General features: G+C 71.1%; 42 protein-coding genes and 1 tRNA gene. 21 read left to right on the top strand and 22 right to left on the bottom strand.

The annotated features are described in order from the left end of the window. From AB0J69_RS51970 to AB0J69_RS51960, 3 genes are all read left to right on the top strand, one after another. The coding region (locus AB0J69_RS51970; protein ID WP_364134316.1) for a trypsin-like peptidase domain-containing protein at window positions 1-686 on the top strand (686 nt) is incomplete at its 5' end. Between the two features lie 10 nt (window positions 687-696). Further along, complete coding sequence (locus tag AB0J69_RS51965; RefSeq protein WP_364134313.1) at window positions 697-1,362, top strand: response regulator transcription factor; 666 nt, start codon at window positions 697-699, stop codon at window positions 1,360-1,362. Beyond that, complete coding sequence (locus tag AB0J69_RS51960) at window positions 1,359-2,528, top strand: HAMP domain-containing sensor histidine kinase (protein ID WP_364134310.1); 1,170 nt, start codon at window positions 1,359-1,361, stop codon at window positions 2,526-2,528. Before AB0J69_RS51965 ends, AB0J69_RS51960 begins: the two co-directional genes overlap by 4 nt. Here AB0J69_RS51960 and AB0J69_RS51955 read toward each other — a convergent pair. After that, on the bottom strand, window positions 2,520-3,944 hold the full coding sequence (locus AB0J69_RS51955) for a cytochrome bc complex cytochrome b subunit (protein WP_364134307.1): 1,425 nt from the start codon (window positions 3,942-3,944) through the stop codon (window positions 2,520-2,522). The two genes, AB0J69_RS51960 and AB0J69_RS51955, sit on opposite strands and share 9 nt — an antisense overlap. 230 nt (window positions 3,945-4,174) lie before the next feature. Here AB0J69_RS51955 and ppdK point away from each other — a divergent pair, with 230 nt between their 5' ends. Together ppdK and AB0J69_RS51945 are read left to right on the top strand one after the other, a co-directional pair. Further along, window positions 4,175-6,808 (top strand): pyruvate, phosphate dikinase, encoded by a 2,634-nt coding sequence (gene ppdK, locus AB0J69_RS51950; RefSeq protein WP_364134304.1) that lies wholly within the window; start codon window positions 4,175-4,177, stop codon window positions 6,806-6,808. Between the two features lie 503 nt (window positions 6,809-7,311). Further along, complete coding sequence (locus AB0J69_RS51945) at window positions 7,312-7,812, top strand: GNAT family N-acetyltransferase (RefSeq protein WP_364134301.1); 501 nt, start codon at window positions 7,312-7,314, stop codon at window positions 7,810-7,812. Window positions 7,813-7,991: 179 nt separating this feature from the next. On the opposite strand, the gene AB0J69_RS51940 is transcribed toward AB0J69_RS51945, so the two are convergent. The 4 genes from AB0J69_RS51940 to AB0J69_RS51925 form a co-directional block, all read right to left on the bottom strand. Further along, window positions 7,992-8,393 (bottom strand): nitroreductase family deazaflavin-dependent oxidoreductase, encoded by a 402-nt coding sequence (locus tag AB0J69_RS51940; RefSeq protein ID WP_364134298.1) that lies wholly within the window; start codon window positions 8,391-8,393, stop codon window positions 7,992-7,994. 362 nt (window positions 8,394-8,755) lie between these two features. Continuing rightward, window positions 8,756-9,217, bottom strand: a complete 462-nt coding sequence (locus AB0J69_RS51935; protein ID WP_364134295.1) for a hypothetical protein — start codon at window positions 9,215-9,217, stop codon at window positions 8,756-8,758. Window positions 9,218-9,292: 75 nt separating this feature from the next. Further along, the gene (locus tag AB0J69_RS51930) at window positions 9,293-9,880 is read right to left on the bottom strand and encodes a GNAT family protein (RefSeq protein WP_364134293.1); all 588 of its coding nucleotides are present in this window, start codon (window positions 9,878-9,880) and stop codon (window positions 9,293-9,295) included. A gap of 5 nt (window positions 9,881-9,885) precedes the next feature. Continuing rightward, window positions 9,886-10,461 (bottom strand): helix-turn-helix domain-containing protein, encoded by a 576-nt coding sequence (locus AB0J69_RS51925; protein ID WP_364134290.1) that lies wholly within the window; start codon window positions 10,459-10,461, stop codon window positions 9,886-9,888. Window positions 10,462-10,597: 136 nt separating this feature from the next. On the opposite strand from AB0J69_RS51925, the gene AB0J69_RS51920 reads away from it, so the two are divergent. Beyond that, window positions 10,598-11,335: an SDR family oxidoreductase gene (locus AB0J69_RS51920; protein WP_364134322.1), complete on the top strand. Its 738-nt coding sequence runs from the start codon at window positions 10,598-10,600 to the stop codon at window positions 11,333-11,335. A gap of 75 nt (window positions 11,336-11,410) precedes the next feature. Here the strand turns inward: AB0J69_RS51920 and AB0J69_RS51915 are convergent, their stop codons facing one another. Together AB0J69_RS51915 and AB0J69_RS51910 are read right to left on the bottom strand one after the other, a co-directional pair. Further along, entirely contained in the window at window positions 11,411-13,150 is a 1,740-nt protein-coding gene (locus tag AB0J69_RS51915) for a DUF4832 domain-containing protein (protein ID WP_364134288.1), read from the bottom strand. 511 nt (window positions 13,151-13,661) lie between these two features. Beyond that, window positions 13,662-14,372, bottom strand: a complete 711-nt coding sequence (locus AB0J69_RS51910) for a methyltransferase domain-containing protein (RefSeq protein ID WP_364134285.1) — start codon at window positions 14,370-14,372, stop codon at window positions 13,662-13,664. A 199-nt stretch (window positions 14,373-14,571) separates the two neighbouring features. On the opposite strand from AB0J69_RS51910, the gene AB0J69_RS51905 reads away from it, so the two are divergent. After that, on the top strand, window positions 14,572-15,066 hold the full coding sequence (locus AB0J69_RS51905; RefSeq protein WP_364134283.1) for a phosphotransferase: 495 nt from the start codon (window positions 14,572-14,574) through the stop codon (window positions 15,064-15,066). On the opposite strand, the gene AB0J69_RS51900 is transcribed toward AB0J69_RS51905, so the two are convergent. Then, window positions 15,063-16,592, bottom strand: coding sequence for a M48 family metallopeptidase (locus AB0J69_RS51900; protein WP_364134281.1), 1,530 nt, complete (start codon window positions 16,590-16,592; stop codon window positions 15,063-15,065). The genes AB0J69_RS51905 and AB0J69_RS51900 overlap by 4 nt on opposite strands. Before the next feature lie 80 nt (window positions 16,593-16,672). Here AB0J69_RS51900 and AB0J69_RS51895 point away from each other — a divergent pair, with 80 nt between their 5' ends. Both AB0J69_RS51895 and AB0J69_RS51890 read left to right on the top strand, forming a co-directional pair. Next, entirely contained in the window at window positions 16,673-17,893 is a 1,221-nt protein-coding gene (locus tag AB0J69_RS51895) for a deoxyguanosinetriphosphate triphosphohydrolase (RefSeq protein WP_364134279.1), read from the top strand. A 77-nt stretch (window positions 17,894-17,970) separates the two neighbouring features. After that, window positions 17,971-19,128 carry an FAD-dependent oxidoreductase gene (locus AB0J69_RS51890; RefSeq protein WP_364134276.1) on the top strand — a complete coding sequence of 386 codons (1,158 nt, stop codon included), beginning with the start codon at window positions 17,971-17,973 and terminating at the stop codon, window positions 19,126-19,128. Here the strand turns inward: AB0J69_RS51890 and AB0J69_RS51885 are convergent. Beyond that, window positions 19,094-19,975 carry a M23 family metallopeptidase gene (locus AB0J69_RS51885; RefSeq protein ID WP_364134273.1) on the bottom strand — a complete coding sequence of 294 codons (882 nt, stop codon included), beginning with the start codon at window positions 19,973-19,975 and terminating at the stop codon, window positions 19,094-19,096. The genes AB0J69_RS51890 and AB0J69_RS51885 overlap by 35 nt on opposite strands. A 183-nt stretch (window positions 19,976-20,158) precedes the next feature. On the opposite strand from AB0J69_RS51885, the gene dnaG reads away from it, so the two are divergent. Then, on the top strand, window positions 20,159-22,000 hold the full coding sequence (dnaG, locus tag AB0J69_RS51880; RefSeq protein ID WP_364134270.1) for a DNA primase: 1,842 nt from the start codon (window positions 20,159-20,161) through the stop codon (window positions 21,998-22,000). Between the two features lie 436 nt (window positions 22,001-22,436). After that, window positions 22,437-23,573 carry an RNA polymerase sigma factor RpoD gene (rpoD, locus tag AB0J69_RS51875; RefSeq protein ID WP_043627522.1) on the top strand — a complete coding sequence of 379 codons (1,137 nt, stop codon included), beginning with the start codon at window positions 22,437-22,439 and terminating at the stop codon, window positions 23,571-23,573. Window positions 23,574-23,634: 61 nt separating this feature from the next. Here rpoD and AB0J69_RS51870 read toward each other — a convergent pair whose 3' ends face one another. From AB0J69_RS51870 to AB0J69_RS51840, 7 genes are read right to left on the bottom strand one after another with little or no spacing between them, the layout of a single operon-like run. Further along, the gene (locus AB0J69_RS51870) at window positions 23,635-24,441 is read right to left on the bottom strand and encodes a transporter substrate-binding domain-containing protein (RefSeq protein WP_364134267.1); all 807 of its coding nucleotides are present in this window, start codon (window positions 24,439-24,441) and stop codon (window positions 23,635-23,637) included. After that, window positions 24,438-25,796, bottom strand: coding sequence for a hypothetical protein (locus AB0J69_RS51865; protein WP_364134265.1), 1,359 nt, complete (start codon window positions 25,794-25,796; stop codon window positions 24,438-24,440). The genes AB0J69_RS51870 and AB0J69_RS51865 overlap by 4 nt, the downstream gene beginning before the upstream one ends. Further along, a complete protein-coding gene (locus tag AB0J69_RS51860; protein WP_364134263.1) occupies window positions 25,793-26,464 on the bottom strand; it encodes an FHA domain-containing protein in 672 nt (223 codons plus the stop codon). The genes AB0J69_RS51865 and AB0J69_RS51860 overlap by 4 nt, the downstream gene beginning before the upstream one ends. Beyond that, window positions 26,464-27,750 carry a VWA domain-containing protein gene (locus AB0J69_RS51855; RefSeq protein WP_364134261.1) on the bottom strand — a complete coding sequence of 429 codons (1,287 nt, stop codon included), beginning with the start codon at window positions 27,748-27,750 and terminating at the stop codon, window positions 26,464-26,466. The genes AB0J69_RS51860 and AB0J69_RS51855 overlap by 1 nt, the downstream gene beginning before the upstream one ends. Continuing rightward, window positions 27,743-28,591 (bottom strand): protein phosphatase 2C domain-containing protein, encoded by an 849-nt coding sequence (locus tag AB0J69_RS51850; protein ID WP_364134319.1) that lies wholly within the window; start codon window positions 28,589-28,591, stop codon window positions 27,743-27,745. Before AB0J69_RS51850 ends, AB0J69_RS51855 begins: the two co-directional genes overlap by 8 nt. Further along, window positions 28,591-30,744: a tetratricopeptide repeat protein gene (locus tag AB0J69_RS51845; protein WP_364134258.1), complete on the bottom strand. Its 2,154-nt coding sequence runs from the start codon at window positions 30,742-30,744 to the stop codon at window positions 28,591-28,593. Before AB0J69_RS51845 ends, AB0J69_RS51850 begins: the two co-directional genes overlap by 1 nt. After that, window positions 30,741-31,907: a hypothetical protein gene (locus tag AB0J69_RS51840; protein ID WP_364134255.1), complete on the bottom strand. Its 1,167-nt coding sequence runs from the start codon at window positions 31,905-31,907 to the stop codon at window positions 30,741-30,743. The genes AB0J69_RS51845 and AB0J69_RS51840 overlap by 4 nt, the downstream gene beginning before the upstream one ends. A gap of 177 nt (window positions 31,908-32,084) precedes the next feature. Between AB0J69_RS51840 and AB0J69_RS51835 the strand changes: the two genes are divergently transcribed. The 3 genes from AB0J69_RS51835 to AB0J69_RS51825 are packed head-to-tail and all read left to right on the top strand — an operon-like array spanning window position 32,085 to window position 34,020. Continuing rightward, window positions 32,085-32,243, top strand: coding sequence for a hypothetical protein (locus tag AB0J69_RS51835; RefSeq protein ID WP_364134252.1), 159 nt, complete (start codon window positions 32,085-32,087; stop codon window positions 32,241-32,243). Between the two features lie 32 nt (window positions 32,244-32,275). Continuing rightward, complete coding sequence (locus AB0J69_RS51830; protein WP_364134249.1) at window positions 32,276-33,550, top strand: hypothetical protein; 1,275 nt, start codon at window positions 32,276-32,278, stop codon at window positions 33,548-33,550. Further along, a complete protein-coding gene (locus AB0J69_RS51825; RefSeq protein ID WP_364134246.1) occupies window positions 33,547-34,020 on the top strand; it encodes a hypothetical protein in 474 nt (157 codons plus the stop codon). The genes AB0J69_RS51830 and AB0J69_RS51825 overlap by 4 nt, the downstream gene beginning before the upstream one ends. 122 nt (window positions 34,021-34,142) lie before the next feature. On the opposite strand, the gene AB0J69_RS51820 is transcribed toward AB0J69_RS51825, so the two are convergent. Next, window positions 34,143-34,460 (bottom strand): YtxH domain-containing protein, encoded by a 318-nt coding sequence (locus AB0J69_RS51820; RefSeq protein WP_364134243.1) that lies wholly within the window; start codon window positions 34,458-34,460, stop codon window positions 34,143-34,145. A gap of 127 nt (window positions 34,461-34,587) precedes the next feature. On the opposite strand from AB0J69_RS51820, the gene AB0J69_RS51815 reads away from it, so the two are divergent. The 3 genes from AB0J69_RS51815 to AB0J69_RS51805 all read left to right on the top strand — a co-directional run bounded on the left by AB0J69_RS51815 (window position 34,588) and on the right by AB0J69_RS51805 (window position 36,639). Further along, window positions 34,588-34,659 (top strand) — tRNA-Asn (locus AB0J69_RS51815). 165 nt (window positions 34,660-34,824) lie between these two features. Beyond that, window positions 34,825-35,256 carry a hypothetical protein gene (locus AB0J69_RS51810; RefSeq protein ID WP_364134240.1) on the top strand — a complete coding sequence of 144 codons (432 nt, stop codon included), beginning with the start codon at window positions 34,825-34,827 and terminating at the stop codon, window positions 35,254-35,256. A gap of 252 nt (window positions 35,257-35,508) precedes the next feature. Further along, on the top strand, window positions 35,509-36,639 hold the full coding sequence (locus AB0J69_RS51805) for a nitric oxide synthase oxygenase (protein WP_364134237.1): 1,131 nt from the start codon (window positions 35,509-35,511) through the stop codon (window positions 36,637-36,639). 91 nt (window positions 36,640-36,730) lie between these two features. Here the strand turns inward: AB0J69_RS51805 and AB0J69_RS51800 are convergent, their stop codons facing one another. Next, window positions 36,731-37,507, bottom strand: coding sequence for a tyrosine-protein phosphatase (locus tag AB0J69_RS51800; RefSeq protein WP_364134234.1), 777 nt, complete (start codon window positions 37,505-37,507; stop codon window positions 36,731-36,733). Window positions 37,508-37,558: 51 nt separating this feature from the next. On the opposite strand from AB0J69_RS51800, the gene AB0J69_RS51795 reads away from it, so the two are divergent. Then, a complete protein-coding gene (locus AB0J69_RS51795) occupies window positions 37,559-38,335 on the top strand; it encodes an enoyl-CoA hydratase-related protein (protein ID WP_364134231.1) in 777 nt (258 codons plus the stop codon). A gap of 45 nt (window positions 38,336-38,380) precedes the next feature. On the opposite strand, the gene galK is transcribed toward AB0J69_RS51795, so the two are convergent. Next, window positions 38,381-39,496 carry a galactokinase gene (galK, locus tag AB0J69_RS51790; RefSeq protein ID WP_364134228.1) on the bottom strand — a complete coding sequence of 372 codons (1,116 nt, stop codon included), beginning with the start codon at window positions 39,494-39,496 and terminating at the stop codon, window positions 38,381-38,383. 43 nt (window positions 39,497-39,539) lie between these two features. On the opposite strand from galK, the gene AB0J69_RS51785 reads away from it, so the two are divergent. Beyond that, window positions 39,540-40,343 (top strand): pyridoxal-phosphate dependent enzyme, encoded by an 804-nt coding sequence (locus AB0J69_RS51785; protein ID WP_364134225.1) that lies wholly within the window; start codon window positions 39,540-39,542, stop codon window positions 40,341-40,343. Here the strand turns inward: AB0J69_RS51785 and AB0J69_RS51780 are convergent. After that, window positions 40,316-40,987 carry a DUF6766 family protein gene (locus tag AB0J69_RS51780; protein ID WP_364134222.1) on the bottom strand — a complete coding sequence of 224 codons (672 nt, stop codon included), beginning with the start codon at window positions 40,985-40,987 and terminating at the stop codon, window positions 40,316-40,318. The two genes, AB0J69_RS51785 and AB0J69_RS51780, sit on opposite strands and share 28 nt — an antisense overlap. Before the next feature lie 79 nt (window positions 40,988-41,066). Further along, on the bottom strand, window positions 41,067-41,447 hold the full coding sequence (locus AB0J69_RS51775) for a hypothetical protein (RefSeq protein ID WP_364134219.1): 381 nt from the start codon (window positions 41,445-41,447) through the stop codon (window positions 41,067-41,069). A 41-nt stretch (window positions 41,448-41,488) separates the two neighbouring features. Between AB0J69_RS51775 and AB0J69_RS51770 the strand changes: the two genes are divergently transcribed. Further along, window positions 41,489-41,992: a DinB family protein gene (locus AB0J69_RS51770; RefSeq protein ID WP_364134216.1), complete on the top strand. Its 504-nt coding sequence runs from the start codon at window positions 41,489-41,491 to the stop codon at window positions 41,990-41,992. Window positions 41,993-42,135: 143 nt separating this feature from the next. Here AB0J69_RS51770 and AB0J69_RS51765 read toward each other — a convergent pair whose 3' ends face one another. Beyond that, window positions 42,136-42,681 carry a hypothetical protein gene (locus tag AB0J69_RS51765; protein WP_364134213.1) on the bottom strand — a complete coding sequence of 182 codons (546 nt, stop codon included), beginning with the start codon at window positions 42,679-42,681 and terminating at the stop codon, window positions 42,136-42,138. A gap of 122 nt (window positions 42,682-42,803) precedes the next feature. Between AB0J69_RS51765 and AB0J69_RS51760 the strand changes: the two genes are divergently transcribed. Next, window positions 42,804-45,061 (top strand): hypothetical protein (locus AB0J69_RS51760; protein WP_364134210.1); only part of this gene is annotated, 2,258 nt, incomplete at its 3' end.

Here is a 45,061-nt window from a genome sequence, read left to right as displayed (position 1 = left end):
GGGGGGGGGGGGGGGGCGGGGGGGGGCCCCGGGACCTCGCGGGGTCCGAGCCGGCCCCCGCCGCGGCCCTGCCGAGGGTGGCCGCCGCGCCGTCCACCAGCCCGTCCGGGCTGAGCGCCACGGCGGCCCGCGTGCTGCCCAGCGTCGTCTCCGTGGAGACGCGCCGCTCGGGCGGCTCCGGCTTCGTCCTGGACGGTCGCGGCCACATCCTCACCAACGCCCACGTGGTCCGCGGCAACAGCCAGGTGACCGTCGTGCTCAGCGACGGCAGCCGGCTGTCGGCCGCCGTGATCGGCGTGGACGACGACGAGGACCTGGCCGTGCTGGAGGTGGACTACCCCAGGGAGCTGACGCCCGCCACGCTGGGCAGGTCCTCGGACCTGTCCGTGGGGGACCAGGTGCTCGCCATCGGCTCGCCGCTGGGCCTGTCGGGCACGGTCACCGCCGGCATCGTCAGCGCGCTGGACCGGGAGGTGCGGCTGGGCGGCTCCGGCCGCACGGCCGTGCAGACCGACGCCTCCATCAACCCCGGCAACTCGGGCGGCCCGCTGGTGAACGCCCGGGGCGAGGTCGTGGGGGTGAACACCGCGATAGCGGCCTCCCGCGGAGGTGGGAACATCGGCATCGGCTTCGCCATCCCCATCGACCGGGCGGCCCCCATCGCAGAACGAATCATCCGAAATTAGGGTGCAGGGCATGCGACTGCTTGTGGTTGAGGACGAGGAGGACCTGGTCGACGCGCTGCGCGTCGGCCTCGTCCGGGCCGGGTACGCGGTGGACACCGCCTACGACGCGCCCTCCGCGCACGAGAAGTTGCAGGTCAACACGTACGACCTGGTCCTGCTCGACCTGAACCTGCCCGGCGGCGACGGCTTCCAGCTCTGCCGGACCGTGCGCTCGACGGGGCAGGGAGTGCGGATCATCATGGTCACCGCCCGCGACCGGCTGGACGACCGCGTCCGCGGCCTCGACGAGGGCGCCGACGACTACCTGGTCAAGCCGTTCGCCTTCCCCGAGCTGCTGGCCCGGGTGCGGGCGCTGCTGCGCAGGGAGGCCGGAGGCGGCACCTCCGTGCTGGAAGTGGGCGGTCTGCGGATCGACACTGCCAGGCTGGAGGTGTCGCTCGACGGCCGGTCGCTGGCGCTGACCCCCAAGGAGTACGGCGTGCTGCACTACCTCATGACCAGGCCCGGCCACGTCGTGTCCGCCGAGGAACTGCTCGAACACGTGTGGGACGAGCACACCGACCCGTTCACCAGCACCGTACGCGTCACGGTCGGCAACCTGCGCCGCAAGCTGCAGGAGGACGGCCTGATCGAGACCGTGATCAGCCGGGGCTACCGGCTCAAGGAGCCGACGTGATCCACACCATCCGCTTCCGGATCACCGTGCTCTACTCGGGCCTGCTGTTCGTGCTGGCCACGCTCGTGCTCGGGGGCATCTACTTCGCCGTCTCCAAGACCACCGACCAGCGCCCGGTCACCACCGAGTTCGCGAAGACCTACAGCGGCAACCAGTACCTGGGCAAGCGCGAGGTGGTCTTCGTGGAGGAGGTGGAGAACGCGGTCAACGTCGAGACGATGGCCACGCTGCGCAACTACTCCCTGCTCACCCTGGCCGGCCTGTACGTCGCCAGCCTGGGCATCGGCTGGGTGCTGTCGGGCCGGGTGCTGCGGCCGGTCCGGTCGATCACCCGTACGACGGAGGAGATCCAGGCCACGGACCTGAAGCGGCGCATCAAGCTGGACGGCCCGCGCGACGAGCTGAAGGACCTGGCCGACACGATCGACACCATGCTGGACCGCCTGGAGGAGGCGTTCAGCGCGCAGCGCCAGCTCATCGACGACGCCTCGCACGAGTTGCGCAGCCCGCTGACCATCATCCGGGCCAACGTGGACGCCGTCCTGGCCGCCCCCGACGCCAGCGAGGAGGAGCGCACCAGGGCCGTGGCCATCGTGGACCGCGCGACCACCCGCATGACCAGGCTTGTGGAGGACCTGCTGGCCACGGCCAGGCGGCAGGGCACCGCGTTCGCCGACACCGACCTCGACCTGGCCAGGGTGGTGGGGGAGGCGTGCGAGGAGTACGCCACCCCGGCCGCCGCCCGCCAGGTGACGATCACCCGCGACCTGGGCGCCGGGCTGGAGATGACCGGCGACGCCGACGCCCTGCGCCGCTCGGTGGCGAACCTGCTCTCCAACGCCGTCCGCCTCTCGCCGCCGGGCGGCACGATCCGGGTCGCGGCCGGCCGCTGGGAGGGCTGGCTGTGGGTCGCGGTCCGCGACGACGGGCCCGGGCTGGACGACTCCGACCAGGCCCGCGTGTTCGACCGCTTCTGGCGCGGAGAGTCCAGCCGCCGCGACCGCCACACGGGCCTGGGCCTGGCCATCGTCCGCCAGATCGTGGAGTCGCACGGGGGCCGGGTGGCGGTGTTCTCGCGGCTGGGCCAGGGGGCGACGTTCGTGCTCTGGCTGCCGCCCCGCGACGGCGTGCCCGGCACGCCGCCCGAGGACAACCCCCTAGGCTGACCGCCTGCGGCAGATCGCGCGGGTGACGAGGAAGGCCAGCACCGGCAGCACGAACACGGCGACCCGCAGCCCGGCGATGACCAGCTCGTAGGTGTCCTGCGGGACGGTCAGCAGCGCGGCCGGCGCCGGTGGGGGCTGCGGCAGCCCGGGGGCCGAGTGCATCTCGGGCGGAGCCGCCGACACCCACATCCCCGCCCACAACGTGGTGAAGAACGTGATGACCGCCACGCCCAGCGCCGTGCGCACCGGTGCCTGCGAGGGCCGGTCCAGCAGGTGGTGGTGGTCGCCGTCGCCGGTGTAGCGGCGCTCGATGAACGGATAGAACAGCAGCACGCCGAAGAAGGCCAGCAGGACCAGCGGCGGGATCCAGAGACCGACCTGCAGCACGTACCCGCCGACCGGGATCTCCCACCCCGGCACGATCCGCTGCGCGCCGTCCAGCACCCCCGCGTACCAGAACGGCTGCGCCGACGGCGGGTGCGCCTCCTGCCGGTACACCCCGTGCTCCCACACCGGATTGACCTTCACCAGCGTGGCCAGCAGCGCGATGAACCCGATCGTGAACAGCGCCGTGGCCCCGTTCTTGACCGCGAAGTACGGGAAGAACGGCCCGCCGGTGACCTTGCGCTCGTCGGCGGCGGTGGCGCGCCGCTCGTGTCCATGGTCGCGACCGCTTCGCTCCTCGTTGGCTCGTTCCTCGCTCTCTCGTTGCGAGCTCCTTCGCTCGGTGTGCTTCTGCCGCCACGTGAGGATCAGCGCGTGCAGCGGCACCACCGCAAGCAGGATCCCGGGAACGAGCAGCACGTGCGTGACGAACAGGCGCGGGATGACCTGGCCGGGGAACGCGCCGTCGAACGCGAACGCCGACAGGTACGTCCCCACCAGCGGCACCGACAGCAGCAACCCCTGTGCCTGCCGCAGCCCCGTCATCGCGAGCTGGTCACCGGTCAGCGAGACGCCCAGGAACGACTCGAACAACGCCAGCCCGAACAGCAGCACCCCCAGCATCCACGTCAGCTCGCGCGGCTTCCGGAACGCCCCGGTGAAGAACACCCGGCACATGTGGGCCACGATCGCCAGCACGAACACGGTCGCCGACCAGTGGTGCAGCTGCCGCATCAGCAGCCCGCCGCGCACCTCCAGGCTGATCTCCACGACCGACGCGTAGGCCACGTCGGGGTTCGGTTTGTAGAACAGCGTCAGGAACGTCCCGGTGAGCACCAGCAGCACGAACGAGTAGAGCGCCAGCTCGCCCAGCAGGAACGACCAGTGGCTCGGGAACAGCTTGCGCAGCTGTGGTCGCAGCCAGCGCCCGAACGGCAGCCGCTCGTCGAGGTAGATCGCCGAATCGCGGGCCGCCTTCGCGGAACCGGCGACTATCCGAGCCCGCCGCTTGGGCTGGGTAGGAGTGGCCATGGGGGCCTCCTGGTGGGGGTGTGATCCGATTCTGCACCCCCTGCCCGCCTTTCTCAAGAATTGGTGTAAACCAATTGGTCTAATCCAATTTTCCATCTCTCGGTCGTATAATTGGATTAGACCTCTGGAGTGAGGTTTACCAGCACAAACGGCTACCTAAGCGAGGAGTGCAGTTTCATCATAAATTTCACCGGTAGAGTCCGGGACAGAGGCGTTGGATTGGAGCTGTGGTGGCCAAGTACGTTTACGACTTCACCGAGGGCAACAGGAATCTCAAAGATCTTCTCGGCGGTAAGGGTGCGAACCTCGCCGAAATGACCAACCTCGGGCTGCCCGTTCCCCCTGGATTCACGATCACCACCGAGGCGTGCCGCCACTACCTGGCGGAAGGCTCCGTACCGGACGGATTGGACCAGGAGGTCGCCGGGCATCTGGAGGCGCTGGAGTCGCAGATCGGCAGGAGTCTCGGCCAGGCCGACGACCCGCTGCTCGTGAGCGTGCGCTCCGGGGCGAAGTTCTCCATGCCGGGCATGATGGAGACCGTCCTCAACATCGGGCTCAACGACGAGTCCGTGCACGGCCTGGCCAAGCAGGCGGGCGGCAACGAGCGCTTCGCCTGGGACTCCTACCGCAGACTCATCCAGATGTTCGGCAAGACCGTCCTCGGCATCGACGGCGACCTCTTCGAGCGGGCGCTCGACGCGCTCAAGGGCAAGCGCCAGGACACCGACCTGGACACGGGCGAGCTGCAGGGGCTCGTGGAGACGTACAAGGGGATCGTCCGCGAGCAGACCGGCAAGGACTTCCCGGCCGACCCGCGCGAGCAGATGCGCCTGGCCGTCATGGCCGTCTTCGACTCCTGGAACGCCCCGCGCGCCATCCTCTACCGCCGCCAGGAGCGCATCCCCGCCGACCTCGGCACCGCCGTGAACATCATGGCCATGGTCTTCGGCAACTACGGCGACGACTCCGGCACCGGCGTGGCCTTCACCCGCGACCCCGGCTCCGGCCGGCAGGGCATCTACGGCGACTACCTGCAGAACGCCCAGGGCGAGGACGTGGTGGCGGGCATCCGCAACACCATCCCCCTGGAAGACCTGGAGCGCCTCGACAAGGACTCGTACGACGAGCTGCTCGGGATCATGCGGACCCTGGAGAACCACTACCGGGACCTGTGCGACATCGAGTTCACGATCGAGCGCGGCAGGCTGTGGATGTTGCAGACGCGGGTCGGCAAGCGCACGGCGGCGGCCGCCTTCAGCATCGCCACCCAGCTCGTGGACCAGGGCCTGATCACCATGGACGAGGCCGTCACCCGGGTCACCGGCGACCAGCTCGCCCAGCTCATGTTCCCCCGCTTCGACGGCGGCGCCCCGAAGAAGAAGATCGCCAAGGGCATGAACGCCTCGCCCGGCGCCGCCGTGGGCAAGGCCGTCTTCTCCTCCGAGCGGGCCGTGGAGCTGTCGGAGCAGGGCGAGGACGTCATCCTCGTCCGCCGCGAGACCAACCCCGACGACCTGGCCGGCATGATCGCCGCCAAGGGCATCCTGACCAGCCGCGGCGGCAAGACCTCGCACGCCGCCGTGGTGGCCCGCGGGATGGGCAAGACTTGCGTGTGCGGGGCCGAGGAGCTGGAGGTCAGGACGGCCGAGCAGCGCTTCATCGCCCCCGGCGACGTCGTGGTCTCCGAAGGGGACGTCATCTCCATCGACGGGACGACCGGCGAGGTCTTCCTCGGCGAGGTCGCGGTCGTGGACTCGGCCGTGGTCGAGTACTTCGAGGGCGCCGAGCCGGACGACGAGCTCGTACGCGCAGTCGACCGCGTCATGCGGCACGCGGACGGGGCCCGCAGGCTCGGCGTACGGGCCAACGCGGACACCCCGGAGGACGCCGCCCGGGCCCGCCGCTTCGGGGCGGAGGGGATCGGCCTGTGCCGTACGGAGCACATGTTCCTGGGCGAGCGCCGCCAGCTCGTGGAGGACCTGGTCCTGGCCGCGACGGACGCGGACCGCCAGGCCGCCCTGGACGCCCTGGAGCCCCTGCAGAAGTCCGACTTCACCGGCATCTTCCAGGCCATGAACGGCGACCCCGTCACCATCCGCCTGATCGACCCGCCCCTGCACGAGTTCCTCCCCGACATCGTGGACCTGTCGATCAAGGCCGCCAAGGACGAGGCCACGGAGAAGGACCACAAGCTCCTGACGGCGGTCAAGCGCCTGCACGAGCAGAACCCGATGCTGGGCCTGCGCGGCGTACGCCTCGGCCTGGTGATCCCCGGCCTGTTCACCATGCAGGTGCGGGCCATCGCCCAGGCGGCCAAGGAGGTTCCCGGCTCGAAGGCGGAGATCATGATCCCGCTGGTGGCGGCCGTACAGGAGCTGGAGGCGGTACGCGAGGAAGCCGTCAAGATCCTTGCGGACGTGGGCGTCGAGGCCCTGATCGGCACCATGATCGAAGTCCCCAGAGCAGCCCTGACGGCGGGCCAGATCGCGGAGGCCGCCGAGTTCTTCTCCTTCGGCACCAACGACATGACCCAGATGGCCTGGGGCTTCTCGCGGGACGACGTGGAAGCCGCCTTCTTCTCCCGTTACCTCGACCTGGGCATCTTCGGCGTCTCCCCCTTCGAGACCCTGGACCGGGAGGGCGTCGGCCGCCTGATGGAGATCGCGGTGGCCGAGGGCCGCGCGGCCCGACCGGACCTGCACCTGGGGATCTGCGGCGAACACGGCGGCGACCCGGACTCGGTCCACTTCTGCCACGAGGTGGGCCTGGACTACGTGTCCTGCTCGCCGTTCCGCATCCCGGTGGCCCGCCTGGAAGCCGGCCGAGCCGCCCTCGCCGAGACCGACTCCGACACCCGCTAGGAGACCCTCCGGGCCCCTCTGAGGGGTCCGGCCCCAACTGCGAGGACCTCGCATCGGGGGGCGCTGCGCGCCTTGCGATGGCTCGGGCCCTGCCTCCCAGGGGCTCCGCCCCTTCGACCCCCCGCAACTCCGTGGTCCTCGCCTTCGGCTCGGGCGTTTCCTCCATGCCCCCACCCGTGGACTGGTTACCGGCTTGACCCCCTATGCCCGCCCGGAAGAGCCCGCTCGCTGCGCTCGCCAGCCGGTAACCACCCGTGGGCTGGTTACCGGCTGGGCCCCCTATGCCCGCCCCGAGTGGACCTCGCTTCGCTCGGGCTGCGTCCGCTCCGGGGCTCGCGGCTCCGCCACGAGCCCCGGAGCGGACGGGCTTCGTGCGCCAAGCACGATCAAGCAGCCCACCTGCCCGGGAGCCTCAACTGCGGGCACAGCCAAGCCGCACACCCAGCACCCCCGTGATCACCATTGACACCCCCACCACGGCATCCCCCGGCAAACTGACACCCATGACCCGCCTGGAAACCGAACGCCTCATCATGCGCCCTCTCACGGGGGCTGACTTCGACCACTACGCAGCCATGCTGTCCGACCCCGAGGTAGCCGGAGGGCTGGCAGAGTCGGTTGGCACCTCGCCGGCGGAGGCCTGGCGAAGCCTGGCCACCTTCATCGGCCACCGGGAGATCCGTGGCTACTCACACTGGGCGCTGGTGGAGAAGGCAACCGGCGAGTTCGTCGGCCGCGCCGGACCCTGGCAGCCGTACGGATTCCCCGGGCTGGGCGTCGGCTGGTGCCTGGCGCGCGAGCACTGGGGCAAGGGCTACGCGACGGAGGCCGCCCGGGCCGCGCTCCAGTACTGCTTCGAGGAACTCGGAGCCGGCGAAGTGATCTCCCTCATCCTGCCCGGGAACGAACGCTCCATCTCGGTCGCCGAACGCATCGGGCACCGGCATCTACGCGACATCGCCTACCGAGACCAGCAGGTCCACCTTTACGGGCAGTCAGCGTGACATCGAGAGGTAGTTGTTCCCGGGATCTTCAGGCGATGCCGGCCGTCAAAGCCTGAACAAGAGAACCCGTATCGGAGAGAAGACACGGAGCGATTCGTCTCCCTCGGCAATCGAGAAGCTCCTGGGGGCGGTGCGGGTTTCGGAATACCCGGACCAGGATGGCGGTCAATGGGGTGCGGTCACCGCGGGGTGAGCCGGATCACCGGGTATTGACGCTCGGACTTGCTCTGGTACTTCGCGATGCGGGGCTGGGCGGCGGCGATGAGCTGCCAGGCTTCCTCGCGGTCGGCGCCGTCGAGCCGGTGCGGCGTCACCGGCATGGCCTCGCGGCCGGGCAGCTCGATCGAGGCCTGGTCGGGGTGCGCCATGAGGTTGGCGTGCCAGTCCGGGTGCTGGCTTCCGCCGCCCGACGCGACGATCAGCCAGGAGTCCTCGCCGTCGGCGAACCACGCCACAGGCGTTTCCCGCGGCTGCCCGCTCCGGCGGCCCACCGTGTTGAGGATCAGCACGTTCATGCCCATGAACGTGCCGTTGCCGCGGCGGATCTTGCGGTTCATGCGGGCGTTCGCTCTGTTCTGCATCCACCGTGAGAACGCGCCGGGCGTGCCGGGCTTGCGTCCTGCGGGACTGCCTGCCTGCTGGTTCTGAGCCATGGGTTACCTCCGGTGAGTCCATCCGTCTCGCGACACCGAACGCCGTCGGGAGGCGCTCGCACGACCGCGTACCTGATCTGGCGTCGGGGGAGAACGACGGCCATGTCGCCAACGGTAGGCGGCGGCCCCCTGGCCCTGCTTCTCCATTCCTGACCGGTCCGGAGAACGGGACGCGGGACTCATCGGATCGAGCCACAGGGCTCAAGTGAGCCGGCCGGGCGGCGATGTTGGTCCAGCCGATCAGGCGGGCCACGCCTGCGGCTGCGCGAGGTGACGGTGGCGAGGCCCGGTCAGGGCAGGTCGTGGCGCGCCAGGGCCTTGGCGAACGGTTCGCCGGTCCTGCGGGCGTAGGCCATCCGCGCCCGCACTTCGCCGAGCGTGCGCGGGCGGTAGCCGGGGCCGTCGCAGCAGCTCTTGTGGAAGCGGATGCCCGCGTGCAGCAGGAGAGTGAGCACTCGCCAGGCTGCCGCGTCCCGCCGAGGCGGGGCCGCGAAGGCGGAACCGACGTGGATCAGCGGCTCGGCGCAGCGCGGGCATCGCCGGTCCCGGTGGCCGGGGCCGGCCGGGTAGGGCTGCTTGTACGAGGCGCGGCAGGGGAGGCAGACGAAGGATGTCTTCGCGTGGGCCATGTGATCAGCGTAGGCCGCCACGCCGGTTCCCGCCTCGACGCACTCGATCTCGTCCTCGGTCATGCCCGTCCGATCGGCGACCTCGGCCTCGGCCACACCTCGGGTTCGAGTTCGAAGCCGCACGCGTGACACCCAGCCTTCCCCTCGCCGTGAGCGAGGGATCGGCGCAGGGGCGCGGCGCGAGGCGGGTTGGCGGGATCACGAAAGCGGAAGTTCGTCGTTCCAGTCGGGTGGGGTGACCGTGCCGGAGAGCCAGTCCCGGCGCAGGATCGCGTAGCCGATCGAGTCGTACCGCTTCCCGTCCGGGCTCGGCCAGGCCTCGCGGTAGTGCGACTCCTTCACATAGCCGCTCCGCCGGAACACGGTCCGCATGGCGTGGTTGTCCTGCCGGGTGTGCCCCTCGATGCGCGTGACCTCGGGGAACTCCCTGAAGAGGTAGGAGGTCAGCCAGGCGACCGCCGCCGTCCCGAGCCCTTGCCCCCGCCACGCCTTCCGTACCCGCAGGTCGAACATGGGCGTGTCGTCGGCGAGGTCCTGCAGGCGCACCAGCCCGGCCCGCTCCCCGTCCGCGAGCACCCAGAAGGTCCGGCTCTCCCCGTCGTCGTAGAGCCCCTCGGCGGCCCGGCGCCTGATCGCCTCCGCCTCCTGGACGCTCGCGTGGAAGGGCCATTCCTCGCCGGTCAGGAAATCCACCAGCGCCTCGGTGTCGTCGCCGGCCGAAAATCTCGAGAACTCGATGTGCACGCACCCGATCATGCTGATGGCCCGCGCCCTCCGTCCAGCCATTTATCTCACGGTCGGATGGTAGTCAGGCCGTCCATCGTGAGGTCGAGGAGGCGTTCGGCCTGTGCCCGCTGCTCCGGCCGGCCCGTGGACAGTGCGACGCCGGCCAGGGCGGCGTACAGGTCGTCCGGTCCGAGGTCCGACCGGATCACCCCGGCCGCCACCCCGGCGTCCAGCAGGAGCTTCAGGGTGGACAGCAGCATCTCCCGGCTCTGCGCGTACGGGTTGACGCCCGACTCGACGACGGCCCGCAGGGCCTCCGCCATGCCCAGCTTGGCCGAGGCGTAGTCGATGAAGCGGCCCATCCACGCGCGCAGCGCCTCCTGCGGCGGCAGCGTGGCCAGCAGGTCGGGGGCGGCCTCGCACAGCCGGCCCAGCTCGTTGCGGTAGGCGGCCTCGATGAGGAGCTCCCGGGTGGGGAAGTTGCGGTAGAGGGTGCCGGTGCCCACCCCCGCCTCCTTGGCGATGCGCTCCAGGTGGGCGTCCAGGCCCTCTTCCGCGAACACGCGGACCGCGGCGGTGAGGATCTTGTCCCGGTTCCGCCGCGCGTCAGCGCGCAGTGGCCGCTCGCTCTCCCCGCTCACTGCGTCTCCCCGGGCGTCACTGCATCTCCTCGATCATGAACCGGTCTCTCCCTCGTTTGCTAAGTGGAGGCGCACCCACTTATGGTGGAAGCTAAGCGGCGGCGCCTCCGCTTCAGTCTATGCGAAAGAGGATCTCATCATGGGAATCGACGGCAAGGTCGTCGCGATCACGGGCGCGAGCAGCGGGATCGGCGAGGCCACGGCGCTGCTGCTGGCCGAGCGGGGTGCCCGGCTGGTGCTCGGGGCGCGCCGGGCGGAGCGGCTGGAGGAGTTGGCCCGCCGAGTTGAGAAGGCGGGCGGCGAGGCCGTCTGCGTGTGTACGGACGTCAAGCGGCGCGAGGACCTGGCCGCGCTCGTCGGGCTGGCCCGCGAGCGGTTCGACCGGCTCGACGTGCTCGTGAGCAACGCCGGGATCGGGCCGATCTCGCCGCTCGACGACCTGCGCGTCGACGACTGGGACGAGATGATCGACGTCAACCTCAAGGGCGTCCTGTACGGGATCGCGGCCGCGCTGCCGGTGTTCCGCGGCCAGGGGTTCGGGCACTTCGTCAACGTGGCGTCCACGGCGGGGCTCCGGATCGTCCCGAATCAGGTCGTCTATGCCGGGACGAAGACGGCCGTCCGGGTCATCTCCGAGGGGCTGCGGCAGGAGGCCGGCGACAAGCTGCGGGTGACGATCGTGTCGCCGGGCTTCGTCCGTACGGAGTTCATCGACGGCGTGCCTAACCCGGAGGTGCGCGCCGAGCTCGCCGCCTCCCGGGACACGTTCGCGATCTCGCCCGACGCCGTCGCCCGCGCCATCGCGTACGCGATCGAGCAGCCGGCCGAGGTGGACGTGGGTGAGGTCGTCGTGCGGCCCACCGCCCAGGCGTGAGCGGCGCGGCCGTGCGGCCCCGCCCGGCATGCGCGGGCGGGGCCGGTCACCGGTGACGGACCGGGCCGGAGCGGGTCAGCTCACGGTCACGGTGTGCAGGAGGTTGTTCAGGCCGGTGGCGGCCTCCCAGGTGCCCTGGTTGGCGAACCGGATCGAGTATTCGGGCCGGGACGAGAGCTGCGGGTCGGGCAGGTTGAGGAACAGCGCGTAGTTGCCGGCGGCCATCGACGCGGGCAGGGTGACCGTCTGCGTGATGGTGCTGGTGGCACCCGCCGCCCACTTGCGCGGGTCGGCGGTGAGCGGGAAGCGGTGGACCGCCGAGGTGGCGGTGTTGCGCAGCACCAGCTCCAGGCCGCGCGGGTTGAAGGGAGAGGCGTACCCGTCGTTCTTGAGGGTGATGCTGACCGGCAGGCCGCCGCCCCGGGAGGCCGTGGCCGGGTACGTGCCGCTCTGCAGGGCGAACCGGTAGCCGAGGCTGCGGGTGATCTCGGCCAGGCAGCCGCCGGTGCTCCAGGAGCCGAGCACGCCGGTGTGGTAGTCGGTGTTCAGGTACGAGTAGTGGAAGCGGGACAGCTCGTCCTTGGCCGTCGGGCAGTCGGAGCGGGGCGGGTTGGGGTTGCAGGTCTCGCCGCCCATGGCGACGTACGCGGTGTCGGAGGCCAGGTAGGGATACTCGACGGCGGTGTTCTCGTAGGTGCCGTAGTCGTCGGGGCTGGCCAGGAAGCAGTCGTTGTGGTGCCCGAGCCGCGCCAGGGCCGAGCCGTTGTGGGCCTGGCCGGAGGTCACGGGGCTGGTGGAGTACATCGTGCGCTTGAACTTCGGCGTGCGCAGCTGCACCATCCGCGTCGAGGGCAGGACGCTGAGCAGCTTGTCGACCACGGCCTTCCGGTTGGCCCAGTCCGTCGCGGTCACCGTGCCGGCGTTGCCGAAGTTCTGGGTGTAGTACCACTCGCCCCAGGCCCCGATGAACCCGGCCTGCATGAGGTAGATGACGTCCCTGTTGGCGCTCAGGTACGGCGCGAGCTGGTCGAGGTGGGCGAGCACCCGGTCCCTGGCCGCGTCGGCGCCGTCCGTGGAGGTGGTGTACGCGAAGCGCAGGACCATCTTCAGCCCCGCCGCCCGTACGGTGTCCAGCTGCTGCTGCAGCTGGTCCAGCGCGGCCTGGCTGATCGGGGTGGTCTTGAACTCGGCGAGGTAGAACACGCACATGACCAGCGAGATGTGCTGGCTGGTGCGGTAGCCCTGGAGGGTGGCGAGGGCGAAGTCGTTCTTGTCGCAGTCCCCGGTGTGGTGGTAGAGGCCGCGCTCGGGATTGGCGAAGTCGGCGGTGGTGGACGTGTACGTCACGGTGCCTCCGCCGCCGCCGCCCCCGCTGTAAACATGCGTGTACTTGGCGGAGGTCTCCAGCGGCGACTCGACCTGGGAGACGAGGTCGGCGTCGTTCGGCGTGGCGCTCTCGCCGATGTCCGCCCGGGGGATCGTCCACCTGGCCGTCCCGCCCGAGGCGGAGTACGTGGCCGCGCCCACGAGCGTCCAGCTCCAGCCGCCGCCGTTGTGGCGGTAGAGGGAGGCGTTCTCCAGTAAGTAGTCGGCGCCCACGCCGCCCTGGGCGAATCCGGTCGCCGGGTTGCGGTCGGTGTCGATGTACGTGCGCGCGTAGGCGGGGCTGCCGGTGTAGCCGAACTGGTACGTCACGGTGGTGGCCGTGTTGGTGGCCGACTGGCCGGTGATGGCGGCCAGTGCGGCTGACGGCGCGACGAGGACCGACGCGCACAGGAAGAGGAGGAGGGTGAGGCTGCGTGCGAGCTTGGGCATGGGGCTCCTAGGCAAGCCGGCGGATCACTTGCGACTAATCATGGAGTCCATGTGAATTAAGTCAAGACCTGGCGGCGGAGAAGCCGGGAAGAAGTCGGCGTATGCCCCTCGATAATCAGGGAGTCCACACTAATGGTGATGGTGGGTTCGTAACCGGGCCGGTGGCTCGCCGATCGGGTGGCCCGCGGCCCCTTCCTGAACGGCACGCTCACCGCCGGCCTCCGACGCCCCGCTCACCGGGACACCGCCGGCCCCGCGCCCGTGGAGGTGCGCGATCAGCTCCGCCGTGTCGGCCTCCGCCCGGTCGGCCGCCTCCGGGACCCGGTCGGAGCAGCACCGCGAAATCCTCGCCACTCAGCTCACGCACCGGACCTCCGTCCCACCGGCCGCCGATGAGACCCGTGCCGTCCGGGACGGTCTGCTCGTCGTGGATCGCGTCCGTCGCCTATCTGGTAAGAGGTCTTACCGGTTTCGCTCCGGCCTCCCACGCGGCGACTGTGACGGGAAGTAGTTACCTGAGGTGGCCGTCCATGGTGCCCGCCGTCACGACGAGCCGCGCGGCCCCGTCGCACCCGCCGACGATCACTGCTCCGGGCCGGGTCTGCTCGACCCAGCGGTCCGGCACGGTGGAGAGCGCGAGCACCCGGTCGTACGGCCCGCGCTCCGGGCACCCGCGCGAGCAGTCGCCGACGACCAGGTGCGGGCGGATCCCGGCGGCGGCCAGGTTCCGGCCGGCCGCCTCCGCCACCCCGGTGTCCTCCTCGATCGACGTCACGCTCCCCGACTCGCCCGCCAGCCGGCAGAGCAGCGCGGTGATCCACCCGCTGCCCGTCCCCACTTCGAGCACCCGCTGCCCGGGGCGGAGGTCGAGGCGTTCGAGCAGGTCGACGACGGCGCTGGGGGCGGGGTTCACGCACCTGTACGCGGCGCCGCCGGCGCCCTGGTGCAGCGGGGTGGCGATGGGCATCCCGGAGTAGACGGCGTCCCACCAGCCGGGCGGATCGGTGTCGCGGTCGATCGGCACGGCGTCGCCGTCGTCGTCGAGCGCCAGGCCGAGAGAGGGCACGAACCAGTGGCGGGGCACCTTCCGCAGCGCCTGCGCGATCGCGCCGGTGGCGGGCTGGCGGCGCTCGGCGATTCCCGCGATCATCGACTCGAGCCGCCAGGCGATGTGCGGCAGCATCGCTGAGCCTCGCCGGGTTCCGCCGTCATGCCTGCTCACAGCGCCTCCTTTATGCGGGCGAATGCTAAGGGTGACCGTATGGCCACCGATCGCAGCCTGGCAAGGCGCTCGGGAAAACCCGTTGGAGCTCGCTCGCCGTGCACCGACTCGGATGCCCGTTCGGCTCGGATGTCATAGAGTCACTTTCCGTGAACATTGCGTCATCAGGGGGCCTCGCGGATCGGGCAAGCTGGTGCACATGACCGAAACTCACCTCCCCGGCGGGTTCGTGAACGCCGTCGTCCGCGTCGGTGACACCGTCCGCCGCCCGCCCGCGCGACGGGCCGCGTTCGTGCATGACCTGCTCGGCCTGTTCGAGCGGACCGGCTGGCCGGGCGCGCCGCGCTTCCTCGGCTCCGACGAGCGGGGACGGGAGATCCTGAGCTACGTGGACGGCCACGTGGCCTGGGAGGAGGTCCAGCCGGACGCCGTCGCCTCCGACGGGAGCCTGGCGCGGGTCGCCGAGCTGGTGCGCGAGTTCCACGACCTGACCGCCGGCACGCCGCTGGCCGGAGACGGAGAGGTCGTCTGCCACAACGACCTCTCTCCGAAGAACACCGTCTACCGGGACGAAGGGGCGGGGCTGCGCCCGGTCGCGTTCATCGACTGGGACATCGCGGGACCGGGTCGGCGGATCCACGGGACGCGCGCTCGCCCAGTGTGCCACGCCGGGCCGGGACGCGCGCTCGCCTAATGCGCCACCGCCGGGCCGGCCTGCAGCGCGGGCACCGCCGCGGGGGCGGCCTGCTCGATCGGGACGTAGTCGTGGCGCATCCCGTGGTCGCCCAGCCACCGCCGCAGCCCGCCGACCGCCGCCGGGTTGGCCGCCACCTGGGCCGCGTACTCCGACAGCGCCACCTCCTCCCCGTCGTCGAACAGCAGCCGCGCCGGCCCCGACCAGGACAGCGTCCACCTGGCCTCGCCGAGCTGGATCAGCACCGCCTCCAGCGCCTGCCCCAGCACCCCGGCCAGCAGCGTCTCCGACGGGCTCCAGCCGTGCTCCAGCAGCTTCGCCTCCAGCTCCGCCTGGCGGCCCCGCGCGATGGCCTCGAACGCCGCGTCCAGGTACGGCCGCGAGGCTCCCATCACCTGCTGCCCGGCCACCGCCAGGTCGTGCAGGGCGTCGGCGTTGCGGCCGGCGTACATGCCGTGCGCGATCAGCTCCTCCCACGGCACCGGCCGCAGCGTCGCCAGCGCCTCCGGCGACCACATCGACTGCTCGACCGCCTGCACCGCCACGTTCGCGTCGAGCAGCAGCGTCAGGGCCGAGCGCGGGTCCGGTACGTGCTGCGGCTCCGGGAGGTGCTCGATCGCCGACAGGCGCTCGGCCAGGCTCGGGTGGGAGTCGTACGGGGAGACCTCCTCCGGCTGCTCGCTCAGCCTGGCGAGCTCGGCCTGGCGGTCGGGGTCGCTCATGAGCGCGTGGAAGCCCCCGAACACCGCCGCCGGTCTGGTTCCGCCCGCGCCCGTCAGGGCCAGGTAGTTGTTGACGTACAGGTCCCAGCCCACGGCGGTGGAGTGGATCTTGCGCAGGGCGCCGGCCATGGCCTGCCGGCCGCCGATCGCGACGGCGAGCTGGTCGGCCTCCAGCTCCTGCTTGCGGGAGACGGCCTGCGAGACCCGGAGGTAGAGCTTGGCGTACCAGGTGAACAGGCGCTGGATGAACGGGTGGTTGCCCAGGCTCTGTACGGTGGCGATGAGCGAGACGCGGCCCCGGTAGACCGGCGCCCCCAGGCGGGTGTGCGCGCCGCTGTAGTGCCCCAGCTCGTGCCCGAGGACCGCGCGCATCTCGTCCACCGTGAGCGTCTGCAGCAGCGGCAGCCCGATGAACATCCGCCGCCGCGTCGCCCTCAGCCCCAGCCACCGCGTGTCCTCCGACACGGCCGCGTTCACCTCCGCGACCAGGCGGATCTCGTCCGGCGGGGCCGTGCGCACGCGGTGGGCGAGCTCCTCGACCGTCTGCCACAGCACCGGCTCGTGCTCGCGCCCGACCGGGACGCCGGGCTGCTCGCCGTTCCGGCGGCGGCTGACCATGATCAGGGCCCGGACCAGCGCGCCCGCCGCCAGCGTGAGCACGATGGCGAACTTGATCGTGTTGGCGTGGAAGTCGACGAGGAGCATGACGTCGATGAAGATCGCGGTGGCCAGGATGAGGCCGACCAGCACGTAGAAGCCGGCGAGCAGGGTAAAAGCCAGCACTGCTCGGAACGCTGTCGTCATGGGGGAGGGCTCCCGGGGAAGGGGTTCTCGCGAGGCTTGACACTAGCGGAGACATGAAACTGGATAAAATCACTTCACAGATGCCGTATTACGACGAGCATGACCAAGAGCGTTGGGTTCCGGAACTTCCCGGCAATCCGGAACGGTCCGCGTTCGAACGCGACCGCGCCCGCGTCCTGCACAGCGCCGCACTCCGCAGACTGGCGGCGAAGACGCAGGTCGTGGGCCCCGGAGAGACGCTCGGCGGCGGCCAGCACATCCCCCGCACCCGGCTGACCCACTCCCTCGAATGCGCCCAGGTGGGCCGCGAGATGGGCGCCACCCTCGGTGTCGACCCCGACCTGGTGGAGACCGCCTGCCTGGCCCACGACCTGGGGCATCCGCCGTTCGGGCACAACGGGGAGGTGGCGCTCAACGCGCTGTCGTCGTCGTGCGGCGGCTTCGAGGGCAACGCGCAGAGCCTGCGCCTGCTCACCCGGCTCGAGGCCAAGGTGCTCACCGAGGACGGCCGCAGCGCGGGCCTCAACCTGACGCGCGCCGCGCTCGACGCCTCGATCAAATACCCGTGGACGTGCGACAAGGCGGCCAAGTTCGGCGTGTACGACGACGACCTGCCGGTGTTCGAGTGGATCAGGGAAGGGGCACCGGAGGGACGGGTGAGCTTCGAGGCGCAGATCATGGACTGGGCCGACGACGTCGCCTACTCCGTGCACGACCTCGAGGACGCCCTGCACTCCGGCCACGTCACCCCGGAGGCGCTCCAGTCGCCCGTCGAGCGCACCCAGGTGTGCGGGATCACCCGCACCTGGTACGCCCCCGGCGCCGACCCGAACGAGCTGGAGGAGGTCTTCGCCAAGCTGATCGCCGACCCGCTCTGGCCCCGCCGCTTCGAGGCCACGCTCGCCGACCTGGCCGGTCTCAAGGCGCTCACCAGCGGCCTCATCGGCCGCTTCTGCCAGTCCGCGCAGACCGCCACCAAGGAGGTGTACGGCTCCCGCCACCGCGCCGACCTGGTCGTCCCGCACGCCACCAGGCTGGAGTGCGCGCTGCTCAAGGGCGTCACCGCCCACTACGTCATGACCACCAAGGACCACAACGCCAACCAGGCCAGGCAGCGCGACCTCATCACCGAGCTGGCCTCCCTGATCACCCTCGGCGCCCCCGGCACGCTGGAGCCCGCCTTCCGGCCGGCCTTCCTGGAGGCCGGGGACGACGCCGCCCGCGTACGCGTGGTGATCGACCAGATCGCCTCGCTCACCGACACCTCGGCGGTGGCCTGGCACCGGAGGCTCTCCCGCTGACCAAAGGTTCGTCAACGAGCCAGGTCGCCTGACACAACCCGCTTTCCCGACGACCCCAGTGGGCGGATACTGCGCCCATGGCCACATTTGTGATCGTCGGAGCCGGGCTGGCCGGAGCCAAGGCAGCGCAGACGCTGCGCGAGGAGGGCTTCGACGGAGAGATCGTGCTCATCGGCGCGGAGACCGAACGGCCCTACGAGAGACCTCCCCTGTCCAAGGACTATCTCCAGGGCAGGAGCGAGCGGGACGGCATCTTCGTCCACGCCCCCGACTGGTACGCGGACAACGGCGTGGATCTGCGGCTCGGCCTGCGGGTCACGCGGATCGAGCTAGATCACCACCTGGTCCGGCTCGGGGACGGGTCGCGCCAGCCGTACGACAAGTTGCTCGTCGCGACCGGCGCGGTGCCCAGACGACTGCCCGGGCCCGCGTACTACCTGCGTACCGTCGAGGACAGCGAGGCGCTCAAGTCCCGCTTCACCGAGGGCGCCTCGGTGCTCGTCGTCGGCGCGTCCTGGATCGGGCTGGAGACGGCCGCGGCGGCGCGTGCGGCCGGCTGCGAGGTCACCGTCGTCGAGCCCGAGCCCACGGCGCTCAACCGGGCGCTCGGCCCCGAGCTGGGCGGCCTGTTCGCCCGCCTGCACGCGAGCAAGGGCGTGGACCTGCGCTTCGGCACGGCCGCCGCGGAGATCACCGAGACCGGCGTGCGGCTCAGCTCCGGCGAGCGGCTGACCGCCGACCTCGTCGTGGTCGGCATCGGCGCCGCGCCGGAGGTCTGGCTCGCCCGCGACGCCGGGCTCGACGTCGGCCAGGGCATCCTCACGGACGCCGCCCTGCGCACCTCGCACCCCGACGTGTTCGCGGCGGGCGACGTCGCGGAGTTCTTCCACCCGTTGTACGACCGCCGCATCCGGGTGGAGCACTGGGCCAACGCCCTGCACGGCGGGCCGGTCGCCGCCAGATCCATGCTCGGCCGGGACGTGGCCCACGACATGCTCCCGTACTTCTTCACCGACCAGTACGACCTGGGCATGGAGTTCTCCGGCGACATCGAGGGCCACGACGAGATCGTCTACCGGGGTGACCCCGAGAGCCTGGAGTTCATCGCCTACTGGCTGCGCGGCGGCCGGGTGATCGCCGGCATGAACGTCAACGTCTGGGACGTCGTCGACGAGATCCAGGAGCTCATCAAGTCGGGCGTCATCGTTGACCAAAAGGAGCTATCGACGGGGTGACGGTGACGACACCGTCGTCGCCCTGCTTCTTGGTGGTCTGGGGCCGAGGGGTCTTGCTGGCCTGCGGCACCTTCTTCGACGTGCACTGCACCGTGCACCTCGGCGTCTCGCCGAGCTTGCCGCGCAGCTCCAGCGTCTCCTCCCTGGGGGAGAGCGTACGGTTGCCCTTCTGCCAGGCGTCGAGGTAGTCCCAGGGCTTGACCATGCCCCGGCGTACCCACCAGAAGGCCGGGCCGGTCTTCCACGAGATCGCGAAGTAGAGGTTCGGCCCGGTGTCGCGGGCGTTGCCCGTCGTGCCCACCCGGCCGAGCAGCTGGCCCCCCTTGACCCGGACGCCCGGCCTGATGCCGTCGGCCACCGAGTCGAGGTGGCCGCCGAGGTAGCGGACGCCGTCGTCACCGATGATCGTGACGAACCTGCCCTCGCGGTCGGCCCCCGCGTCCGTGGCCGGGCTCCACCGGTTCTGCAGGTTCACCTCGTCCACGACCCCGTCGACGGGCGCCACGAACGCGCATCCCTGCCCGGCCCAGATCGTCGTCTTGGGCAGCACGAGCAGCTTGCGCTGGTAGGTCGTCTTGCAGTCCTTCACGGGGAACGTGTAGGTGTGTTTCGACAGCTTCGGCGGCGGCACCTTGACCGGGTCCTCGCCCTCGGGCGGCTGCTCGGCCGCCTGGTGCTCGGGGGTCGGGCTGGGGATCGTGGCGGTGACCGCCGGGGTGCCCGTGATCGGGGCCGTGGTGGGCGAGCCGGCGCTGACCCCCGCCAGCCCTGTCGTCTGGGTGCAGGCACCGGTCAGCAGCACGGCGCCCGTGACGGCCGCCCATCGTCCGATATGCCCCGATCGCATGATCTCCACCCGTGTCACCGTTTCCACCGACAACCTTTACCTTTGTAGCCGACCGGGGGACCTCGCATAACCGCTTTCCCCCTTTAGCAGCCCAGAGGTAACCCTCGCCTTCCTCCCCGCTTGCCATGCCGGGGACACCCGAGGAGGCGGGAACCGTCGGTGGGGCCGAATAGACTCACCGGCGTGGCTGGCCGGATCCGTGATGTCGACATCGCGCTCGTACGCGAGCGTTCACCCATCGCCGACGTGATCGGCGAGCACATCCAGTTGCGCAACGCCGGAGGGGGCAACCTCAAGGGGTTGTGCCCGTTCCATGACGAGAAGAGCCCGTCGTTCAACGTCACCCCCGAGCGCGGGATGTTCTTCTGCTTCGGCTGTTCCGAAGGCGGCGACGTGATCACGTTCGTCGAGAAGATCGAGCACCTGTCGTTCGGCGAGGCCGTCGAGCGGCTGGCGCAGCGGGCCGGGATCCAGCTCCAATACGAGCAGGGCGGCTACGTCCCCAGGCGCGACCACGGCGAGCGGGCCAGGCTGATCGAGGCGCACCGGGTGGCGGCCGAGTTCTACGCCGACAGGCTGATGGCGCCCGACGCGGCGCCCGGGCGGCGGTTCCTGTCGGAGCGCGGGTTCGAGCGGGCCGACGCGGAGATGTTCGGGGTCGGCTACGCGCCCGCCGAGTGGGAGGCGCTCAGCCGCCATCTCCTGGGGCGCGGGTTCAGCGCCGACGAGCTGGTGAAGGGCGGGCTGGTCAAGGAGGGGCGGCGGGGGCCGATCGACCGGTTCCGGGGGCGGCTGATCTGGCCTATCCGGGATGCTACGGGCGATGTGATCGGCTTTGGTGCACGGAAGTTGCTTGATTCCGATGATGGCCCGAAATATCTGAATACGCCTGACTCGCCGCTTTACAAGAAGAGCCAGGTGCTTTATGGCATTGATCTTGCGAAACGGGAGATCTCCAAGCGGGCGCAGGCGGTGATCGTCGAGGGATACACCGACGTGATGGCCTGCCATCTCGCCGGGGTGCCGACCGCCGTGGCCACCTGCGGCACCTCGTTCGGCGAGGAGCACATCAAGATCCTGCGGCGGTTCCTGCTCGACCAGGCCGAGTTCCGGGGGGAGGTCATCTTCACCTTCGACGGCGACGCGGCGGGACAGAAGGCGGCGCTGCGGGCGTTCGCCGACGAGCAGAAGTTCGTCACGCAGACGTACGTGGCGGTGCAGAGCGACGGGCTCGATCCGTGCGATCTGCGCATCAAGCAGGGCGACGCGGCCGTTCGGGATCTGATCGCGAGCCGGGAGCCGCTGTTCCAGTTCGCGATCAGGAGCACGATCTCCCGCTACGACCTGCGCAGCAACGAAGGCAAGATCGCCGCCCTCGACGCCGCCGCGCCGATCGTGGCCGGGATCAAGGACGTGGGGCTGCGCAAGCGCTACGCCATCGACCTGGACCGGTGGCTGGGGTTCATGGACGAGCGGTTCGTCATGCAGCGCATCTCCGAGGTGTCCGGCGCCCAGCAGGGCCGCCGCCAGCGCGCGCCCCAGGCGGCGCCGCTCGACCCGAGCGTGCGCGTCGAGGGTGAGCTGCTCAAACTGGCCGTGCAGCGCCCGGCTCTGCTCGGGCCCCGCTTCGACGCGCTCGACCCGCAGGCCTTCACGGCTCCCGACCACGTCGCCCTGCACAAGGTGATCACCGCGGCCGGCGGCCTGACGGCGGCCGGGCACGGCGGGCGCGAGTGGGTGGACCGGCTGCTGGAGCACGCGCACGAGGAGGGGGCGCGGGGGCTGGTGACCCGGTTCGCGGTGGAGCCGATCCAGGCCGACACCCACGCCGAGGAGCGCTATGCCGGGGCGATGCTGGCGGCCATCGAGGCCATCGCGGTGGATCGGGCCATCGCGCAGGTGAAGTCGCGGATCCAGCGGTTGAATCCGGTGGAGGAGCAGCAGGAGTACAACAAGCTGTTCGGGGAGTTGGTGGCGCTGGAGCAGCAGCGCCGGGTCCTGCGCGACCGCGCCGCCGGAAGCTGACCTCCCGCCCGGGGCGAGGGCGGTGCCTGTCCCGGCTCATCGGCCCCGCGCCCGGTCACGGTGAGCACGTGGGCCGCGACGTGGCGGAGCGCGGAACCCCCTCGGCGGGGTGCATCCCGCTGCCCGTTGGTAACAGTTCGGCCGCGATCACAAGCGGCAAACCAGGGTGGTTGACCAGGAAATTTGGTGCGGTCCAACATGCGACAAAGCGGGCGGACAACGCCATCCGGGCAGCGAAAGAGTTGCGTCCGACCTGAGAGCGTCGCCGGGCGCGTGAATCCAGACCGCGTAATTGACTTTACTTTCCTGATCAAACTCGGGCTAAACCTTATAGCGATCTCAATTCGGTAAGGACGATCGTCTTACCTTCGGTGACAAAAATGGGTCTGCCATTTGATGGAACCAATACTGCAGACTGTCTCCCGTGGGTGCATCGGTGCTGCCAAGCGGGCCGCCATCGGTAGATCAGGTGGCGGACCTCGTCGCGAAGGGAAGGGAGCGCGGAAGCGTAACCGTCGATGACGTCGCAGCCGCGCTTGACCGATCAGAGTTGCCGTCCGACGCGCTGGAACGCGTCGTGCGGATGCTCGCCGAGAACGGCGTGGAGGTCCTCGAGCCCCAGGGCGACGAGGAGTCCACCCGCGCCGATGAGGAAGACGTAGGCAAGCGGGCGCCGACCAGCGATCTTGTCCGTATTTATCTGCGGGAGATCGGCCGTGTGCCACTGCTGACCGCCGAGGAGGAGGTGGAGCTCGCCAAGTCGATCGAAGCCGGCCTGTTCGCCGAGGACAAGCTGGCCAACGGGGTCTCGCGTCTGGCCTTCCCGGAGTTCAGGGAGCTCGTCTGGCAGGGCACCCGAGCCAAACAGCGGCTCATCGAAGCCAACCTGAGGCTCGTGGTGTCGATCGCCAAGCGGTACGTGGGCCGCGGAATGTTGTTCCTGGACCTGATCCAGGAGGGCAACCTCGGGCTCATCCGGGCAGTCGAGAAGTTCGACTATACGAAGGGCTACAAGTTCTCCACCTACGCCACCTGGTGGATCAGACAGGCGATCACCCGGGCGATCGCCGACCAGGCTCGTACGATCCGCATCCCGGTGCACATGGTGGAGACCATCAACAAGCTCGTCAGGGTGCAGCGCCAGCTCCACCAGGACCTCGGCCGCGAGCCGATCCCCGAGGAGATCGCCAAGGAGATGGATCTCCCTGTCGATCGCGTGGTGGAGATCCAGCGCATCGCCCAGGAGCCCGTGTCGCTGCAGTCGCCGATCGGCGAGGAAGACTCCGACCTCGGAGACTTCATCGAGGATGCCGACGCTGTCGTGCCCATGGAGGCCGCGGCCTTCATCATGCTGCAGGACCAGCTCGACGACATCCTCGCCACGCTGTCCGACCGCGAGCAGCGCATCATCCAGCTCCGCTTCGGCCTGGCCGACGGGCATCCACGCACGCTGGAGGAGGTGGGCAGGGAGTTCGGCGTCACGCGGGAGCGCATCCGCCAGATCGAGTCGAAGACGCTGGCCAAGCTCCGCCACCCGACGCGCGCGCAGATGTTGCGGGACTACCTGGACTGACCCCGCGAAGCACGTGGCCGCCGGCCCGGGAGGCACCTAGCCGCCCGGGCCGGCGTCGTTGTCAGGAGCAGCCCTCGAACTGCGGTACCGCGATCGTGGTGAACTTCAGCCCCGATTTGGTGAACCACTTGCGCAGCAGTTTCTCCGCCGTCCCGTCCTGGTACATGTCGGTGATCGCCCGGTTCACCGCCTCGCACCCGGGCACGTCGCCCCTGGCCATCCCGATCCCGCTGCGCTGCTCGTTGAACTGCGCGTTGGCCAGCCGCAGCCCCGAGCCGTCCTGCTCGGCCAGGCCGGCCAGGATGACGTCGTTGGTGGTGACCGCGTCCACCTGGCGGCCCTTCAGCGCCGCCAGGCACTGCTTGTAGTCGGGGAACGGCACGACCTGCGCCGCCACCCCCCGCTCCGCCACGACCCGCTGGGCCGCGTTCGAGCCCTCGACCTCGCAGATCCTGCGGCCCTTGAGGTCGCGCACGTTCGCGATCGTCTCGCCGGGCCGGGTCAGGATGTCCTGGTAGGAGATGTGGTACGGCCCGGCGAACAGCACCCTCCGCTTGCGTTCCTGGTCGATCGTGAACGTGGCCACCACCAGGTCGGCCCGCCCGTTGCCGAGCACCTTCTCCCGGTCGGCGGCCAGCACGCCGAGGAACGTCGCCTCCTTGCCGAGCTTGTCGGCGACGTAGCGGGCCACGTCCACGTCGAAGCCCTCGAACGTGCCGTCGGACTTGCGGAACCCGACCGAGGGCAGGTCGGAGCGGACCCCGATGACGAGCCGATCCTTGTCGAGGATCGACTCGTCCCCGCCCATCCCGCAGCCCGTGACCGCCATCGCGGCCAGGGCCAGCACCACCGCCAGCACCCGCTTCACCGGTACTCCTTGAGTCGTGGCCACACCCCGGCGATCACCAGCACCCCGATCGCGCCGATGGCGTAGGGGAGCAGCCGCCACAGGTTGTCCAGCGCGCCCTCGCCGGTCTCGATCGCCCGCCGGAACACGTTCTGGTGCGTGTCCGCCAGCGCCACCAGCGCCCGGTCGTAGGAGGCGAACGCCGTCGTGACCTTCTTGAGCCGCGCCTCGACCGCCTCGTCGGTCCGGCCGCTCGTGGCGAGCTCGCGGAAGGCGGTGTCGGCGTTCTGGAAGTCCCGGTACGCCCGGAACACCGCCTCCCCCTGCCGGCCGACGATCTCCGGCCCCAGCATGCCGAGGAAGTCCTTCGACCCCTTGGCCACCGCCTCGTGGTAGGTCCGCAGGTTGCCCGCGTCGTAGTAGATGACCGACATCGACTTGTCCAGGAACGTGTGCTCGTAGGTGTCGGCCCGCTCCTTGTCCAGCAGGTAGCGGCTCTGGTCGCCCTGCATGCTGTTGCTGATCGCCCGGGCCTTGGCCAGGGTCAGCACCGAGTCGAACCCGGCCGCCTCGGCCGTACGCAGGGCGGCCTCGTCCTGCGCGAGCACGGTCAGCCCGAAGAACAGCGCCACCGCGGTCGTCACCGTGGCGACCAGCAGCGCGGGCCCGAACACCCGGCGGAAGCGCCGCGCCAGGAAGACCTGCAGCCAGATCAGGCACCCCAGGGCGAGCATCCCGGCGAGCAGCACCGCGACCCGGACGAGCGGCACGATCACCGCCTTCTCGTCGTAGGTGGCGCGCACGATCGTGCCGCTCTCCAGGGTCAGGTTGTACGCCTGCGGCAGCAGCACCAGCCGCATCAGGTCGGTGGCCTGGCGGTAGGTCCGCACCACCTCCTGCGGCGGCGGCCCGGGCGCATGCCCCGACCGCTCGTCCAGCAGCAGCGCCTGCCCGGCCAGCCGCTCGTACTCGCCGAGCCCGTCGAGCACGGACTGCACGGTCGTGCGCTCCGCCTGGTTGTCGCCCGACAGCTCGAACGCCTTCAGCAGCGCCCGGTTGGCCTCGCGCCGCTGCGCCGCGTACTGGGCGAGCGCCGCCCGGCGTTGCTCCGGGTACGCCTGGCCCATCACGAGCACGTTGGCCACCTGCGCGTCCATGTCGCTCAGCGCGAGGTAGAGCCCGGCGGTGGCGACCACCTGCGGGCCGGCGTCGCGGCCGATGACCCGTAGCCCGTCGCGGGCGCTCGCGCTGCCCACCGCGAGCGCGGCGAAGAGCAGGGCCAGCGAGGCGACCGTGACGCCGGAGATGACGCGGATCCTGCCGGGCACGCTCCGGCGCACCGCCACGGGGGCGGGCCGGGTCTGCACCACGGTCACGGGGTGCCCTCCCTGATGATGATGACGGTCCACGCGCCCAGGTGGATGCGGTCGCCGGGGCCGACCCGGACGGGCACGTTCACCTTGAGCGGCCGGCCGTTCACCTGGGTGCCGTTGGACGAGCCGGGGTCCACCACCAGCCACGAGCCGTCCGGCTGGGACAGCAGCACGGCGTGCAGGTGCGAGACGCCCGGGTCCTCCGGCGGTCCGGTCAGGTCGATCTCGGGCGCCAGGTTCCTGGCCCGGCTGCGCCGCCCGATGCGCACCTGCTCGCCGTGCAGCGCGAACGACCGCTCCGGGCAGTACGGCGGGAAGGCCACCGCGTCGGCGTCCGGCCCGCCCTCGGCGATGACCTTCTCGTAGTACGTACGGTCGGCCGCGGTGACCGCCTCCCACTGGGCACCCGTCACGGGGACCTGGACGGGGGCGGCGCCGCTGTAGTCGTGGCCGCACACCTCGCAGAACTGCCCGGCGCGCGGCGTCTGGCAGATCGGGCAGCTCTCGGCGCCCGCCGGCGGCTGAGCGTGGGCCTGTGCCTGTGATTGAGGCTGGGGCTGGGACGAGGGCTGGGGCTGGGGGTGGGGCTGGGGCGTCCCGGCCATCTGGGTGCCGCAGACATCGCAGTAGTCGTCGGCGCCCGACGGATGCCCCTGCGGGCAGGTCGCCATCAGCTTCCTTCCTTGCGCAACCGGCTCGTCCGCACGGAGCCGGTGTCGAGCTCGATCTCGTCGGCCTTGTCCACGTTCCGGCGCAGCCGGGCCGTGCCGGTGGCCGGATCGACCTCCACCACCTTCTCCAGCAGCCGGGCGGTGTCCTCTCGTCCCGAGTCGGCGGCGATCTGCCGCGCCTTGGCCAGGCGGGCGGTCGCGGTGTCGACGTCGCCCATGGCCCGGGCGCTGAGCCCGTCCTGGATCAGCTCGTGCAGCTCGGCCTGGCCGGTGTAGTGGGCGACCTTCCCGTTGATGCGGGTGGACGCCGCCAGGTCGTCGGTCCACTGGGCCAGCACGTTGCCGCTGGCCACGACCTCCTGGGTGTCGGGGCGGACGAGCTTGACCCACCCGGCCCTGATCTCCTGCCCGATCTGCCCCTGCGGCACCTCCACGCAGACGTGGTATTCGCGCTCCTCCGCGCCCCAGGACCCGGTCGGGTAGTCGCCGGTCAGCGGGTTGACGTCGGTACGCTTGCCGGTCAGGTCGAGCAGCGTGGGGGAGACCTGCTTGACGAACTTCAGCGTCGCGGTCTGCGGCACCCACACCCGCAGCGACAGCTCGGCCACGGTCTTGCTCATCGACGTCTGCGTGAGCCGGCGGAAGAACTCCGGCAGATCCCCCTGGTTACGGACGAAGTCGAACGTGCCGAGCATCGCCTCGGCCACCTTCCGCAGCTCGGCCGGCACCCAGTCGTCGCCGACGCCCAGGCAGTCGGCCACGAACTTACCGCTCCACCCCGACAGCACGGAGGCGAACACCTCGGGGCGCTCGTTGTTCTGGCCGTCGGTCATGAGCAGCGCGTGCCTGATCGCCGAGGGATGCGCGGTCAGCAGGTGGCCGGCCAGCTTGATCCACTCGCCCATGGCGGTGCCGCCGTGCGCGCTCAGCCGGCTGATGGCCCGCTCGGCCTCCGCCCTGGTGGCCGGGCTGGCCTTGACCAGGTTGGCATGACCGCCGGGGTAGACGACCCTGGCCGACTCCGTACCGGCGATCACCGCGAAGTGGACGCCGTCGCGCAGGGTCTGCACGGCGGTCGCGGCCGCCTGCCTGGCCTCGCGGATCTTGCTGCCGCTCATCGAGCCCGACGTGTCAATGATGATCACCTCGGCCGCCTCCGCAGGGGCCGCCTGGACGGTCGCGCCGCCGGTCGAGCCGACGGTGAGGATGGCGTGCACCTCGCGGCCGTCAAGGGGGAGGTACTTGTTCTGGTCGATGTTCAGCGTGAAAGCGGGCTGGTCACCCATGCGACTCTCCTAGGGGGATCAAAGCAATCGTCACGTTGTCCTGGCCGCCGGAGTCCAGCGCGTGGCGCAGCATCTCGCGGGCCATCTCGATGGGGGTGCCGGAGGCGGGGAAGGCGTAGCCGTCCAGGTAGCGCCACAGGCCGTCGCTGCAGACGAGCAGCAGCCCGGCGCCCTGCGGGTCGAGGGTGCGCACGTGCAGGCCGACGTCGCCGGCGTCGGCGCCCAGCCAGGCGGTGATCTCGCCGGTCTCCACCACGTCGTCCTCGGTCAGCAGGGTGCCGCCGGGCAGCAGGTACGCACGCGTGTCGCCGGCCCAGCCGAGCGTGACCCGGCCGTCCCGGCCGACCACGGCGGAGACGTACGTGCAGGCCGGGGCGTCGTCCACCGAGGTGGCCAGCTTGGCCACGGCCCGGCCCGCCAGCTCGAACGCCTCCTCCTGCGGCACCCCCCTGGCCAGTGCCGCGACCGCGGTCTCGACGGCCACCGCGGACGCCTCGTCGGCCCTGGGCGAGCTGCCCACGCCGTCGCACACCACGGTCACGACCGAGCCGTCCGCCTCGACCAACGCCATCGCGTCCTCGTTGCGGCTGCGCCGCAGGCCCTTGTCGGTCACCGCCGCCGCGCCGCCGGCCAGCACCGTCTCGGCATGGTCCCGGCCGGTGGGCTGGCGCGCGCCGCACCGCTCGCAGTAGCCCTCTGCGTCGACGGCCGCCGCGCCGCAGGAGGCGCACGCCGGGGCGCCCAGGGTGTGGCCGCACGCCTCGCAGTAGATTTCGCCCGCCAGCACGGGCGCCTCGCACACGGGGCAGGCCGCCCGCGGGGTGAGGTCCTGGCCGTCCATCACAACCACGTCCTCGGTCGTACGGCGTTCGCCTGGTCGATGAGCGCGTGGCGCTCTTGGCGTGAATGCGCGCCGGAGGCCAGCTTCCGGTAGATGCCCTCCAGCCGCCGGCGCAGGGCCGGCTCGGTGAACGGCACCCCGGCCACCGTCAGGTTCGCCCGCACCGGGCTCCCGCCGATGTGCGTCACCGCCGACTCCAGCAGCTCGGCGATGAGCAGGTCGCGGCGGCGCGCGTCGAGGTCGCCCTGGCCGGTCACGCGGTCGACCGCGCGGATCAGGTCGTCGGGCGTCGCCGTGGCCGGGTCGGGCCGCCGCGCCACCGAGGCCGCCAGCGCCACCTGCGCCGCCACCCGGTAGACCGACGAGGCGGGCACCTCGTCCAGCACGCTCATCCGGCCCAGCCTGGCCAGCCCGAACGCCGCGCTGACGTAGGAGCGGTCGGTGCGCCAGACGAGCTCGTACCAGGAGGTCGCCGGCTTGCCCGCGCATTCCAGCGCGAACGCCAGCGCCAGCTTGGGCGCCGCCTCGCCGGGCACCTGCGACAGGCACGCGTCGAACATCGACACCGCCTGGTCCGCCTGTCCGGTGGCCAGCGCGTGCACCCCGCGGTACCAGGTGACCCGCCAGTCGCCCGGCAGCACCCCGTCCAGCTCGTTCAGCGCGGCCGGCGTCTCCGCCGCGCCCGCCTCGGCCAGCAGCCTGACCCGCATCAGCTTCGTCTCGGGAGTCTGCGGCAGCGCGGCGAGCTGGTCGATCAGCCCCCTGCCGTCGCGCCCGAGCAGCCCGGCCAGCGAGCCGGCGGCCGGGTCGGCCGGATCCACCAGCGGCACCGGCAGCGCGGCCGCCACCGCCACCGGGTCGAGCGGCCCGAACACCTGGCCGCCGTCCTCCGACAGCGCGGTCCCGACCGCGCCGCGCTCCGGCCCGAACAGCGTCGAGAGCGCCGGGTACGGCACCCCGTCCTCCAGCGCGCTGACCTCGCGCAGCACGCCGATGAGCTGCTCCTCCATCTCCCACGCGCTCTGGAACCTGTCGGCCGGGTTCGCCGCGGTCGCCTTGCGCAGCAGCCGGGTGAACGACGGGTGCCCGCAGTCCACCGGCAGCGGGTTGGCCTTCCCGCCCGACGCCGGGCTGAACCCCGAGGTGGCCAGCACCGCCAGCGTCCTGGCCACGGTGTAGAGGTCGGAGGCCACCGACGACGGCTGGCTGCTCAGCTCGGGCGCGTGGTAGCCGGTCGTGACCCACGACGAGCCCACCGGCGAGCCGAAGGGCTGCACGGCGCCCAGGTCGATGAGCTTGAGCCGCTTGCCGACCCGGATCACGTTCGCCGGCTTGAGGTCGCAGTAGACCAGGCCGTTCTCGTGCAGGTAGCCGAACGCCTGAAGGATCTCCCTGCCGTACAGCAGGACCTCGCGCAGCGGCAGCGGGCCCTGGCGGCGCAGCTCGTGCAGCGACTGGCCGCCGATGTACTCCATGACGATGTAGCCGAGCCCGGCCGAGCGCTGGAAGTTGAAGATCTTGACGATGTTGGGGTGGTCGACCGTGGTCAGGAACTTCCGCTCGGCCTCCGCCGCCGCCAGCGCCTCGGCGTCCATGGTGTTGAGCAGGCCCTTGAGCACCACCCACCGGCCGTCGAGGTTCTCGTCGGAGGCCAGGTAGATCCAGCCGAGACCGCCGTGCGCCAGGCAGCCCAGCACCCGGTACTGGCCCGCCACCAGGTCGTCCTTGCCCAGCTTGGGGGTGAAGGAGAACTGGGTACGGCAGTGCGGGCAGAACCCGTCCGTCAGCCCCGGCCGCCCTTCGCGGGAGCGCCCCACCGGCTGCCCGCACGCCGGGTTGGCGCAGTACCTCTTCTCCTCGGGGACCTCGGGGTCGGCCATCACGGCGGTGGCCGGGTCGCGGTAGGGCACCGACGGCAGGTCGGCGATGGTGGCCAGCACGCCGGCCCGCGACCTGCCGCTGCTCGCCGGGGAGCTCATCGACCTGCCCGCCGGTTGGGTCCGGAAGGGCTCCGACGACGGGCCGGACGCCTGGGTGGATGTCTGGGCGGGCACCTGGGCGGGCACCGGCGGTGAGACCTCGGCGTGGCCGCAGAGGTCGCAGTAGCCGTCCTCGATCGTCCCCGTGCAGCCCGGCTGCGCGCAGCGGGTCATCGCTTACCTCCGTGGATCGCGCGCTGGTAGTTCTCGACGGCCGCGGCCGCCGTCGTCAGATCGCAGGGCGCGCTCCACAACAGCACGCGCGCCCGTTCGTACAGCTCCGATGTGGCCGGGTCCTCGGCCAGGCCCTTGCGCACCGCCATCACCTGGCAGGCGCCGAGCCGCCCGCGCAGCTCGTCACGGCGGCCGACCAGCCCGTACAGCGCCTTGGCGGTGGCCTGGGCCTGCTCGGCCGCCTGGCGGGCCTCGCCCTCCAGCGCCGACAGCCGCTTGGCCCGCAGCACCCAGGCGTCGGCCGAGGCGTCGAGCGCGTCCAGCCCGGCGGCCAGCGCGTCGACCCGGCTGCGCGGCCGGGCCTGGGGCGGCAGGGCGATCTTGACCACGACCGCGCCGTGGGCCAGCCTGGCCTCGCTCTCGGCCGCGCGCACCCGGTCCAGCGCGGCCACCAGGTCCTCGCGGCGCCTGGCGTACTCGCTCTTGACCACGACCGCCAGCTCGGCCTCCGCGCGGGAGCCGGCCAGCAGGCGGGCCAGCCGGTCGAGGTCCTGCTCGACGGCCGCGCCGAGCGGGTCCTCGACCACCGTCGCGCGCAGCCGCTTCAGCTCCGCCTCCTGGCCGCCCAGGTCGGCGGCCTCGCCCAGCTCGCGCTCCAGCTCACGGATCCGGCGCAGGTCGGCGTCGGTGTCGTCGAGGCGGGGCAGCACGGCGTTCCACACCGCGTCGATGTCGTTGAGCGTCGCCGTGACCTCGCGGAAGGCGGCGTCCATCCGGGCCACGGTCTCGTCGAGCGTCAGCCGCTGGTCGGCCTGGGGGAGCAGCGAGCGCTGCTCGACCGGCTTGGCGGCCGCCCGCACCACCACGGACGTGCCCGCCAGCAGCTCGGTGAGCCGGGCGAGCTGGTCGGCGCCCATCCGGGTGCGGGCCGCCCTGACCTGCTCGGCGTCGCGCAGCACCGCGCGGTAGGCGTCGTACAGCGACCACAGACCGGCCAGGGACTCCTGCGCCGCGGCCCAGCGCCGTTCGGTCGCGCCGCGTAAGGAGGCTCCCTTCAACAACTGGTAGGTCGTGTGGGATTCGAGATCGAGCAGGTCGCCGGAGATACGATCGCGTTCGTCGGCTCGAGCGCGCAGCGCATGCTCCGCGCCTTCCCTGCTCATTGGTGGTCCCAGGCTCATCACGCTCCCCGTGAAGAGGCCCCCCGATGCCCCCGTTATACCGCCTCAACGGCGGGTCTGAGGGCTTTAGTTCCTTTGGCTCGGGGGTTCCCCTGACTTGTCCCTGATTCAACCCCGCCTCGCCTGCAAACGGCTTAACGATCTCTTAGCGTTGCAGGCATGGGACGCATACTTCTGATCATCGCGGCCGTCGTCGCCGCGCTCGTACTGCTCGGCCCCCTCGTGGGCTTCGCCCTCACGCTGCTCAAGTGGGGTCTCATCATCGGCGCCGTGGTGCTGGGCGTCATGCTCCTGTCGAAGTGGGCCAAGAGGACATAGCTTCCTGAGGCATCCCCAGTCATAGTTGGGTGATGGAGGCGCGGCCGGCGGTTGACGATGCCGCGCTCGGGCGTGAGGCGCTGGCCGTGCTCGAGGCGAACTGGACAGGCACTGGCACCGTGCCCGCACCAGGGCTCTATCCACACCAATGGAGCTGGGACTCCGCGTTCGTCGTCATCGGCCTGGCCAGGCACCGGCCGGACCGGGCCCGCGACGAGCTGCTCAGCCTGCTGCGCGGGCAGTGGGCGACCGGGATGGTGCCGCACATCGTCTTCCACACGCGCGAGGCGTACTTTCCGGGGCCCTCCGTGTGGCGATCGCAGGAGCACGCCGCCGCGCCGCACGTGCTCACCTCCGGGCTCACCGCGCCGCCGCTGCACGCGCTGGCGCTGTGGTGGCTCTACCGGCACACCGGCGACGCCGCGTTCGTCAGGGAGGCGTACCCGGCGCTGGCCGCCCAGCACGCCTACCTCGCCTCGGCCCGCGACCTGGGCGGCGCCGGGCTGGCCGCGATCGTGCATCCCTGGGAGTCGGGCATGGACGACAGCCCGGCCTGGGACGAGCCGCTGAACGCGCTGCCGGTCATCCGGTACGGCTACCGCAACGTCGAGATGGAAGAGCGCCACCCCGACAGTGACCACGACCGCTACGTCTGGCTGGCCATGCGCTACCGCGACGCCGGCTACAGCCCCGAATACCTGCGCGACGAGCACCCGTTCGCCATCGAGGACCCCATGTTCAACGGGATCTGGCTGGCCTCCTGCCTGGCCATGGCGGAGCTGGCGCCGCTGGCCGGCGCCGATCCCGTGCCCATCGCCGAGCACGCCGAGCGCATCCGGCAGGCCCTCCTCGACCGCCTCTGGGACGGCTGCTTCTACGCCAGGGACCTGCGCGCGGGGCGGCTCATCCGGGTGTGCACCGTCGGCGCGTTCGGGCCGCTGCTGGACCCGGGGCTGCCCACCGACCGCCTGCACGCCGCCGTGGAGGTGCTGGAGTCGGCCAGGTTCATGGGGGCCACCGGCTATCCCGTGCCGAGCTGCGAGATCCGCGCCGCCCAGTTCGACCGTACGCGCTACTGGCGCGGCCCCTCCTGGGTGAACACCAACTGGCTGCTGCGCAGGGCCGCCGCCGTGCACTCGCTCGACCAGCTCGGCCAGCAGCTCACCAACGGCACCCTGAGGCTGGTCCGGCAGGCCGGTTTCCGCGAGTGCTTCGACCCCTTCGACGGCAGCGGGCGCGGCTGCCGGGACTTCTCGTGGAGCGCGGCGCTCACCCTCGACCTGCTCGCCGATACGGTGGTGGAATGAGCCTTTTCCGCCGCCTGCCCGCCGACGTGCGCAAGTCCCTGACCATCGAGCAGGGGGAGCGGGTGCTGACCTTCGCCGCGGCGAATGACGGTTTCGTGGTGGCCACGAACCTCGCGCTCCACCTGTCGGACGGGACGCGGGTGCCGTACGAGAACATCGACAAGGCGTCGTGGGACGAGGAGGGGGTGCGCGTGCTGACCATGGACGGTGTCCGGCACTTCGAGCGGATCTCCGAGCCGCGGATGTTGCCCGAGACCGTGCGGGAGCGCGTCAACTCCACGATCGTGGTGAACAAGCACGTCAGCCTGCCCGGAAGGGGCGGGGTGCGGCTGGTGGCCCGGCGCCGGCCGGGCGGCGAGATGCTCGGGTGGACGTTCGTCTTCGACGACGGGCTCGACCCCGAGGACCCCGGCCTGCGCGCGCAGGCCGAGCAGGCCCTGGAGGGCGTGCGGCGCAGCATGGGCGTGTGACGTGTCCGGCCTCCGCACGTGACTTCGGGCACGTGACTTCGGGCACGTGACTTCGGGCACGTGACTTCGGGCACGTGACTTCGGGCACGTGACTTCGGCCTCCGCACGCCCATGCCCCGTCGTCAGTAGGGGATGCCGCTCTCGCGGGCCTTCTGGTCCACGGCGTCCTCGTCGGGCCAGCCGGTGCCGGTCTCGGGCTGGTGACCGTCGGAGTGGAGGAACGGGATCCGCTGCTGCAGCGTGTCCCCCATTTTCGTCCTGGCCATCCCGGCGAACTTCGACGCCTGCGCCCCGACCACCCCGGCCACTTCCTGCACCCGGGGGTTGTCGGCGACGCGCTGCGCCGTCCGCTTGATCTGTTCATACCGTTCGCGGCCGGCCCGGCTGCCCAGCACGTAGCCGATGGCCAGACCAACAGCGAATGTCATCCGATAACGCATTTTGCACCTCCGCTGTCTCCGGGCCTACCCCGCTCGCGATGCGACACGCACTCCCGGAGTGCGCTAATCTATTCCTGCGCACAGCGAAGGGGCCTAGCGGCCCCGGCGAAGTGGGCAAACAACTCAATCCCGCGTAGCTCAACGGCAGAGCAGCCGGCTGTTAACCGGCAGGTTATAGGTTCGAGTCCTATCGCGGGAGCATGACATGCGAGGCCCTTCCCGGGTTCCGGGAGGGGCCTCTTTCGTGTGGTCGCGGTTGTCCCCGGCGGCGTACCTGAAGATCTCTTCGGCTGTCTTAAGGCTCGCTTCAGGCGCGGCGCGGCACTCTCGGGAGCGTCGAAATCGTCTCGGGGAGGAGATCCCAATGGTGAAGCGACGTCTCGCGATCGTCGCCACGGCGGTCGTGCTCGGGCTGGGTGGTATGGCCGGGTCCGCGCTGGCGGACGACGGGCCGGTCAGGGTGCACGGCGGGCACGGCGAGAAGGTCAAGGTGCACGAGCCGGGCAAGCCGGTGCCGTACAGCGGCAGGCTCACGTGCTGGACGAGTGACGGCGAGGCCGTGAAGTTCTCCAAGGCCAAGGTCGCCGAGCTCGTCGACGAACGGTTCATCGAGCCCGAGCTCGCCGAGACCGTCGTCGAGGACGGCGTCATGGTCGTGCCCGCCGACCGGCTGGCGATCAGCGTTCCGGCCGGAGAGCTGCCGGCGAAGGTGCGGGGCAAGGTGGCGGGCAAGCGCTGGCACCACAAGCGCGTCATCCACCTCACGTGCGTGTGGGACGACGTCGTCAAGAGGTGACCTTTCCGGGGCGGGCGTCTCCGAGAGTCTCGGGGGCGTCCGCCATTTCACGCTATGTAATGTGATGATCACACGTTTTTTGATTCGCGGGACAAGACAGGCCGGGGCGCGGAAAAATGGGAGCTCCGGTCGCTCGCGTGGCCGGAGCCGCGGGAAGTCGTGACGGTGGCGAGGAGAGGGCGCCATCACCAGGACGTGTCGCCGACCCGGAATCGGCGGGACGATCCGTGACGGAGAAGTGCTGGTTGCCGCGTGCCTACCTGGATCAGGTCCCTTCGTCCCTTCGACGCGCTCGCCGCCCAGGCGGTGATCGAGCGCACCACCGACCTCCGCGAGGCGGAGCGCTTCATCAAACTCTTCCACGCCGAGAACCCTTCCGCCGGAGGCCTGTACGCCCGCCTGCGCGACATCGCCAGGGACGTGGCCCGTTACGGGACCTACACGCACACGTACGAGGAGCTGGAGTTCGGGGCCAGGGTGGCCTGGCGCAACAGCAACCGGTGCATCGGGCGGTTGTACTGGCGCTCGCTGAAGGTGCGCGACCGCCGGGAGGTGGGCTCGGCCGAGGGGGTGGCCCTCGAATGCGTGGCCCACCTGCGCGAGGCCACGGGCAACGGCAAGCTCAGGCCCGTCGTCACCGTCCTGCCCCCCGACACCCCCGCCCTGCGCGGCCCCCGGATCATGAACGACCAGCTCATCCGCTACGCCGGGTACCGCACCGCCGACGGCGTCGTGGGCGATCCGCGCAACGTGGCGCTCACGGAGACCGCCTCCGCCCTGGGGTGGCGTGGCCGGGGCGGCCGGTTCGACGTGCTGCCGCTCGTCATCCAGCCGCCGCTCGGCGACCCGCTCCTGTGCAACCTGCCTGGAGATGCCGTGCTGGAGGTGCCGCTGGTGCACCCCGACTATCCGTGGTTCGCGGAGCTGGGGCTGCGCTGGCACGCCGTACCGGCCATCTCGGACATGTGCCTGGAGATCGGCGGCATCTGCTATCCCTGCGCGCCCTTCAACGGCTGGTACATGGGCACCGAGATCGGCGCCCGCAACCTGGCCGACGAGGATCGGTACGACCAGCTCAAGGTGGTGGCGGAGCGGCTCGGGCTGAACACCTCCACCGAGCGGTCCCTGTGGCGGGACCACGCGCTGGTGGAGCTGAACGTGGCGGTGCTGCACTCGTTCGAGCTGGCCGGGGTGACGATGACCGATCATCACACGGAGTCGCGTCGCTTCCTGACGCACCTGGAGCGGGAGGAGAAGGCGGGGCGGGTCTGCCCGGCCGACTGGTCGTGGATCGTGCCGCCGCTGTCGGGCGGCGCCACGCCTGTCTTCCACCGCTACTACGACACCCGCGTCCTCACCCCCGCCTTTGTCCACCACCGCTGAGCCCGTCCCCGTTTCCGTCCGTTTCCGGGCAAGCCGCTCCTGCTTGCGCGGGGCCCCGTTGAGGTGGCTGGCGGCAGCGCGGGCAGAGCGATCAGGTGGGCGGCTGGGCGGGCAGAGCGGTCAGGGGTGGGGCTGGGTGGGCGGGGTCAAAGGTGGGGCTGGGTGGGGGCGGGGCTGGGGTGGTGAGGCGGGTGCGGAGGGTGGTGAGGTCGGAGGGGGACAGGCCGGCGGCGGTCAGGGTGGCTTCGATGTCGAGGGTTGCCAGCAGGGCCAGGATGACCTCGGACGTGGTGGTTCCGGCGGTGGTCAGGCGGGATTCGACGCGGAGGGCGTTGTCGGGCTGGCCGAGCAGGGCGTAGAGGGGGCGGAGGCGGGCGGCGGAGCGCTCGTAGTCGGCGAGGATGGTGGACGGCGCGACGCCGGCCAGCGCGAGCAGCAGGATGGCGATCAGGCCGGTACGGTCGCGGCCCGCCACGCAGTGCACCAGCACCCCGCCGGGCGGCGCCTGCGCGATGGCGCGCAGGGCGCGGGCGCAGCGGTCCGGCCAGCGTTCCAGGAACGGCCGCAGGTAGAGCGGTGTCCCGTACATCTCGCGGCCGGGGTCGTCTGGGCGGTCCAGGGGCACGCTGACGACGGTCATGCCGGGCGGCCGGTGGCCGGGGGCGGCGTGGTGCTCGCCGGGGGTGCGCAGGTCGACGATGGTGCGTACGCCGTGGGCCGCTGCCGCCGCCCATCCGGCCGGGGTGAGCCGGTCGGGAGTGTCGGAGCGCACCACCGCCCCCCAGCGCGTACGCCGCCCGTCCCCGGCCGGCAGGCCGCCCAGATCGCGTACGTTGTGGCACCCGTCCCACACCAGATCTCGATTCACCCGATCACCGTATCCTTGCCTTCCCGGCCTAGAACATGGTTCTGTTAGGGCATGGCGGAACTCGTGCTCTCGACGCTCGACGACCAGGGTGTGCTCACCCTGACCTTCAACCGGCCCGACACGCTCAATGCCTGGACCGATGCCATGGGACGGCGCTACTTCGACCTGCTGGCGGAGGCCGAGCAGGATCCGGGGGTGCGCGTCGTGGTGGTCACCGGCGCGGGCAAGGGGTTCTGCTCCGGGGCCGACTTCAAGACGCTGACCGCCATCCAGGGCGGCTCGTACGACGAGGTGCCCGATCCGCGCCCCAACACCTTCCCCACGACGATCCGCAAGCCGATCATCGCCGCCGTCAACGGGGCCTGCGCGGGGCTCGGCATGGTGCACGCGCTCGTCTGCGACCTCGTCTTCACGGCCGAGGAGGCCAAGTGGACGACGGCCTTCCCGCGCCGGGGGCTGGTCGCCGAGTACGGGCTCTCCTGGGTGCTGCCGCGCGTCATGGGGCAGCAGCGGGCGATGGACATCCTGCTGTCGGGGCGGGTGTTCACCGGGCGGGAGGCGTACGAGCTGGGGCTGGCCAACCGGGCGGTGCCGGGGGAGAGGCTGCTCGACGAGGTGCGCGAGTACGCCCGTGACGTGGCGGCGCACAGCTCGCCGGCCTCGATGGCGGTGATCAAGCGGCAGGTGTGGCACGACTGGGACGCCACGCTGGAGGAGTCGGCCAAGACGGCCACCCAGGAGATGATCGCCTCGTTCGGCCGGCCGGACTTCGCGGAGGGCGTCGCGAGCTTCCTGGAGCGTCGCCCGCCGAACTTCCCGCCCCTCTGACCTCGCGCCGGCCGGAGGTGGCTCCTCCGGCCCGGTACGTACGGGTCAGGCCAGGCGGCGGGCGCCGGGGGCCGGGGTGGCCGGGAGGAAGCGGGGGGCCTGGAAGCCGCGCTCGGCGTACGCGGCGGAGACCGACTCCTGGACGCTGTCCAGGCGCTCCACCGGCACCAGCGCGATCGCCGAGCCGCCGAACCCGCCGCCTGTCATCCGCGCGCCGCGCGCCCCGCCCTTGATCGACGCCTCCACGGCCACGTCCAGCTCGGGCGACGACACCTCGTACAGGTCCCTGAGCGACAGGTGGGAGGCGTTGAGCAGGGCGCCGATCTCCGTGACGGCACCCGCGCGCAGCAGGCCGACGAGGGCCTCCACGCGGTGGTTCTCCGTGACGACGTGCTCCGTGCGCTTGCGCTCGTCGCCCTTGAGCTGCGCCAGCGCCCCCGCGAGGTCTGTGACGTCGCGCAGGGCGGCGACGCCGAGCTTGCGGGCCGCCGACTCGCACTCGGCGCGGCGCTTGGCGTATTCGCCGCCCGCGTGCTCGTGGTGCACCTGCGTGTCGATGATGAGCATGCTCAGGCCGTGGGCGGCCAGGTCGAGCGGGATGTTGCGGGAGCCGAGCGAGCGGCAGTCGAGGAAGAGCGCGTGCCCCTCCTTGGACAGCGCCGAGGCGGCCTGGTCCATGATGCCGCAGGGCATGCCGACGAAGTCGTTCTCCGCCTTCTGGCTGAGCAGGGCGAGCTCCATGGGCGTCATGCCCAGGTCGTGCACGTCGTTGAGGGCCGAGGCGACGGACACCTCCAGGGCCGCGCTGGAGCTCAGCCCGGCGCCCTGCGGGACGTCGCCGTCGATCGCGATGTCGGCGCCCGAGACCCGGTCGCCGAGCATCTCGAGGACGCCGACCACGTAGCGGGTCCAGCCCTTGGACTCCTCGTGGGTGGCCATGGTGACCGGCTCGCCGGAGGAGGACTGGAGGGACAGCAGGCGGACGGTCCCGTCGGTGCGCGGCGTGAGAGCCGCCGTCACGCCCCACGGCACCGCGAACGGGAGCACGAAGCCGTCGTTGTAGTCGGTGTGCTCACCGATCAGGTTGACCCTGCCCGGCGCATGCCAGACGGTCTGGGGAGACGCGCCGAAGGCGGCACGAAAAGCTTCAACAACGCGCATAATCGAACACTCCTCAACAAAGGCCCGACCGTAGACTAGCGCCATGGAGGAGCTCCTGGATCCAGGGCTCGGTCAGGTCCGGGTGTTCCTGAAGAACGATGACAACAAACCGCGCAAGCTCAAGTACAACCTGGGCCATTCCCGGCTGTTGACCTTCGGCGGCGCCTACTCCAATCACATCAGGGCCGTGGCCGAGGCCGGGGCACGGCACGGGATCGAGACGATCGGGGTCATCCGGGGCGAGGAGCACCTGCCGCTGAACCCGTCGCTGGCCCGCGCGGTGGCCTGCGGCATGACGATCACCTACCTCGACCGGGCCTCCTACCGGCGCAAGCACACCGAGGAGGTGCTGGCCGGGCTGCGGGCGCGCTGGGGCGAGGACGTGACGATCCTGCCGGAGGGCGGGAGCAACGCGGCGGCCGTGCGGGGCTGCGCGGAGCTGCCGGGGGAGATCGACCCGGACGCGTACGACGTCATCTGCTGTCCGGTCGGGACCGGGGGGACGCTGGCGGGGATCTCGGCGGGGCTGCCGGAGGGGAAGCGGGCGCTCGGGTTCGCGGTGCTGAAGGGGGGTGGGTTCCTGGAAGGGGAGGTGGCCAGGTTGCAGAGGGAGGCATTCCGGCGTACGTGGTCGAACTGGTCGATCAACCTGGACTATCACTTCGGCGGGTACGCCAGGTCGACCCCCGCCTTGGACGGATTTATCGCGAAATATCGAGTCGAGCCGGTCTATGTGGCGAAGATGCTCTACGGAATCGTCGACCTCGCCCGGCAGGGAGCCTTCGCGCCCGGCACCCGCATCGTCGCCGTGGTCACCGGTCAGCCCTCCACACCGGTGGCCGTGTGAGCCGCCCCGACCGGCTTCGACTCCGGTGAGCCCCGCTGGCGCAGGTAGATCGACAGCACCACCATCGACAGCACGGCCAGCAGCTCCGACTGCCAGTTCTGCAGGCTGCGGTCCCAGAACTCGGGCGAGGTGATGTACGAGCCCCACGAGACCGGGTCGCGCAGGTCACCGAGCCGCTCGGCGTTGTACGCCGCCTGCCCCGCCACCGACTGCGCCAGCCACGACAGCAGGAAGATGGTCCCCATCACCAGGCCGAGCGAGTTGCTGAACAGCCACAGCCTGAACCCCCTGGCCCTGGCCCAGCGCGGGGAGTGGTCGCCGGCGTAGCGGCCGATCTGCTGGTCCTTGTCCGACTCCGCCCCGGCCATGTGCGGCTGCTTGGACTCCGGTGAGCCCTTCTGGACGAGCCAGACGGTGAGCATGATGAACAGGAAGAACTGCAGGTACTCCGACTGCCAGTTCTCCGCCACGTTCACCGCGTACGCCGAGGAGGCCACGTAGTGCAGGAGTGAGACGGGCTCGGCGCCCTCGGCCAGCTGCTGGTCGTTGAACTCCATCATCCCGGCCACCGCCTGCCCGCCCACGGCCAGCAGGAACATGATCAGGAAGGCCAGCGCCAGGGAGTTCTCCTTGAGCCACCTCACAACTTCGACCAGCCCAGCGTGTAGAACCCCGCCAGGCCGACCACGATCACCAGCATGGTCAGCGTGAACATCACGCGCATCAGTCATCCACCTCGCAGTCGTACGGGAGGTCGCGAACCGGCTCGCACCCCGCGGCCTTGATCCGCCAGCCGTCGGTGAAGCGGTGCAGGAAGAGCGTGTCGCCGGCCAGCCGTACCTGCGCCTCCTGGCCCCACACGCTCACCTCCGTGACCCGCCCGCCCGGGCCGAGCCGCAGCTCCCGCAGCGCGTCCGCGCAGGTCTGGCCGGGGTCGGGCAGCTTGTCGGCGGTCTTGCGGGCGAGCATCCCGCACGCGGCCTCCTCCTGATGGGCGGAGAGGGCGGCGTGGAAACGCTCGGCCGCCCGCGCGGGCGAGGCCGTGTCCACGGCGCAAGCGCTGACGACCAGGGCCGTCACCAGCACGACGAGCGGCGTTCTCATGGACCTCTGCTACCCACGGAAGGATCAGGCATGCTGGTGCGATGGATAGGACTGACACTCCCGACACATGGGACGAGCGCGCCACACTGCTCACTTTTCACGACTACGCGCGGGCCACGGTGGTGGAGAAGTGCAAGGGGTTGAGCGACGAGGACGCCAGGCGGGCGCCGCTGGCGACGTCACCGCTGATGACGATCTCGGGGCTGGTGAACCATCTGCGGTGGAACGAGCACTACTGGTTCGAGGTGATGTTCCTCGGTGGTGCGGACCGGGGGCCGTGGACGGAGAAAGATCCGGATGCCGAGTTCACGGTGGCGTTGGGGATGCCGCTGGCGGAGGTCGTCGCCGAGTACGAGGCGCAGTGTCAGAAGGTGCGGGGGCTGATCGAGGGGGTCTCCCTGGATGAGCGGTCGAAGGGGGTCGACAGCCGCGGGGGCCATCTGACGCTCAGGTGGGTGATCGGGCACATGACCGAGGAGACCTCCCGGCACAACGGGCACCTGGACATCCTGCGGGAGTTGATCGACGGGGCGACCGGCGCGTAGCACGTCGCCCACCGCCCGGCCCTTTCCCGCCGCACTTCGGCCGGGGTCCTGCGGGAGGGAGAAGGGCGGCCGGGATCCAGCGGAGGGGAACGGCGGTCGGGGCTCGGGTGCTCGGGGGTTCGGGGGCTCGGGTGGGGAGGGAGTCAGGTGAGTTGGTCGAGGACGGGGGAGACGAGGGCGTTGAGCTCGCGGGCCAGGACCGTCACCGCTCGGTGGGCGCTCTGCTCGACCTCCTCGTGCGGGCCCTCCGGCTCCGGGGGCAGGTCGTCGAGCGGGACCGGTGCCTCCACGAGCAGCGTGGCCCGCAGGAACGGGATCCGGGCCAGGTCCTGCTGGGTCGGATCGACGTACTGGCCGAAGGTCTCCTGCCAGCCCAGCCAGCCGCGGTCGCGCCACCACGTCCGCGAGCGCCGCAGCTCCTCCGGCAGCGGCGAGACGACCCGGACGCGCGCGTAGAGCGTGCCGTCCCAGGTGTTGCGGTGGCAGGTCGCCTCCAGGATGCGCCGGTCCCACCGGACGTAGCCGGGGGTCAGTGACGGCGGCGTGGCCAGGCGCCAGGCCGTGCAGGCGAAACGTACGGGTGCGATGTCGCCCCATTCGAACTCGTCCAGGTTCTTGCGTACGTGTACGGCATAGCGCCCGTCACGGTCCCTGTCGAACTCCTGATCGATCCAGAACGCCTTCGCCATGACCACTACGCTACGGCGCTCCCGTACTTCCCGGCGGGAGGACAGGAGATCTCGGAATGCGGTGTGACGAGAGTGACACATGTGTAGCTTTTTCACATTGTTGGATGACCTTGGAGTGAGCGATGGCGTCAGAACAGCTCGACGCGGCCATGAACCATTGGAAAGCGGGAGATCTCGACGAGGCCGCGGCGCTGTTCAGGCAGATCGCGGCCACGGGCGACCCGGAAGCGTCTCACCTGCTGGCCGGGCTGCTGCAGGAGCGGGGGGACCTGGACGGCGCCGAGGCGGCGCACAGATCGGTGATCCAGTCGGGTGACCCGGTGTTCGGCCAGCGCTCGGCCATCGCCATGGGGATGATGCTGGTCAATGCCGAGGAGTGGGCGGCGGCGCACCGGGTGCTGATGATCGCCTCCGACGGCGCCGACTTCGAGGTGGCCGCGCTCGCGGACACGGCGCTGGTACTGGTGTTCACCCAGATGGGGGACGCGCCGGGCGCGCAGGCGGCGCTGGAGCGGGCCCGCAGGTGTAACAGCCCCGCCGTGGCCGAGCTGGCCGCGCGGCTGGAGCTGCCCGAGTTCCACCAGGACCCGGCCTCGGCGCGTGACCTGTACGACGCGGCGGAGGACGAGGACGACTTCCGGGAGCTGCTGACCTGCGGTGACCCGGAGGTGGTGGCGCAGTCGGCGTTCCGGCTCTACCAGATGTACGCCGAGGCCGAGGAGTTCGGCTCGGCCCGCGAGATGTGCGAGCACGCGATAGCCGTCGGCCACCCCGACCACCACGCCCTGGCGCACAAGCTGCTCGGCGCGGTGCTGGTGGACCTGGGCGAGTACGCCGAGTCCGCCGCCGCCTACCGGGTGGCCGCCGAGGACCCCAGGCCCGACATCCGGCTGCCCTCGCTCGTCGAGCTGGCCAAGGTGACCGCGCAGCTCGGCGACGAGGAGGAGACCAAGGCGATCTTCCGCCGGGTGATCGCCAGCGGCCAGCGCGAGTACGTCGTGCAGGCCCAGGCCTGCCTGGCCCAGATGCACACCGAGGCCGGCGAGACCGCGGCGGCGCTGGCCGCGCTGCGCGCCGTGCTGGAGGCGGGCGAGGACGAGTGGGCCTCCGTCTGCGTCACGCTGCTCGGCCTGCTCCTCGAACAGCACCCCGAGGTCCACGACGAGATCATGGAGCTGGCCGCGCTGGCGTCCCGGCACGAGGACCCCGACGCCGCGTTCAAGGCCGCGCTGCTGCTGGAGCACGCCGCCAGGCAGCAGCCGCTGGCCGACCCCGTCGAGGAGCAGGCGCTCCAGGACACCGACGACGGCCTGGCCCGCCTGAGGGCCGGAGAGCTGGCCGAGGCCAGGCGGCTGCTGCGCCGGGCCGCCGACTCCGGGGCCGCCGAGCAGTCGCTGCGCGCCATGGTGGCGCTGGCGGAGCTGGAGCTGGGCGAGGGGGACCGGGAGCAGGCCGACGAGCTGCTGGCGTACGTGGCCGAGGGCGACGACGTGCTCCAGGGGTTCAACGCGGCCTTCCTGCTGCACCTGCTGCGCGCGTCGGGCGCGGAGCCGCATCCCGTGCTGGGCGCGATGCTCGACCACCAGCGGCTGGGCAGGGAGGAGGGCCTGCTCCGGTACCGCGATGCCATGGACCACCCCGACCCGGCCGTCTCGGCCATCGGCACCGCCGTGTTCGCGCAGGTGCTGGCCTCCATCGGGTACGACCTGTCGGACGCGGCCGGGATGTTCCGCACGGCTGCGGAGTCCGGGGATCCGCTGGCGCTGTCGTACACGGCGGTGATCTGCAGGGACGTGCTGGCGGGCGCGGACGAGGCGGTCGAGCTGCTGCGCCGGGCCAGGGCGGACGGGCATCCGGCGCTGGCGCCGTGGGTGGCGTACCTGCTGGGCGGGCTCGTCGCGGAGAGCGCGCCGGGGGAGGCGCGGGCCGCGTACGAGTCGGTGCTCGGGACCGGGAACAAGGGGCTGCGGATCGAGTCCGCCGCGGGCCTGGTGGCGCTGTACGAGAGGCAGGGCGACCTGCTGGCGGCGTGCCGCCTGCACGAGTGGCTGATCGCCGAGGGGGAGCGGGCGCGGGCCGCGCTGCCGCTGGGGTTCACCAGGGTCAGGCTCGACGACATGGAGGGCGCGCGGGCCGCGTTCGCCCTGGCTGACGACGAGGTCGGGGCGTTCGGCAGGCTGCTGCTCGACCGGGACTTCGCGGCGGCGGCGCGGGCGTTGCCCGACGGGGACGCGCACTCCATGGCCGTCGCGCGGGCCGTGGGGGGGGCGCCCGCCGGGCCGCGCGGCGGGGGGGCGGGGGCGCGCGGCGGCCCACACGCCGACAACACGCGGAGGGGCGGAAAAAGGGTAGAAAAGGTGGGAACAGGCCGCAAGAATCG

It is taken from the genome of Nonomuraea sp. NPDC049709 (assembly GCF_040674815.1).
In the GTDB taxonomy this organism is placed as follows: Bacteria; Actinomycetota; Actinomycetes; order Streptosporangiales; family Streptosporangiaceae; genus Nonomuraea.
This window is presented reverse-complemented; position numbering and strand designations above follow the sequence as displayed.

Excerpts from the sequence above, each read along its gene's own strand:
- AB0J69_RS51965 (WP_364134313.1), top strand. The coding sequence starts at position 697 with ATGCGACTGCTTGTGGTTGAGGACGAGGAGGACCTGGTCGACGCGCTG.
- AB0J69_RS51955 (WP_364134307.1), bottom strand. The coding sequence starts at position 3,944 with ATGGCCACTCCTACCCAGCCCAAGCGGCGGGCTCGGATAGTCGCCGGT.
- AB0J69_RS51945 (WP_364134301.1), top strand. The coding sequence starts at position 7,312 with ATGACCCGCCTGGAAACCGAACGCCTCATCATGCGCCCTCTCACGGGG.
- AB0J69_RS51940 (WP_364134298.1), bottom strand. The coding sequence starts at position 8,393 with ATGCAGAACAGAGCGAACGCCCGCATGAACCGCAAGATCCGCCGCGGC.
- AB0J69_RS51930 (WP_364134293.1), bottom strand. The coding sequence starts at position 9,880 with ATGGCTGGACGGAGGGCGCGGGCCATCAGCATGATCGGGTGCGTGCAC.
- AB0J69_RS51915 (WP_364134288.1), bottom strand. The coding sequence starts at position 13,150 with ATGCCCAAGCTCGCACGCAGCCTCACCCTCCTCCTCTTCCTGTGCGCG.
- AB0J69_RS51905 (WP_364134283.1), top strand. The coding sequence starts at position 14,572 with ATGACCGAAACTCACCTCCCCGGCGGGTTCGTGAACGCCGTCGTCCGC.
- AB0J69_RS51900 (WP_364134281.1), bottom strand. The coding sequence starts at position 16,592 with ATGACGACAGCGTTCCGAGCAGTGCTGGCTTTTACCCTGCTCGCCGGC.
- AB0J69_RS51895 (WP_364134279.1), top strand. The coding sequence starts at position 16,673 with ATGCCGTATTACGACGAGCATGACCAAGAGCGTTGGGTTCCGGAACTT.
- AB0J69_RS51890 (WP_364134276.1), top strand. The coding sequence starts at position 17,971 with ATGGCCACATTTGTGATCGTCGGAGCCGGGCTGGCCGGAGCCAAGGCA.
- AB0J69_RS51885 (WP_364134273.1), bottom strand. The coding sequence starts at position 19,975 with ATGCGATCGGGGCATATCGGACGATGGGCGGCCGTCACGGGCGCCGTG.
- AB0J69_RS51860 (WP_364134263.1), bottom strand. The coding sequence starts at position 26,464 with ATGGCGACCTGCCCGCAGGGGCATCCGTCGGGCGCCGACGACTACTGC.
- AB0J69_RS51855 (WP_364134261.1), bottom strand. The coding sequence starts at position 27,750 with ATGGGTGACCAGCCCGCTTTCACGCTGAACATCGACCAGAACAAGTAC.
- AB0J69_RS51850 (WP_364134319.1), bottom strand. The coding sequence starts at position 28,591 with ATGGACGGCCAGGACCTCACCCCGCGGGCGGCCTGCCCCGTGTGCGAG.
- AB0J69_RS51845 (WP_364134258.1), bottom strand. The coding sequence starts at position 30,744 with ATGACCCGCTGCGCGCAGCCGGGCTGCACGGGGACGATCGAGGACGGC.
- AB0J69_RS51840 (WP_364134255.1), bottom strand. The coding sequence starts at position 31,907 with ATGAGCAGGGAAGGCGCGGAGCATGCGCTGCGCGCTCGAGCCGACGAA.
- AB0J69_RS51835 (WP_364134252.1), top strand. The coding sequence starts at position 32,085 with ATGGGACGCATACTTCTGATCATCGCGGCCGTCGTCGCCGCGCTCGTA.
- AB0J69_RS51830 (WP_364134249.1), top strand. The coding sequence starts at position 32,276 with ATGGAGGCGCGGCCGGCGGTTGACGATGCCGCGCTCGGGCGTGAGGCG.
- AB0J69_RS51825 (WP_364134246.1), top strand. The coding sequence starts at position 33,547 with ATGAGCCTTTTCCGCCGCCTGCCCGCCGACGTGCGCAAGTCCCTGACC.
- AB0J69_RS51820 (WP_364134243.1), bottom strand. The coding sequence starts at position 34,460 with ATGCGTTATCGGATGACATTCGCTGTTGGTCTGGCCATCGGCTACGTG.
- AB0J69_RS51810 (WP_364134240.1), top strand. The coding sequence starts at position 34,825 with ATGGTGAAGCGACGTCTCGCGATCGTCGCCACGGCGGTCGTGCTCGGG.
- AB0J69_RS51795 (WP_364134231.1), top strand. The coding sequence starts at position 37,559 with ATGGCGGAACTCGTGCTCTCGACGCTCGACGACCAGGGTGTGCTCACC.
- galK (WP_364134228.1), bottom strand. The coding sequence starts at position 39,496 with ATGCGCGTTGTTGAAGCTTTTCGTGCCGCCTTCGGCGCGTCTCCCCAG.
- AB0J69_RS51785 (WP_364134225.1), top strand. The coding sequence starts at position 39,540 with ATGGAGGAGCTCCTGGATCCAGGGCTCGGTCAGGTCCGGGTGTTCCTG.
- AB0J69_RS51775 (WP_364134219.1), bottom strand. The coding sequence starts at position 41,447 with ATGAGAACGCCGCTCGTCGTGCTGGTGACGGCCCTGGTCGTCAGCGCT.
- AB0J69_RS51770 (WP_364134216.1), top strand. The coding sequence starts at position 41,489 with ATGGATAGGACTGACACTCCCGACACATGGGACGAGCGCGCCACACTG.
- AB0J69_RS51765 (WP_364134213.1), bottom strand. The coding sequence starts at position 42,681 with ATGGCGAAGGCGTTCTGGATCGATCAGGAGTTCGACAGGGACCGTGAC.